The following is a 57671-nucleotide window of genomic DNA, read 5'->3' as shown; positions in this document are numbered from 1 at the left end:
AATTTATTGAGCCAATTCTGCGATTCCTTGCCGATCAACCTGGGGGCGCATCGGCGCGTGACGCACATGAAGCTGCTGCAGATGCGTTGCAACTGAGCGAAGCACAACGTCAGGAGCTGATCAATAGCGGCCAGGCCACCTATAAAAATCGCTCCGGATGGGCTCACGATCGCTTAAAGCGTGCAGGTCTTTCCAGCAGCGCCAAACGAGGCTACTGGAAACTAACCGAGCAGGGCATAGCCTATTCATTGGAAAATCCGGCACCGCTACCACAAGAGAAAGTCGAACGTCTTGCTATTGGGTTCATGGATGTGAAGCTCAGAACACCAACTGACGCCATCCCCCTGGATGTAGAGCTACAAGCCAATCCGTCACCATTATCAGCGACAACGAGCCCTGACGACCGTCTTGAACAAGCACTCAAGGAATTACGGGACGCAGTTGCCGTTGACCTTCTGGATAACCTGCTACAGGTCTCTCCTGGGCGTTTTGAGGTGATAGTCCTAGATGTACTGCATCGCCTTGGTTACGGTGCCAGCCGCAATGACCTACAGCGTGTGGGCGGCTCGGGCGATGGTGGTATCGACGGGGTAATCTCGCTGGACAAGCTTGGCCTGGAAAAGGTCTATGTGCAGGCGAAACGCTGGCAAAATACCGTCGGTCGACCAGACCTACAGGCGTTTTACGGTGCACTGGCAGGGCAAAAGGCCAAACGAGGTGTATTCATCACCACTTCCGGCTTTACTGCACAAGCCATCGGTTTCGCGAGCTCAGTCGACGGTATCGTTCTGGTGGATGGAACTAAGCTCGTTCACCTGATGATGGATCATGAAGTCGGAGTTTCTTCACGTTTGCTGAGACTTCCGAAGCTAGACAGCGACTATTTCGACGACGAGGCATAATGAGGATACTGCTACCAAATATCTATTGGTTATTTGCGGGTTTAGATAGCCTGTTGTAGACATCTGCACCCAACCACTTCGAGACCAAGGTTCGCAAGTCAGGCTTACTCATATAATCAGTAAAAATCTCTTCATTTAAATCCATTCGTTCGATAAAGAAAGACTCAAGCACTTGATTGAAAACAAGCTGAAACTTCTCTAACGAATTTACGGATGCCGCTTGACCAAGAAACTCGTTGTTAATCGCAATTTCAGCTATTTGGTCAAAAAACAACTGATCCGCGTCATTTAACTCACCACCGAATCTCTCGTTAATAACGTCAATTAATCTTGAAAGAGCTACGCTTTCCTCCCTCACCATACCGCTACCTACTTCACGAGGTCCATCAAGCGGCTTCGCGTAACCCTCGCTCAAGCTGATCGAACCCTCGCTGATTTTCTGAAGCCGATAGTAATCTAACTCTACTTCCTCATCGAACTGGTAACCGGGCCCACCCTTACGCTTAGGTAGTTTAAGCGCCAAGTGACGTATGTAAGTGAACAGCTTTTCAAGATCGCTGTCCTGGTACGGAATCACCTGACTCAAAAAGCTATACAGACTACGGAAGGCCTGCAGCTTCCCACGCAACAACTCAGCCTCGTCCTCCTCACTATTTTGTAGCTGCGAGAAGCGCGCCACTGCCTGATCCAATAGTGCGTTCATGGCCTTGTGATCGCCAGGGCTCTGTCGGCGCTTTGGGGCGAAGAAGATACTTGAGAACTCCGCAACCTCAGCCTGCCGATAAATTCCAGAAGCATCGAGCTCAGCTTTGACCTCATAGAGTTTGTCGGCATCAACCTGTTCACCCATCACCGAGCCTTCATAATATTGTCGAAAAGCTTCCTGGATTTCTCCGGGCTCATTGACAAAGTCCAGCACGAAAGTATCGTCCTTGAGCGGGTGCGTGCGATTCAGACGGGAAAGAGTTTGTACCGCCTGAATTCCCGCTAGTCGCTTGTCCACGTACATGGTGTGCAGAAGTGGCTGGTCGAAGCCAGTCTGGTACTTTTCAGCCACAAGCAACACACGAAAGTCTGGTTTAGCAAACGTCTCCGGCAGATCCTTTTCCTTGAGGCCGTCGTTCATCTCGACCTCACGATAAATTTTCTCTGTGACTTTGTTGTCTTCCACAGCTCCGGAGAACGCCACAAGACTCTTGATGGGGTAGCCTTTTTCTTTGATGTAACGGTCGAACTCCTGCTTGTATCGAACAGCTTCCAAACGTGATCCTGTCACCACCATTGCCTTGGCGTGCCCGCCTATCTTGTGACTGGTGAACCGTTGAAAGTGCTCCACCATCACCTCGGTCTTCTGGCCGATGTTGTGAGGGTGCAGGCGCATGAAACGCGCCAATGCCTTAGCAGCGTTCTTACGTTCGACGCGGGGGTCTTCCTCAGCCTTTTTTATTAGTTTGTAATAAGTCTTGTAGGTAACATAGTTCTTGAGCACATCCTCAATGAAGCCTTCCTCAATTGCCTGCCGCATCGTGTAACGATGAAAAGACTCACCATTGCGGCCGAAGATCGCCAGGGTTTTGTGCTTGGGCGTTGCTGTGAAAGCAAAGAAGCTCATGTTTGGCTGCTGACCGCGTTTGGCCATAGAGCGAAACAGATGCTCTAGTTCAACTTCGCCTTCCTCCTCGGCCATTTCCTGCGCCTTCATACGCAGTTCAACACCGCCTAATACTTCCTTCAGTTCGGTGGCTGTTTCACCGGATTGGGAACTATGGGCCTCGTCTATAATCACGGCATATTTCCGCGTGGGCAGATGGCTCTTGTTACCCTCGCCACGCTCCTCGCTCAGCTTAGCCAGCTGAGCGGAGACAAACGGAAACTTTTGCAACGTAGTAATAATGATAGGGACACAAGCTTCGAGTGCCTCGGCGAGCTGGCGTGAGTCTTCATCGATTTTTAGTACAACTCCCTGACGGTGGTCGAACTGGTAAATGGTGTTCTGCAGTTGACGATCCAACACCACACGATCAGTGATAACCACCACGCTATCGAAAAGGCGCTCGTCTCTCTCATTATGCAAACTGGACAAGCGATGTGCCAACCAGGCTATGGTGTTGCTCTTGCCGCTGCCTGCCGAATGCTCGATCAAATAGTTATGTCCAACGCCTTCGTTCGCCGCAGTGACTACCATCTGACGTACCGCCTGCAACTGGTGATAGCGCGGAAATATAAGGCTTTCCTTGCGCACCTTCTTGCCGTTATCTGACACCTTTTCCTGTATGTCGAGGTGCAGGAAGCGCGCCAAGAGATCAAGTAAACTGTCGCGCTGCAGCACCTCTTCCCAGAGATAGGCCGTTTTGTAGTTACGCCCTTCCCGGTCCGGTGGGTTACCGGCACCACCGCCCATGCCACGATTGAAAGGCAGGAAGTACGTCGCCGCCCCGGCCAACCGCGTAGTCATGTACGCCTCTTCGGTGTCGACTGCGAAATGCACTTGTGTGCGTTTGGTGAAAGCAAAAATCGGCTCACGCGGGTCCCGGTCGTGCCGGTACTGATGAATGGCGTCAGTGACGGTCTGGCCACTGAGCGGGTTTTTGAGCTCGATCGTTACCATCGGAATACCGTTGACCGACAGCACCACATCCAACGACTTTTCGCTCCTAGGGCTGAAACGCAGCTGCCGAGTGAGCCCCAAGCGATTGGCTTGGTAGCGCGCCTCTAGCTCCAAGTTCAACCCGTGGGCCGGACGAAAGAAGGCGATACGCAAGGTCTTGCCAAAGCACTTGAAGCCATGCCGTAGGGTGGCCAGCGTGCCATGTGTGTCCAGCCACTTGCAGAGCGACTCCAGCACCCGCGCGCCCGTATGCTCGCCGTTCAGCGCCTCCAACTTCCCCCACACCTTGGCTTGGGTGGTGCGAATAAATGCAAGCGCCTCCTCAGGGAAGATCGCCTGTAGACGGTCGAAGCCTTTTGCATCGACCCGTGAGTAACCATGATCCAGCAACACAGCTTCAATGGCGCTTTCAAAAGCCGTTTCGCTGGTGCGTTTCATACGCGCCCCCTCGCTTGTTTTTTCTTTAGCCAATAGACCATGACCTGCGCGAATTCTGGCAACTCGCCCGCTTGGGTACCGTCCCATTTTTGCAGTTCGGCGACAATATTAAGATTGCCTTTCCCCAGTTTTTGTTTGAACGCATCCAGAACAGCCTTTCGGTTGCTCACCAACCGGGACCAATTGAGGTTAAGGACGTCATTCAGAGCTGCGTCGACCGCAGCATCATCAGAAGTGATCTTGCCACTACCAAGAAACTTGATCTGTCTCTCTACGGGATGCGCTAGGTCGCAAACACTGAAACACAAATTGGAATTCCCTTTTTGAGTGTCGCAATGCCGATTTTTCCCCGCTCCTCCCTGACCACCAAGGCATGCTCCCAACAGGTTGCTATAATCGAGTTGCCGTGCAGGATGCAAGGCTTGGCATTTCCAATGCTCAATTTTCATTCCGTCCGGTGTAGCACGTATGCGCGATTGGCAGTAGCAGCAAACCCCCTGCTGTTCAGCTACGAGTGCCGCTCGCAAGCCGGCCTTGTCGGTGTAGTTGTCGTAATCAGCATGTGGCTGTTGGCGATGTCGTGTCAGCGAGACGGGCTCCATACCTTTCTGGATCGTCCGCATTTACTCGGCGCCCTCCAGAAAACGTATCAACGAACTAGCTCGGGTCAATTCCGGTTCGTCTTCGCCTAACTTTCGAGCCAGGTTCGCGATGGCGGCGCGAGCCTCATCAAAGTGCTCCTCATCGATTAGCTCAAATAGTGTCGTTAGCTCGGCATCCACCTGCCGATTGCGAACCGGAGCGCCCATGAACTCCTGGAGGATGCGGTTGGCATCCATACCGTACGCCTCAGTGGGTACAGTCGCGCATATCTTGTCATCAATAAATTCTAGAAAACGCACGCAGCGTGCAGGCACCTCGCCCAACACCAGCGGCGAGTGGGTAGTCACCACAAACTGACAAGCCTTGAAAATATCGCGCAGGCGGGGCAACACATCGCGCTGCCACTTCGGATGCAGATGCAGCTCGATCTCGTCGATCAGCACCAAAGCCACACCCTCAGCAATAGGGTTGCGACTGTCAGAATTGGCAATAGCCAGGCGACGGACGAGGTCGAAAACGAGGGCCAGCAGACCGCGCTCACCGTCGGAAAGCTGCTCCAGAAATAGAAGACGGCCGCTTTTCATCACACTGAATCGCGGAGGTCGTCCCTCGTGCAGCGCCAAGCTGGAAACTTCTGGCAGAAACGTCTTGACCGCTTGCTCCAACTGCTGAAACAGCCGCTCTCTAGTTTCTGATCCCGCTCCCGATACAACTACGCGGAACCAGTTGGCAAAGTCGTTCAACGACACTTCCAACTGACTAAGAGACTTGTCGTAAGCCGTCGCTGAGTCAATGCTCTTTGCCTTCGGTAGTACAGGTGGCAGTCGCGACAGAAACCTCGAAGTTGAATAGAGCACTGCAAGCGGTTGTTGTATACCGGCCTTGCTGGCTGCGATCAGGTCCTCGGATTTGACCGCAGCATCATTGGGCAGGATGCGTACAGCGGCAATGTCTGAAGTCTCATCAAGCTGCATTTCTATTCGGCGGATCTCTTCATTGACGTCCTGCTCTTCCTTTGAACCCTTCTTCAATTCTCGAGTAGCAAAACGTAAGTCATCACGGCGTTTGAGTAGGCTCTCTGCTTTGTCGGCTGCCAGCGGTGCAGCGTGGGTAAGATCGACAATGACCTTTGCCGCATCAAGTCCCAATATGACCGCCACCGACAGCCCGGGCTTACCCGATTGGACGTCAGTATCGCTCAAGCCAATAGGCGCTTCCCTGGACACGGTGAATTTCGGCAGCGCCAGAGACATTGCGCTCGCTATGGCTTTGAGTACGCCCGATTTACCTACGCCATTGACGCCGGCAATCACGGTCACATCATGGGAAAATTCGATATCAATCTGATCAAAGCCCCGGAAATTTGCCAGCGTAAGTTTTTCTAGCTTCATCCGAGCATCTCCCCCAATGACATCTGACCGGAAACGACAGTAGTGATAAGGGCGGTGCGGCGTTCCACAAGTAGGGCAACAGAGGAAGATAGTTCCATCGACATTGACTGAAAGTGGCTATCGGCATTTTGCAGGTACTTCACTATGTCAGCTTGCTCTGAGAGTGGCGGCAGGGTTGTATGCCAATCCAAGACATGTCCCTGCGAAACCTTCACCATTGTGCCACTTGAGCCACGTGCATCACGACGAATCTGAACCCGAGCAGGCGCAGTGGTTAGAAAAGATGCCAAGTATTCAGGCAATATTTCGCCCACGCGAACTCTCAGCCTGTATATGAGATCGGGGATTAAAAGATTTGGCTCGTCATCAGGCACGCATGCAACGTCAGCCACAAGTTCCGGGGTATTTCCCCTGGTGATGAGCACATCCCCTTTACGAAGCGCATGTATCTGTTCATCGTCATCCGCCTCGCGTAGAGCCTTATTTTCTTCCCTCTTGAATCGACCTTTTGAAACAGCACTTAGCTTCAATACTCCCAGTTCATCTGGCCCTGCTGGTGTATTAGACGCGATCGGGGAGCTACCTTGATCCAATGCAACGGTAATGAACTTAATGCGACGAAGCACCCAATGCGTCGGAATCTCGCCCAGCCATTCCTGACCTGAGGGTCTTAACGGTGTGTTGGGATCGAGGCCGCGAGTGACGACTCGACTGATGAGGGTAGCGCGCTTTTCTTCAAGCAGAGCCAGCATGCGCTCCTTCTCCGAAATCAGTCCGTCTATGCGGGCGGTCTCGCGGTCGAGGTAGTCGGCGATTCGTTTTTGGTCTTCGTGCTCCTTTGGATAAGGCAACACGAGATTCTTCAGGAACTCACCGTCGACATGTGGGATGCCCATCCCATTTGTAAACATCTTGAGAACCGGCTCGGCAGCCTTGCAAAGCCAGAATAAGAACTTGCGGTCAAACTGAAAGGGTCTGACAAGGGCAGCAGTAGAAGAAACAACGCCGTACTTCGCACGTAAAAATTCTCCAGCGTTTGAACCATCCCATAGAAGCAAAACGTCTTGGTTCTCAGCGGTAACCATACCTTCCGATGACACGTACGTAGTTGCATCTGAATCTCCACGCAGGTACTCCATCGACAAATACGGCAACGCGTCAGTGTCGGGCACATTTTCATCGCCTTTAGCGGGAAGGCGACCCTTTGATGTCTCTGCGACATACCGAAAACGTATTTCGCTCCAACGGTCTGGCAGTGTCGGCGCGATCTTTATTAGGTTCACTCCGTCACCTCGCGTAGCAACTCCAGAATTCGCTGCTCGACGCCGGCCAGTTCCGCATCGATCTCATCCAGAGGGCGTGGCGCTTGGTATTGAAAGAACACACGATTGAAATTGATCTCGTAGCCTACCTTGCCTATGCCGCCGTCCTGATCGTCCAGTGTGTCGCGGTCGATCCATGCATCAGCCACATAAGGCCGTACCTCACGCAGGAAGTAGCTGATAATATCTTCTTTGATAGGGATATTTTCCGAATCCTTGAGCGCCGGGTCGGCCTCATACTGTATCTGCTTACCCTTGGCTCCGGCATACAAACCCAGTACTTCATACAGCGCACGCGAATCCTGCTTCGGCAACGTTTGCCTAGGAAACAGCCCCCCGGAAAGAGCGTTGTCACCCGGACTGATATGTTTGGCAATTACCGGTTCAGCCTCGGGATCCACCGTAGTGAAGCAGTCCCTGAAGATCTTCTTCTGCGCTGTACCCTTGGCCCCCTTGGCCCAGCCTTCGACATCGTTGGGTAGGTTCTTGAATGCCTGTTGCACTTCATACCATGCGCGGTTCCAGTCCAAGAGTGGCTCTGCGCAGCACTGTTCTTGCACCACCAGCAGGGCGTCAAACAGCTCTGGACAGGTGTTGAGGAAGCGCTCGCGAGCTTCCTCTGTAATCTCGAAGCGCAGCCGCAGCGGGCGGAGAACTGTGATGCGGCGGTAGCCAAAATCGGTGTTATCGAACACGCGACTGGTCTTGCTATTCTCCTGTTCACCATGCTCTCGGGTAACCGCGTCTAGGGCCGCTTGATCCAAGTAGCGGCGCTTGTTGCCCAAGCTGCGCTTCATCGGCGTGTAGCATTCGCGGGCATCGATCAGCTGGATCTTGCCCTTACGGTGCGCGGCCTTGCGGTTGGTGACCACCCAGATGAAGGTGCCGATGCCAGTGTTGTAGAACATCTGCTCGGGAAGGGCGACGATGGCTTCGAGCTGGTCGCGCTCAATAATCCACCGACGGATGTCGCTTTCGCCGCTACCGGCACTACCGGTGAACAGCGGTGAACCGTTGAAGACCACTGCCGCACGCGAGCCGGGCTTGTCCCGGTTACCAGGCTGATAATCTTGAAACTTGCTCATCATGTAGAGCAGGAACAGCAGGGCGCCATCGTTGATGCGCGGCAACTTGCCGCTGTAACCACGAAAGTTGGGCCAGCTATCTATAATTTTCTTTTCCGCCTTCCAGTCAACGCCAAAAGGAGGGTTGGCCAGCAGGTAGTCGAAGTGGTGATCTGGAAACGGGTCGTCGGTGAGAGTGTTTCCTAGCGCAACCTGGCCATCCTTGTGTCCTTTGATCAGCAGGTCAGAGGCAGCCACTGAATAGGAGCGCGGGTTGTAGTCCTGGCCGAAGACTTTGACAACAGCTTCCTCGTTGTGGGCGCGAATCCAGTTCTGCGCCTCGGCCAACATGCCACCTGTGCCGCAGGCGGGGTCGCAGATGGTTACGATGACGCCTTGCTGGGTTAGTACTTGGGTGTCAGGCTCCAGCAAAAGGTTAACCATGAGCTGGATTACTTCGCGCGGTGTGAAGTGATCGCCTGCCGTCTCGTTAGCGGATTCGTTAAATCGGCGGATCAGGTCTTCGAACACCAACCCCATGGTGATGTTGTCTACCTTGCTTGGATGTAGGTCGATCTCGGCGAACTGCGCTACCACCTGGTAGAGGCGGTTAGACTCTTCGAGTTTTTCGATCTCTTTGTCGAACTCAAAGCGATCGAAGATCTTTTGGATATTCTCGGAGAAGCCCCTAATGAAATCGGCAAGATGGCGCCCGATGTTATCCGGATCACCCTTGAGCTTGTAGAAGTCGAGTTGGCTGTGATTATGGAAACCAAGCGGTTTGCCTTCGTCGTCCTTGGCCAGGTTGTTGAGGATCGCATCAATATTGACGATCTTCCTGTCAACCAGCTCTGCGTGGCGTTTCAGCACCTCGCCTTTCGTTGGAGCCAAAACCGCGTCAAAGCGCCGTAGCACAGTGAGCGGCAGCATGACTCGCTCATATTGGGGGGGACGGTAGGGCCCGCGAAGAAGATCCGCCACAGACCAGATGAAATTAGAGAGCTGCTGAAAATTTTGGGAAGACATTACTATCCTTGCCGCTAAGATTGTCTCAGCCACACTAGGTCAACGAGCCAAAGACTTGCCTTAGGAGGGTGCCTCTTGCAGGTGGCACCTTGGCAGGTCAATTAATTGAGCGCATGGTACAACAGCGGTACACTGCATAGCTCTGCCACCTTTCACCAAATTACGCTAACCCTTTGTGATCTCGATACTTTCAGCTAATGATACCTTTGCTAAGCTACTCAAGATTTCACTAGGTATACAGCATAGCCAGCAAACTCATAATCCCTTGGTCGTAGGTTCGAGTCCTACTGGGCCCACCAAACTCAAAGCCGCGCATTGCGCGGCTTTCGTGTTTTCTGGTCGGCCACCGCTGATACAATCCTATGGACACCGTCGCGATCCAGGACTGGTGCCCCCCTCGCTGTAAAGGCTTGCGTGATCCGCCTTAACTCGATTGGTGAACTCCCTTTCAGCCGGTGCAAGTTCCGGGAACTCCACCAGCAGTGCCTTGTTACCTCTGGCGATGTGTTCCATCACCGCCATGGCGATGTTTTCACGCACCATCCCGATCGAGACGTAATACATGGCCCAGGCTTGTTCGGGCGTGCAGTGGCCGATCTGCTCCTCAATCTCCTTGTAGGCTTTGTATTCGTCCGACTCCAAGTAGCATTGGCAATCACCTTGGTACATGATTTTTCTCCTTCCCTAGAATCTTTGTGACAACCCCTAAGTAAGTCGGCTGATAAGGGCTGCCCCTGCTCCCTACGTGATTACCAGTGCTCCAAATAAACGCGGGCTATTGCAGGTGACGCACCCATTTCGCAATAATTTCGCTTTTAATTTCTCTGTAGCACCCACAGCACCCTCACATAAAATAAAGATCCTCATAGAACAACAAAGATCACGTACCACTCTTCACTTTGGTCCAAACCCGAGTGCGGATTCGCTCCAACTTCAATGGCAGCGGCTCAAGTGGAACAAGTGTAGCAACGGTCTTTTTGTCTGGATAAATCCAAGTATTGTCACGCAGTTTCTGCTCAACAAACTCTGTGGCATCTTTATTAGCGTTAGGATACAACGTGTGATTTGAGCTCTTGGCAATAATTTCTGGTCGCAACATATAATTAATAAATGCCATGCCTTCCTTTGGGTGGGGAGCATCTTTTAACAGAACCAAATTTTCTGACCAAACCAGCGCTCCCTCACGAGGAAGGCTGTATGCAATCTTGCGTCCAGTATTAGCCTTCTCGTTGATGGCCTGCGCAGCAAGGGCACCATTGGCCCATCCTACAACTGCACAAATATTGCCATCAGCCAGGTCAGAGTCGATTCTGGATGAGTCGAAATAGAGGACGTAGGGACGGATTTTTAACAACAGGGCTTGGGCTTTCTGGTAATCATCCGGGTTCCTACTATTGCTAGGGAGCCCAAGGTAATGCAAAGCAATTGAAATGATCTCACTTGGAGAATCGAGCATTGCCACACCGCACGACTTGAGTTTGCTGATGTTTTCTTCTTTGAAGATCAAGTCCCAGCTATTCACCGGAGCATTATCACCCAATACCGCTTTGACTTTATCAACGTCATAGCCAATGCCGGTGGTGCCCCATAAATAGGGAACAGCGTAGCGATTACCAGGGTCATTGACCGCAACCTGGGACAAGATATCAGGATCGATGTGTGACAAATTACTCAGTTGATTACGATCCAACGGCTGAAGAACTCCCGCCTGGATCAGGCTTGGCAACACGTTGGAGGTAGCCACAACCACGTCGTACCCCGTGCGCCCAGCCATCACTTTACTCTGCATGATTTCGGCACTGTCGAACGCATCCATATGGACGCTGGTGCCGGTTTCCTGCTCAAACTCCTTTGGGGTCTCCGGTGCGATAAACCCGAACCAGTTATACAGATACACCCCTGGCTCTACAGCCCCCACTGATGTGCTTATCCCTGCACAGAGAAGCGAGGCTGCAAAAATGGTTCGCAAAGGTGATTTGCTCATACAACTATCCTTGTCAAGACGACATGCCCTCATGGCCATCGTGAATCCTGATCGTGAATATACCCGGCATTGACGAATAGTAAATACCTACGAATACTTAGTCGCGACCTACGAATCCCTAACCCTAAAGGGGTAGAAAATGCCACTCGACCTTCATAGCCTGGCTTGGCACCGATCGATTGGAAAGCTGATCATGCAGTTGAACCGTCCAGAATTCTGGAGCTCACTTATTCGTACGTTAAATGAATATGTGAAAATTGATAACTGGGTCGTATTAATATTTAGCAATCAGCAAGTGACAGTTGTTAGTCTTCCCGAAGTAGCAGACACAGAAGAGCTAGATGCATTCATTCATCGCTACGTGAAGGGACTCTATATGTTGGATCCATTTTATATAGCTAATCGAGAAAACCCGCAGAGCGGTTTTTTTCATATGCTGGATATTGCACCGGAGCACTTTCTTGAAACCGAGTATTATCACCAATACTTCGCACAGTATATTTCTGTAGATGAAGCGCAGTACAACGTTCAGCTCGACGCCGATAGAACGTTATGCATGTCCCTTGGCAGCAACGCCCGCTTCAACCAAGAGCAAATAACAATACTTGACATTATCAAACCATGGGTAACTGCATTAATGCATCAGCGCATGTGTTTTGAAATTGACATAGAAAAAGACCTCCCCGAACCAACTCTATGGCCAGAAACAATTCTCCAGCTTGGCACACAAATAACAACACGCGAAAAGGACGTGCTCAAGTTATTACTTAGCGGCTTCTCTAACAAACAGATAGCAGGAAAACTTTCCCTGTCGGCAGAAACGATAAAAGTTCACCGCCGAAATATTTACGCCAAATTAAACATCAAATCACAACCCGAATTGTTTGCTCGATTTTTTATGCCAAAACAGGATATCTGCCCTGTAAATTGAAGTCAGCGCTTGGCACTTTTCAGGCCCAAATACTCAACGATGGAATGGTCTGCACTGGCTGTAACCGTTCAAGCATTTCCCTCGTCAACACGGCCTCATAAGTATCCGCCGGCCTACCCCATTGCTCCACGATGACCATGCCGTCTACCAGCGCCGCGCCCAGTCCGGTAATCGTATCGGCCAACTCCTCTACGAGTTGTTGAGTCCGCAGCCACACACGATCAGTGATCTCTTTAAGTTCGGCAGTTATGCGCTCGGATGACGCTGGATCCGTATCAGGGTAGGAGATATTTCGCAGCAATTGCCGTAACTCCCTTACTTTTGCGTAATCCTGTTCCGCCCCAAGCTCTCCATTCAGGATGGTTGTCGCTTTCGATTTATCGACGAGTTTCCTGGCTGAATGCTTTGCAGATAAGGTCTGACTCATGGCTCCTGCAAAGAGGACGATCAGCCGACCTTCCAGATGTTCCTTCATCTCTTCTATCGAGGAGATGGACCGCGTCAAGATAATGGAAGCCCCGGCCTGATGCCTCAAGTCCATGGTGACTTTCAAGGTCACATCACCCGTTTCAAATCCCAAGGCTCGGGCAACCACGTAGTGCCCCATCTCGTGATTCGCAATCTGCAATGCATGTTCCCGTATCGCGGGAGGCATCTTCTTCATCATTCCCATCATCTCCCGTCACAGCCCTCCGTGGCGCATTCGACTATGAGAGTAACGGCTCGTGTCCTTGCTATCGATGTAGAACCCGTTCCGCATCATTACTCCAGACATTCCGCCAGCTTAAATCAACCATTAACCATTTCGTTACATCGGTGTCCTGGTAACCCGACCGAGGCGTTCTGATGATCCGAAAAAGGAAGTTTTATAGTTGATGTCACGCGTCGTTCGCTGATGGGGGTTTGCTGCCGCCCTGCCGTTTTTGGCGCATACACCGCGGGTTCGCGCGCAGATGCGGCGATTTCGCGAGGCGTTTGCGCAGGTCATCCAAGGCTAGTCCAGACAACCGCCACGAGCACCGCGCAGGATGTGCCTGTAACATGCCTGCCCACTGCTCTGTACCGCTGGAGATGCCCCTTTGCCTGACACTCGCCCGCCCGCTCTCGACGAAATCGACCGCCAATTGATCGCGGCCTTGCAGATCAATGCCCGCGAAAGTGTGGCCATGCTCGCCCGGCAACTGGGTATCGCCCGTACCACGGTGACGTCGCGTCTGGCGCGGCTGGAAAAGGCCAGAGTGATCACCGGTTATGGCGTGCGCCTGGGGCAACGGGTGGTGGATGGCGGATTGCAGGCGTATGTCGGGATTACCGTACAACCGCGGTCTGGCAAGGAAGTGTTGCGTCGTCTTGGCGCCATGGCTCAGGTGCAGCAGCTGTGCGCGGTGAGTGGCGAATTTGATTATGTGGCGTGGTTGCGCACCGATTCGCCGGAGCAGCTGGATCAGTTGCTGGATCAGATTGGCAGTGTGGATGGGGTGGAGAAGACGACGACTTCGATCATCTTGAGCAGCAAGATTGATCGGGGGCAGCCGGTTTGAGTTTCTGACGATAGGTCTTCGGTGTTTGGTCGGGCCTCTTCGCGGGCAAGCCTCGCTCCTACAGTATGTAGCGCTACGTCGTCATAGTGCGCAAACAATGTGCAAAACGACGACACATTGCGTCTTATTAACGTGTTCTACGCTCTCTAGAATGGCTGCCATCTTTTCCTATACTCAGACGCGCACTCTGCGTCAGGTCGCCAGCAAGGTCAGCCATGAACAAGAACAATCGCCATCCTGCAGACGGTAAAAAACCGGTCACCGTTTTCGGCCCGGACTTTCCTTTCGCTTTCGACGACTGGATCGAACACCCGGCCGGGCTGGGCAGTATTCCGGCGCACAATCACGGCGCCGAAGTGGCGATTGTCGGGGCAGGCATTGCCGGTCTGGTGGCCGCCTACGAATTGATGAAACTGGGCCTTAAACCCGTCGTCTACGAAGCCTCGAAGATGGGCGGCCGTCTGCGCTCCCAGGCGTTCAATGGCGCGGAAGGCATCATCGCCGAACTCGGCGGTATGCGTTTCCCGGTGTCGTCCACTGCGTTTTATCACTACGTCGACAAACTCGGCCTGCAGACCAAACCCTTCCCGAACCCGCTGACGCCTGCCTCGGGCAGCACGGTAATCGATCTGGAAGGCAAAACTCATTACGCACAGAAACTGGCGGATCTTCCTGCACTGTTCCAGGAAGTCGCTGACGCCTGGGCCGATGCCCTGGAGGCTGGCTCGCAGTTCTCCGATATCCAGCAAGCAATCCGCGACCGCGACGTGCCGCGCCTCAAGGAACTGTGGAACACCCTGGTGCCGCTGTGGGACGACCGCACGTTCTATGATTTCGTCGCCACCTCCAAAGCCTTCGCCAAGCTCTCGTTCCATCATCGCGAAGTGTTCGGCCAAGTGGGTTTCGGTACTGGCGGCTGGGACTCGGACTTCCCCAACTCGATGCTGGAAATCTTCCGCGTGGTGATGACCAACTGCGACGATCACCAGCACTTGGTAGTCGGCGGCGTGGAGCAGGTGCCGCTGGGCATCTGGCGCCATGTGCCGGAGCGTTGCGTGCATTGGCCTGAAGGCACCAGTCTCAGTTCGCTGCACAGCGGCGCGCCGCGCTCCGGCGTGAAAAAAATCGCCCACGCACCGAACGGGCGTTTTACCGTTACCGATAACTACGGCGACACGCGCGAATACGCTGCAGTGCTGACTACCTGCCAGAGCTGGCTACTGACGACCCAGATCGAATGCGACGAAAGCCTGTTCTCGCAAAAGATGTGGATGGCCCTGGACCGCACCCGCTACATGCAATCGTCGAAGACGTTCGTGATGGTCGACCGTCCATTCTGGAAGGACAAGGACCCGGAAACCGGCCGCGACCTGATGAGCATGACCCTCACCGATCGCCTGACCCGCGGCACCTATCTGTTCGACAACGGCGACGACAAACCAGGGGTGATTTGCCTGTCGTACTCGTGGATGAGCGACGCGCTGAAAATGCTCCCGCACCCGGTGGAAAAACGCGTGAAACTGGCGCTGGACGCATTGAAGAAGATTTACCCGAAAGTCGACATCGCCGCGAGGATCATTGGCGATCCGATCACCGTTTCATGGGAAGCCGACCCGCATTTCCTCGGGGCTTTCAAAGGTGCGCTGCCCGGCCATTACCGCTACAACCAGCGCATGTACGCGCACTTCATGCAGGACGACATGCCGGCCGAGCAGCGCGGGATTTTCATCGCTGGCGACGACGTTTCGTGGACGCCGGCCTGGGTCGAAGGCGCGGTGCAGACCTCGCTCAACGCGGTGTGGGGGATAATGAAACACTTCGGCGGTGAAACTCACGCCGAAAACCCGGGTCCAGGAGATGTGTTCAACGAGATCGGTCCGATCGCCCTGCCCGAGTAAGAGGAATCCGAAATGCGCGTAGCCCTTTACCAATGTCCACCGCTGCCCCTGGATGTCGCAGGTAATCTGCAACGCCTGCATCAACTGGCGCTGGAGGCCAAGGGCGCGGACTTGCTGGTGCTGCCGGAGATGTTCCTGACCGGCTACAACATCGGCATCGATGCGGTCAGCGTGCTGGCGGAGGTGCACAACGGTGAATCGGCGCAGCAAATCGCGCGCATTGCCAAAACGACGGGGATCGCCATTTTGTATGGCTACCCGGAGCGTACCGAAGACGGGCAGATCTACAACGCCGTGCAGTTGATCGACGCCAATGGCGAGCGGTTGTGCAACTACCGCAAGACTCACTTGTTCGGCGACCTCGATCACTCGATGTTCAGCGCCGGGCCGGATGAGTTTCCGCTGGTTGAACTCAACGGCTGGAAGCTTGGCTTTTTGATCTGCTACGACCTGGAGTTCCCGGAAAACGCCCGCCGCCTAGCATTGGCCGGTGCCGAGCTGATTCTGGTGCCGACGGCGAACATGATTCCCTACGATTTTATTGCCGACGTCACCGTCCGCGCACGGGCCTTCGAAAACCAGTGTTATGTGGCCTACGCCAACTATTGCGGGCAAGAAGGCGAGATCCAGTATTGCGGCCAAAGCAGCATCGCCGCGCCGGATGGCAGCCGCATCGCCCAGGCCGGACTTGATGAAGCGCTGATTGTCGGTGAACTGGATCGTCAGCTGATGATCGATTCCCGCGCCGCCAATCGCTACTTCCTCGACCGCCGTCCCGAGCTATACGGCGAGCTGAACAAGCCCTAATCCGCTAGCATTAGCGCTTCTCTGTTCTGGAAGTGCTCATGCCTGCGCTGAATCACCCTCGCCTCCACACTGAAACCCTCGCCAATGGCCTGCGGGTGACGCTGCGTCATGCTTCCGATTTGAAGCGCTGCGCCGCTGCGTTGCGGGTCGCTGCCGGCAGTCACGACGTGCTACTGGCTTGGCCGGGGCTGGCGCACTTTCTTGAGCATTTGCTGTTCCTGGGTACAGAGCGCTTTCCCGCAGGGCAAGGGCTGATGGCCTACGTGCAAGGTCATGGCGGGCAGGTGAATGCGCGAACCAGCGAACGTACGACGGACTTCTTTTTCGAGCTCCCGCCTCAGGCGTTTAACGGTGGGCTGGAGCGTTTGTCAGACATGCTCGCTCATCCGCGTATGAATCCAGACGATCAGTTGCGAGAACGGGAAGTGCTGCACGCCGAATTTGTCGCCTGGTCGCGGGATGCGACGGCCCAACAACAGTTCGCGCTGTACGATGGACTCTCGGCGGCTCATCCGTTGCGGGCGTTTCATGCGGGAAACCGTTACAGCCTGCCGGTGCCGCAACCCGAATTTCAGCAAGCGCTGAAGGACTTCTATCAGCGGTTCTACCAGACCGGGCAGATGACGCTGAGTTTGGCCGGGCCACAGAGTCTCGATGAATTGAAGCGGATGGCACAGGCGTTTGCCGATGCTATTCCCTCCGGCGAGAAAGTCCCTCAGACAAAACCCACCCTGTTGATGGATTCTTCAGACAATAGTTACCCACAGGCGGGAGAGCGTCGGCTGGATCTGCTGTTCGCCTTCGAAGCGCTGCCCGACTCATCGCCCGAAGCGCTAGCGTTCCTGTGCCACTGGCTGAACGCCAAAAAACCCGGAGGCCTATTCGCGCAGCTGCGAGAGCATGGGCTGGCGGACAACCTGAAAGCCGCGCCGCTCTATCACTACGCTGGCCAAGCCCTGTTGCACATCGAATTCACACGGCCCGCCCACGCTACGCAACCGGACAATGTGATCCGCGAACGGCTTCTGGATTGGCTGGGCTTTTTTGCCTCCCATCAGGATTGGACCGAATTGCGCGAAGAGTACGCTGCCCTGCTGCAACGCCAACAGCAAGTCAGTAGTGCCTTGCAACTGGCCCAACGAGACAGCGAACAGCTTGAACACGGACTATCCGAACAGGGCGTCGTCGCCCTCAAGGCAATCCTCAAACAAATCGGCGCTGTGGATAACTTCACTGGCCAGTGGCAACTGCCACCTCCCAACCCGTTTTTACGCGCCGAGACTCCAGCCTCGAATGCCGGATTGATTCGCGGCCAGACCAGCGCTCACCGCGGCCTGCGGACTTTTGCCCAGGATCGCTCCCGCAGTCGCCGCGAACGATCGCCGATGCAGTTCAGCCAGGCGTTGCCGGATAACACGGATGAAGGTGCGGTTTATCTGCGCTGGCGCCTGGAGTTCGCTCCTCACAGCCGACTTCAGTCGAATCTGGAAAACAACCTGCGGATGTTGCGTGAAGATGCGCGTCAGGCCGGTGTCGACTTTTCCTTCGGTGCTTCGGGCAACGAGTGGCTGTTGAAAATGACGGGGCTGCAGGAACCGATGCCGACAGTCCTCGAACATGCGCTGAAAGAACTGACAAAACCTGATGCCGATTTCTCACAGGAAGAGCCGGCGGCCGTTGCGTTGATGCCGATTCGACAATTGCTCAAGGCACTGCCCGATCTATACCTTGAGCACACCATAGTCTCGGATGACCTACGGCAACTCTGGTCGAGCGCACGCTGGGATGGTCTGGCGACCGGCCTGTCTACCCAGACACAAGCGGCGATGGGGCTTGCCTTGAGTCGTATTCCCGGCACTGCGGACAGTCAATTGACGCCGCCTCCGTCGATTCGCTCGCAGCATCTCTGGAACTTCGTCGATACCGCCTCCAGCGAACACGCGCTGTTGCTCTTTTGTCCGACAGCAACCCATGACATCGCCGATGAGGCCGCCTGGCGTTTGCTCGCGCACGTGTGCCAGACGCCGTTCTACCAGCGCTTGCGGGGGGAGCTGCAGCTCGGTTACGCCGTATTCAGTGGACTACGCCAGCTAAACGGTCAGACCGGGCTGCTGTTTGGCGTGCAATCGCCGAGCGTCGCGCCTCTGGATTTGCTGGAGCACATCGAACAGTTCCTCAGCGAATTGGAAGGGATGATCGAAAGCATCGATGACGCGACCTTCATCGCTCAGCGCCAAGCCCTGGCCGATCAATTCGACAGCATCGCCCTGCCCAACGCCCAGGCCGCCGAACTGCTCTGGCAAGGCAAACTGGCCGGCCACTCGTCGGATTACCTGAAACATCTGCCTCAGGCGATTCTGTTGATCGACCGTGAAGCCTTGCTGGCGGCGGCACTACGACTGAATCGGGCCGAAGGTGGCTGGCGCTGTCTGGCCAGCGGGCCTTGCCCGACTATGCTTTGGCAAGTGGCAAAATGATCATTACCGGTGCTGCAATTAGCTTTCTCAAAGATTCGTGGCCAATCGCTCTGTAATTTTGAGTAACATAGCCACCTAACTATCTGAACATCTCCGGCTGGAGGTGGACTATATGTATAGGTCTCAACTGTCCCATCCACCTGAAGGAGCGCTTCTATGTCCTGGTCCAAACCTGCTTACACCGACCTGCGTATCGGCTTCGAAGTCACCATGTACTTCGCAAGCCGCTAAGCTCTGCCGTCTGGTAGAGAATGCAGTGCTACGCCTCGGCTCGCCGGGGCGTTTTTATTTTCAGCTTTCAATGATGGAGCGGCCATGTTTGTCCAGATTCTAGGTTCCGCCGCCGGCGGCGGTTTCCCCCAGTGGAACTGCAACTGCGTGAACTGCGCAGGTTTTCGCGACGGTAGCCTGCGGGCCGAGGCGCGTACCCAGTCGTCCATCGCAATTTCCGATGACGGTGTGAACTGGGTGCTGTGCAATGCTTCGCCGGACATCCGCGCCCAGCTCCAGAACTTCGCTCCGATGCAGCCGGGCCGCGCGCTGCGTGATACCGGCATCAGCGCAATCATCCTGATGGACAGTCAGATCGACCACACCACCGGCCTGCTCAGCCTGCGCGAAGGTTGTCCGCATCAAGTCTGGTGCACCGACATGGTCCACGAAGATTTGAGCACCGGTTTCCCGTTGTTCACCATGCTGACTCACTGGAATGGCGGGTTGAACTGGAACCGTATCGAACTCGATCAGAGCTTCACCGTCCCGGCCTGCCCGAACCTGCGCTTCACCCCGCTGCCCCTGCGTAGCGCCGCACCACCGTACTCGCCGCACCGTTTCGATCCGCATCCGGGCGACAACATCGGCCTGATCGTCGAAGACCTGAGCACCGGCGGCAAACTGTTCTATGCACCGGGCCTGGGCAAGGTCGACGCATCACTGCTGAAGATCATGGCCAGCAGTGATTGCCTGTTGGTGGATGGCACGATGTGGGACGACGACGAAATGCAGCGCCGTGGTGTCGGCACCCGCACTGGCCGGGAAATGGGCCACTTGGCGCAGAACGGCCCTGGCGGGATGCTCGAAGTGCTGGAGCAGCTACCCAAACAGCGCAAAGTGCTTATCCACATCAACAACACCAACCCGATTCTCGACGAGGATTCGCCAGAGCGTGCGGAGCTGGTTCGACGCGAGGTCGAAGTGGCGTATGACGGCATGAGTATTGTGTTGTAGCGGATGGCCTCTTCGCGGGCGAGCCTCGTTCCTACAGAGCGATAACGCCGACCTGTAGGAGCGAGGCTTGCCCGCGAAGGCGCCCCACCAGACACACCAGAATCCACCGGTTGTTCCCCGGAGAACCACAATGACTGACACCGCAATGTCCCCCGCCGAATTCGAAGCGGCCCTGCGCGCCAAGGGTGCCTACTACCATATCTATCACCCGTATCACGTGGCGATGTATGAAGGCCGGGCGACGCGCGAGCAGATCCAGGGCTGGGTCGCTAACCGTTTCTATTATCAGGTGAACATCCCGCTCAAGGACGCCGCGATCCTGGCCAACTGCCCGGACCGCGAGATTCGTCGCGAGTGGATTCAGCGCCTGCTGGACCACGACGGCGCCCCCGGCGAAGAGGGCGGCATCGAAGCCTGGCTACGCCTCGGCCAAGCGGTCGGCCTCGACCCGGACCAACTGCGCTCTCAGGAACTGGTGCTGCCTGGCGTGCGTTTCGCCGTCGACGCCTACGTCAACTTCGCCCGCCGGGCCCGTTGGCAAGAAGCCGCCAGCAGTTCGCTGACCGAGCTGTTCGCGCCGCAGATCCACCAATCGCGCCTCGACAGCTGGCCGCAGCATTACCCGTGGATCGACCCGACCGGTTACGAATATTTCCGCACTCGCCTGGGCCAGGCTCGCCGGGATGTGGAGCACGGTCTGGCGATCACTTTGCAGCACTACACGACGCGGGAAGGCCAGGAGCGCATGCTGGAAATTCTCCAGTTCAAACTGGACATTCTTTGGAGCATGCTCGATGCCATGAGCATGGCCTACGAACTGAACCGCCCGCCCTACCACAGCGTGACCGAACAGCGGGTCTGGCATAAAGGAATCACCTTATGAGTTTCGATCGCAGCAAAACCCCGACCTGGCGTCCCGGCTACCGTTTCCAGTACGAACCGGCGCAAAAAGGCCATGTGCTGCTCTACCCGGAAGGCATGATCAAACTCAACGACAGCGCCGCGCTGATTGGCGGCTTGATCGATGGCCAGCGGGACGTCGCGGCGATCATCGCCGCACTGGACGCGCAGTTCCCTGGCGTGCCCGAGCTTGGTGAAGACATCGAGCAATTCATGGAGGTTGCCCGTGCTCAGCACTGGATCGAACTTGCCTGATTCCGTGTCAGACAAGTTACCGCCCAAGCCTGAAATCGGCCTGCCACTGTGGTTGCTGGCCGAGCTGACGTATCGCTGCCCGCTGCAATGCCCGTACTGCTCCAATCCGCTGGATTTCGCCGAGCAAGGCAAAGAGTTGTCCACCGAGCAGTGGCTCAAGGTCTTTCGTGAAGCCCGGGAGATGGGTGCGGCGCAGTTGGGGTTTTCCGGCGGTGAGCCGCTGGTGCGCCAAGACCTCGCCGAGCTGATCGCTGAAGCGCGCAAGTTGGGCTTCTACACCAACCTGATCACCTCGGGCATTGGCCTCACCGAGCAGAAAATCAGCGACTTCAAGAAGGCCGGTCTGGACCACATCCAGATCAGTTTCCAGGCCAGCGACGAGCAGGTGAACAACCTCTTGGCCGGCTCAAAAAAGGCCTTCGCGCAAAAGCTCGAAATGGCCCGTGCGGTGAAGGCTCATGGCTACCCGATGGTGCTGAATTTCGTCACCCATCGGCACAACATCGACAAAATCGACCGGATCATCGAGCTGTGCATTGCCCTTGAGGCGGACTTCGTCGAACTCGCGACGTGCCAGTTCTACGGCTGGGCCCAGCTCAATCGGGTTGGCCTGTTGCCGACCAAAGAACAATTGGTGCGCGCCGAACGTATCACCAATGAATACCGCGCCAAACTGGAAGCCGAAGGGCATCCGTGCAAGCTGATTTTCGTCACACCGGACTATTACGAAGAACGCCCGAAAGCCTGCATGAATGGCTGGGGCAGTATTTTTCTGACAGTCACGCCGGACGGAACCGCCCTGCCTTGTCACGGTGCCCGACAGATGCCGGTGCAGTTTCCCAACGTGCGCGACCACAGCATGCAACACATCTGGTACGACTCGTTCGGTTTCAACCGCTTTCGCGGTTACGACTGGATGCCCGAGCCGTGCCGCTCCTGCGACGAGAAAGAAAAGGATTTCGGCGGCTGTCGCTGTCAGGCGTTCATGCTCACGGGTGACGCGAGCAACGCCGACCCGGTGTGCAGCAAGTCGGAACATCACGGCGTGATTCTCAAGGCCCGCGAAGAAGCCGAACACGCGACCCAGACCATTGAACAACTGGCCTTTCGCAATGAACGAAACTCACGCCTCATCGCCAAAAGCTGAACCCTTGAGCGCCGCCAAGGCTGTCGCGGCCGGCATTGACTTCGCCGAGTTGCAAGTCGGCAAGCATGGATTGTTCTGGAACGAATACCGGCCCGAGGATGCCGCCTGCCGGATCTGGCAGTGGCGCGACGGCCAGGCTCGTTGCCTGACGCCGCCCACCTTCAGTGTGCGCAGCCGGGTATACGAATATGGCGGCGGCGCGTTTTGTCTGACCGATGACGGGCTTGTTTTCGTTAACGAGGCCGACCAGCAGTTGTATCGGCAATCGCTGTCCGGTGAGGCGCCTGAAGTACTGACTTCAAATGAATGCCGCTACGGCGATCTGCAATTCGCCAACGGACAAGTGCTGGCCGTGGAAGAGAACCGCGATCAACATCGCCTGGTGACTATCGATCTGGTTGACGGCCAACGTCATCTGTTGGCCGAAGGCGCCGACTTCTATGCGGCACCGACCGTGAGCCCTGACGGTCAGCGTCTGGCCTGGATCGAATGGAACCGCCCGGATCAACCGTGGACCGCTACCCGCCTGATGGTTGCCGAACGCCAGAGCGATCGCAGTTTTGCGCAACCTCGATGTGTGGCCGGCGATAGTGCCCAGGAGTCACTGCAACAACCTCGATTCGATGACAGCAGCCGTCTGTATTGTCTGACCGATCGTGGCGGTTTCTGGCAGCCGTGGGTGGAGTCGAGCAACGGTCTGAGTCCACTCCCAAGCTCTGCCGCCGACCATGGCCCAGCGCCTTGGCAACTGGGTGGTTGCACCTGGTTACCGTTGGGCGAAGACACTTATCTGGCGAGTTGGACCGAGGGCGGTTTTGGTCGACTGGGGCTTTGTCATGGCGATGGTTCCCGTGACGATTTCACTGGCGACTACAGCCGCTTCCGCCATCTCGCACAGGATGAGCACTTCATCTACTGCATCGCCGCTTCTCCGGTCAGTCCATCGGCAATCATTGCCATCGACCGTGAAACACGCCAGGTCAACGTTCTGGCCGGCGGTATCGCACCGCTGTCCGCCGAGCAGATCAGCCGCCCGCAAACCCTGCGTTATCCAAGCGGTTCGGGCGAGGCCCATGGTTTCTTCTACCCGGCGATGAGCAACGACACGAAATCGCCATTGGTAGTGTTCATTCACGGCGGCCCGACTTCAGCCTGCTACCCGATGTTTGACCCGCGGATCCAGTATTGGGCACAACGCGGCTTCGCCGTGGCCGACCTCAATTACCGAGGCAGCAGCGGCTACGGCCGCGCTTATCGCCAGGCACTGCATTTGAGCTGGGGCGATGTGGATGTGGAAGATGCCTGTGCGGTGGTGGCCTACCTCGCCGATCAGGGACTGATCGACGGCGACAAAGCGTTTATTCGTGGAGGCAGCGCCGGTGGCTACACAACGTTGTGCGCACTGGCCTTTCACAAGGTCTTTCGGGCGGGCGCCAGCCTGTATGGCGTCAGCGATCCCGTTGCGCTAGGCCATGCCACCCACAAGTTCGAAGGTGATTATCTGGACTGGTTGATCGGCGACCCGGTGCAGGACGCCGAACGCTACGCCGCGCGCACGCCATTGCTGCACGCGAACAACATCAGCGTTCCGGTGATTTTCTTTCAGGGTGAACTGGACGCCGTGGTGGTGCCGCAACAGACCCGCGACATGGTCACTGCGCTACAGGACAACGGCATTCTGGTCGAAGCGCATTACTACGCCGACGAGCGCCATGGCTTTCGCAAGGCCGGCAATCAGGCCCATGCGCTGGAGCAGGAGTGGTTGTTTTATCGGAGGGTGATGGCGCTCGCGGGCTGAAACCGTGTCGCGCCCTTCGCGGGCAAGCCTCGCTCCTACAGAACGTAAACCCGTAGGAGCGAGGCTTGCCCGCGAAGGCTATTTACCTGACGCAGCAAAACTCAGCGCTTGGCGATGATGTACACCGCATGCACGATCCCCGGAATGTAACCGCACAACGTCAGCAGAATATTCAGCCAGAACGCCCCAGCGAAACCGACTTGCAGAAACACACCCAGTGGCGGCAACAGAATGGCGATGATGATGCGAATAAAATCCATGGGGAAGCTCCTGATTGATGTTGGCTCTATGGGCCATACAGTTTATCGACACTGCGGTGTTCTTCAGGGTTCAGTGTGGATTCGGATTACAGCCCTTAGTTGCGGACTTTGCGGGAGGAAATAGAAGTCTGGAGGACTACCTGAGCAGGCCGGGGATACTGGACGTGTTGAGCTGAATACTTTTTTGCGGACAAAAGAAAACCCCGCCGAAGCGGGGCTTTGCAGACTGTTTCCCTGACATCCATTTCACTCCGCCATCCTGGCAGAATCCTACGTGTCCGTGTTGTTGCTTTGCGCTTCCTGCGCGACGTCCATGTGAAGTAGATTAGCTCTGGATCCAATCTTCGCCTATGGGAAAACAGCAGCACGTTATGTAAGAGAATGCTTACATAACGTTAAAGAGTCAGAATTGTCCTGCGTCCAGCAGGAACAGCGATTCGCTGCCCGCCTTTACCGACGCGCTCAACGAGTGAATACGCGGCAGCAGGCGTGCGAAATAGAACCGCGCCGTACCGAGTTTGCTCGCATAGAAATCGTCCTGCGCTTCTTTACCGAAGGCTGCCTTGGCCATCAATGCCCACATGTAGGCGTAGGCCATGTAGCCGAATGCTTGCAGATACTCGACCGACGCCGCACCAATCTCGTTCGGGTTGTTTTTTGCCCGGTCCAGCAGCCACGCAGTCAGTTCATCGAGGGTGTCCACCGCATCATTCAGCGGCTGGGTGAACTCCGCCAGGTCAGCATTGGCTGTCGCGGTGAAATGACGAATCTCGTCGGCGAACAGTGTGTAGAACGCCCCGCCGCTGCCGACGATCTTGCGTCCTACAAGGTCCAGCGCCTGAATACCGTTGGTGCCTTCGTAGATTTGAGTAATCCGTACATCACGAACCAGTTGCTCCTGGCCCCACTCACGAATGTAGCCGTGACCGCCAAAAACCTGCTGGCCGTGAACCGTGGTTTCCAGACCCAGATCGGTCAGGAATGCCTTGGCCACCGGCGTCAGCAGTGCAACCAGATCTTCTGCGCGCTTGCGGGTGGTGGCGTCTTCGCTGAACTTGGCGGTGTCCAGTTGCATCGCGACGTAGGTGGAAAACGCACGGCCGCCTTCGTTCGAGGCTTTCATGGTCAGCAGCATGCGACGCACGTCCGGGTGGACGATGATCGGGTCAGCCACCTTGTCCTTGTTCTGCGCGCCGGTCGGCGAGCGGCTTTGCAGACGGTCGCGAGCGTATTCGATAGCGTTCTGGTACGAGCGCTCACCAGTGGCCAGGCCCTGGATGCCGACGCCCAGACGCTCGTAGTTCATCATGGTGAACATCGCCGCCAGGCCTTTGTTCGGCTCGCCGACCAGGTAACCGACGGCTTCGTCGAAGTTCATCACGCAGGTCGCGGATGCCTGGATGCCCATCTTGTGTTCGATCGAACCACAATTTGCCGGGTTGCGCGCGCCCAGGCTGCCATCGGCATTGACCATGAACTTGGGCACCAGGAACAGCGAAATACCTTTCGGCCCCGCCGGTGCGTCCGGCAGTTTGGCCAGTACCAGGTGAATGATGTTCTCGGTCAGGTCGTGTTCACCGCCGGTGATGAAGATTTTGGTGCCGCTGACTTTGTAGGAACCGTCGGCCTGAGGTTCGGCCTTGGTACGGATAATCCCCAGGTCAGTACCGGCGTGCGGCTCGGTCAGGCACATGGAACCGGCCCATACACCGGCGTACATGTTCGGCAGGTACGCGGCTTTCAGCTCTTCGCTGGCGTGGGCGTTGATCGACAGGCAGGCGCCGGCAGTCAGCATCGGGTACAGACCGAACGACAGGCTCGCGGAGTTGACCATTTCTTCGACCTGCGCCGAAACCGCCTTGGGCATGCCCATGCCGCCGTAGGTCGGATCGCCACCGACACCGACCCAACCGCCTTCAGCATAGGTCTGATAAGCCTGTGGGAAACCGGCCGGGGTGGTGACGACACCGTCGGCCCAGCGGCAACCTTCTTCGTCAGCCGCACGGCTCAGGGGCGCGATGCTTTTGCTGGTGACCTTGCCGGCTTCTTCCAGAATGGCTTCGACCGTTTCAGCGTCGACAGTCTCGGCCAGCGCAGGCAGTTCGGCCCAGAGTTTGGCGACCTCGAAAACTTCATTGAGGACGAAGCGCATATCGCGCAGGGGCGCTTTGTAGTCAGCCATGGCAAACCTCGCAAGATCTAAACAGGTGGTTCGTAGAATAGTGATTTCGTTGTGTCCGAGTGTACCTCAACAACTTTTACGACACATAGGGTCAACTCATGACTGTTTTGTTATTTTTAGTCATCAGCATTTCAGCTGAGACAGTTCTCGCCTGCCAGAACGCATTCGCGGGCAAGCCTCGCTCCTACAGGTCGTGTCGCACGCATTTCACGTGAACGACCTGGAACCGTAGGAGCGAGGCTTGCCCGCGAAGCTTTTCGGGTAACCGTCAGAGCGCAAACAACTCCGCCGGCAGCTTCATCAGGCAATCGCTGCCCGCCTCGATGGCTGCCCGATGTGCGGCGGTACGTGGCAGCAAACGCTTGAAGTAAAACTCGCTGGTCGCCAGCTTGCCCTGGCAGTAATCGGCATCGCCGCCGCCCGCCTCCAACTGCGCCTGGGCCACCAACGCCATGCGTAGCCACAGGTAGCCGAGGATGATGTAGCCGCTGTACATCAGGTAATCCACCGAGGCGGCACCGACTTCATCCGGATTTTTCATCGCCGCCATGCCGACCTTGGTGGTCAACTCGCCCCACTGCTGATTCAGACTATTGAGCTGCGCCACATAGCTGCCAAGTTGCGGATGCTCAGCGTTTGCCGCGCAGAACTTGTGGACGATTTTGGTGAAGCCGCGCAGCAGTTTTCCCTGACTGCCAAGGACTTTGCGCCCAAGCAAATCCAGCGCCTGAATGCCATTGGTGCCTTCGTAGATCGGCGCGATCCGGCAGTCACGAACCAACTGCTCCATGCCCCACTCACGAATGAAACCGTGGCCGCCAAACACCTGCATGCCGAGGTTGGTCACCTCCAGCCCGGTGTCGGTCATGAAGGCTTTGCAGATCGGCGTCAGGAATGCCAACAGGTCTTCGGCGTCCTGACGCGCCGTTTCATCCGGGCTCAGATGTGCAGCATCCAGCAACTGCGCGGTGAAGTAAGTCAGCGCCCGGTTGCCTTCATTGAAGGCCTTCATGGTCAGCAACATCCTGCGCACATCGGGATGAACGATGATCGGGTCGGCGACTTTTTCCGGTGCTTTCGCGCCGGTCAGCGAGCGCATTTGCAGACGGTCGTTGGCGTATTTGATCGCGCCCTGGAAGCTCGCCTCACCCAGACACAGACCTTGCATGCCGGTGCCGAGCCGCGCGTGGTTCATCATGGTGAACATGCAGTTCAGGCCCTTGTTCGGCTCACCGATCAAGAAACCCTTGGCGTCATCGAAATTCAGCACACAGGTGGCCGAGGCCTTGATGCCCATTTTGTGTTCGATCGAACCGCAGGAAACGCCATTGCGCTCGCCCGCCTCGCCCTCGGCATTGGGCAGGAATTTAGGAACGATAAACAGCGAAATGCCCTTGGTACCGGCAGGAGCGTCCGGCAGTTTGGCCAGCACCAGATGAATGATGTTGTCACTCATGTCGTGTTCGCCGGCGGAAATGAAAATCTTGCTGCCGGAGATCGCGTAACTGCCGTCAGCCTGAGGCACGGCGCGGGTCTTGATGATGCCCAGATCGGTGCCGCAATGGGCTTCGGTCAGGCACATGGTGCCGGTCCATTGGCCAGCGGTGAGCTTGCTCAGATAGGTTTGTTTCTGTTCTTCGGTGCCATGGGCGTGAATCGCCGACATCGCACCGTGCGTCAGGCCGGGGTACATGCCCCAGGAGGTGTTGCTGGAGCCGACCATTTCACTGATGACCAGCCCCAAAGAACTGGGTAAACCCTGGCCACCGTAAGCCGGATCCGCCGCCAGACCATGCCAGCCGCCTTCCACGTACTGCGCGAAAGCCTGCTTGAAACCTGTAGGCGTTGTGACCACGCCGTTGTCGAAATGGCAGCCTTCCTCGTCACCGCTTCGGTTCAGCGGTGCGAGAACGTTCTCACAGAATTTCGCGCCCTCTTCAAGGATCGCATTGATCATGTCCGGGCTGGCATCGGTGACGCCCAGCGCGGCGTAGTTGCTGTGAAAATCGAAGACGTGGTCGATCAGAAAGCGCATATCGCGCAGGGGAGCTTTGTACTCGGGCATGGTCATTTCTCCGGCAGCAGATTGCTCAAACTTACTGCCGCGCACCACGCCTCACAATCACAGTCCAGACGCTGAATGCGCCATCATCACTCAACCCGCAGCGGCGTCCATGCGCACCGCGCCACGGCGGTTCTGACCGAAAGCCATCACACAGTTTCGCCCCGCGCCTTTGGCGCTGTAGAGCGCCTGGTCAGCGGATTTGAGCACTTCTTCCGGCGTGCGCTGCTCCAACCGCTCGGCGACACCGATGCTGACGGTGACCGATACACTCGAGGCGCCTGAACCGGCGCGGCGCTGGCGTCCCTGCTGGTCATCCTGGGGACGGTTGTCCTGATTGCGCAGCTGGATGTTGTAGGTGGCGATGGATTCGCGGATGACTTCCAGGTGCGGCATGCATTCTTCGAGGGTTTTGCCTGCGAACACCAGAGCAAATTCTTCACCGCCGTAGCGATATGCCCTACCGCCCCCGCTGATTTTCGACAGCTTGCTGGCGACCAGGCGCAGCACTTGGTCGCCGACATCGTGGCCGTGGGTGTCGTTGAATTTCTTGAAATGATCGACGTCGCCCATGGCCAGCACGTAATTGCGCCCCAGCCGTTGCATGCGTTCGTTCAGTGCGCGGCGACCCGGCAGGCCGGTAAGCTCATCGCGGAACGCCATCTGATAGGCCTCATGGGCAACCGCCGCTGCAATCATCAACATCACCTGGCTGCACATGATGTTCAGGGTGAATGGCAGGATGAAGGTTTTCGGCAACATCCAGAACAATCCCAACAACCCCACCAATTGCGCAGCATGCAAGGGCCTCGGGTTGCGCCAGTATTGCCAGGCCAACAACAGGAATGAGGCGATGAATACCGGGTAGGACAACTGGATCAGGCTCATCCAGGCACCATGCAGGGCTGGCCAGCGGATCTCCGACAGCCACATCAACAGCGCGTGTGGGTAACTTTGTTCCAGCCCCAGCGCCACGCTGCCGAACGCCAGCAACACAGCAAAACGCGCCACCATGTCCTGGAACAGGTGAGTGCGCTCCTGCCAGGCGGCGAACAAGCCAAACAGCAACGGTAGCAGCAGACAGCACAGGTGGAAGACCACGGCGGCGTCTTCACGGACTTTGCCGTTGTCGCGGTAGTAGTCGGTCTGGGTGTCGAGCAGGAAGTAGGCGATGTACACCGTGACCATCAGAAACAGCTCACGTTGACGTCGGTAAACTGCGCAATACGCCCCGCCGAGCAACAGCACCAACGTAGGCAGCACGTTAAACAGCGAAGTGAAGAAGACGTTGAGATCCTTGACGTAGGCAGCCGCAAGCCCCGCCAGCAACAACAGCAGTGATGGCAAAAAATGGCTGAAACGTACAGCGGAAGAACGCGGCAAGGGTAAAGCTCCGACCCGGCAAACAAAGATGGCATTGTGCCTGCATTTAGAGCAGCCAAGCACGTGCAATGTGATGGGTGTCACATCGCCATCCTCTTTAACGGCAGCAATGGCGTTCTTCTTAGCGTTTTAGTCAGGAATATTTACAGACGTGATCGTTTGCGTCAGGCATAAAAAAACCGCTGCTCCCGAGGAAGCAGCGGCCTTGTGAAGAGACTGCGTAGGGATTAGTAACCCAGTGCGAAGTCTTCTTCTTTCATGTCCATCAGGTTGTTGGCGCCCGACAGCATGGTTACAACGTGAGTGCGGGTACGCGGCAGGATACGCTGGAAGTAGAAGCGCGCAGTTTGCAGCTTGGCGGTGTAGAACGCCTCTTCCGTGGTGCCGGCAGCCAGTTTCTCGGCAGCCAGACGCGCCATGTCAGCCCAGAAGTAAGCAAGGCAGGCGTAACCGGAGTACATCAGGTAGTCCACCGATGCCGCGCCGACTTCTTCACGGTCTTTCATGGCAGCCATACCGACCTTCATGGTCAGCTCGCCCCACTCTTTGTTCAGCGCAGCCAATGGCTCGACGAACTCTTTGACCGCGTCGTTGCCTTCGTTGGTCTGGCAGAACTTATGGACGATCTTGGTGAAGCCTTTGAGCGCTTCGCCTTGAGTCATCAGCACTTTACGGCCCAGCAGGTCGAGTGCCTGGATACCGGTGGTGCCTTCGTACAGCATCGAAATGCGGCTGTCGCGAACGTTCTGCTCCATGCCCCACTCGGCGATGAAGCCGTGGCCGCCGTAGATTTGTACGCCGTGGTTAGCGGATTCGAAACCGACTTCAGTCATGAAGGCTTTGGCGATCGGCGTCATGAAGGCCAACAGTGCGTCGGCTTTCTTCTTCTCTTCTTCATCTACGCCGTATTTGACGATGTCGACTTGCTTGGCGGTGAAGTAAACCATCGCACGGTTGCCTTCGGCGAACGCCTTCATGGTCAACAGCATGCGACGTACGTCAGGGTGAACGATGATCGGGTCAGCGGCTTTGTCCGGCGCTTTCGGGCCAGTCAGGGAGCGCATTTGCAGACGATCGCGAGCGTATTTCAAGCCGCCCTGGAAGCCGATTTCGGCGTGAGCCAGACCTTGCAGCGCGGTGCCCAGACGTGCGGTGTTCATGAAGGTGAACATGCAGTTCAGGCCTTTGTTCGCCGGGCCGATCAGGTAACCGGTGGCCGCGTCGAAGTTCATCACGCAAGTGGCGTTGCCGTGGATGCCCATCTTGTGTTCCAGGGAACCGCAGGTCACAGCGTTGCGTTCGCCGATCGAGCCGTCTGCGTTGGGCAGGAATTTCGGAACGATGAACAGGGAAATGCCTTTGGTGCCGGCCGGTGCATCCGGCAGACGTGCCAGAACGATGTGGACGATGTTGTCGGCCATGTCGTGTTCACCGGCCGAGATGAAGATCTTGGTGCCGGACACTTTGTAGGAACCGTCGGCCTGAGGCTCGGCCTTGGTGCGCAGCATGCCCAGGTCAGTGCCGCAGTGCGGTTCGGTCAGGCACATGGTGCCGGTCCATTCGCCGGAAACCAGCTTGGTCAGGTAAGCCTCTTGTTGCTCAGGCGTGCCGTGCTCGGAAATGGTGTTCATCGCGCCATGGGACAGGCCTGGGTACATGCCCCACGACCAGTTGGCTTCGCCAACCATTTCGCTGACGGCCAGACCCAGAGACTCCGGCAGGCCTTGGCCGCCGTGCTCTACGTCGTGAGCCAGGCTTGGCCAGCCACCTTCGACGAATTGCTTGTAGGCTTCTTTGAAACCGGTCGGCGTTTTAACGCCAGACTCGCTCCAGGTACAGCCTTCGGTGTCACCCACGCGGTTCAGCGGCGCCAGCACCTGTTCACAAAACTTGGCGCCTTCTTCGAGAATGGCGTCAACCATGTCCGGAGTTGCGTCTGCACAAGCCGGAAGGCTCTGATAGTGCGCTTCGTAGCCGAGCAGTTCGTCACGAACGAAGCGAATATCACGCAAGGGGGCCTTGTAGTCAGGCATAGCGATAAACCTCTGCTGATGTAACCGGGAATGAACGACCGCGTTGATTTGTTGTGACGGTCAAACAGTTGTTTGAAACATACGTTTACGCCCAATTCTTGTCAAGCGCCGATCTTTTGCCGTTCGTCATCGCCCCATGAAAACCTCGGCCACGCAGTTGCGTGCCGCCGTTGACTGAGCAACACGTCATGTAGGAGAGATTAGTTGAGGAAGAAGGACTTACGCAGAAAAACGCCGCGAACAGGCGCGGCGTTGGAGTAGCGGATTCAGCGAGGGTTCAGGCAAATGTATCGATCAGCGTACCCAGCATTTCATCGGATGCCTTGGCGACTTTGACGCCCAGTTCCACCTGGAACTTGCCCTGGGACATCTCGACCATATTGTTGGCCAAGTCCGATTGCTGGCTGCGGTCTACCGAACGCAGACGATCGACCTGAATCTCGGAGGACTGGCTGGTGACAGAGCGCTCGATAGTGTTGTTGGCGATCTGACCCGAAGCCTGATCGACACGGTTCTGCCCTGTCTGAATAGTGCTCAGACCGGCATAAAAAGCGGTGTTTCCTGAGATTTCCATGGGGGAACTCGTCCGACAAAGGATCAACAGCGGCCATTGAACCAGACACGCCGACAAAAGACCCGACAAAAACACTAATGGCACAGTGCCTTGTCATAGGTAAAACCCACGTTAAAACTTCAGTCCAGCAGATCCAGTTGTAGATACTCGGCCACCGCTTCGGCTGTTACCGATTTGAGTTTCGGCACCCGCCCCAGACACGGTGCGGGAATGCGCTCGGCCAATGTCGCGAGGTTCTCTTCCAGCCGCGAGGTCTTCGGATCGATGATATTGGCGACCCACCCTGCCAACTGCAAACCATCCCGTGCGATCGCCTCGGCTGTCAGCAGTGCATGATTGATACAACCCAGCCGTACGCCGACCACCAGGATCACCGGCAGACCCAGCGCCATTGCCAGGTCCGACAGATTGTCCTGATCCGCCAACGGCACTCGCCAGCCGCCAGCGCCTTCGATCAAGGTGAAGTCCGCCTGCATATCGAGAATCTGCCGCATCGGTGTCAACAGTGATTGCACGGTCAACGCCACGCCAGCTTCCCGCGCTGCCAGATGCGGTGCAATCGCCGGTTCGAACGCGACCGGATTGACCTGTTCGTAGGTCAACGGTATCGAACACTCGGCGAACAGGGCCAGCGCATCGGCGTTGCGCAATCCCTTCGGTGTCAGGTCGCAGCCGGAGGCCACCGGCTTGCCCGCTGCCGTGCTCAAGCCCGCCAACCGCGCGGCATGCAGCAAACCTGCGGCGACGGTGGTCTTGCCGACATCGGTGTCAGTACCAGTGATGAAATAGGCTGCGCTCATAAGGGTTTCTCCAACACGGCGTAAACCACTTGATAAGTCGCCGGCAGTCCCTGTGCCTGACGAAATTGCTCGTAAGCCTCGATCAGGCCGAGGATCCGCGCCCTGCCGGTCAAACCGCCCGGCCGACCGGGGTTCAGGTTATGCGCCCCAAGGGCCTTCAGCTCATGGGTCAGGCTGCGGACATCGGGGTAATGCAGCATATGCGGACGCGTTTCGAGGCTGACGACCTTCAAGCCGCTGCCCGCGCAAAGCTGTTGGTAAACACCGAACTCGCGGAAGCGGTTGACGTGCACCATGCCGTCCACCTGACGCCAGCTGTCGCGCAATTCGTACAGCGTGCCTACACACAGACTAGCAAACGCGAAAATCCCGCCCGGTTTCAGTACCCGATACGCTTCATTGAGCACCGAGGCGAAATCCGCGCACCATTGCACCGCCAGGCTGGAGAAGACCAGGTCGCAGGTCGAATCCTGCAACGGCAAGCGCTCGGCATCGCCCGCGATGAAGTGAGTCGCGCCGCCCAAGGGCCGGGCGTGATTGAGCATGCCTTCTGCGATGTCCAACGCCACTCCGGCGCTCGCAGGAAACTTCTGCGCCAAGGCTCGGCTGAAATACCCTGTGCCGCAGCCCATATCCAGCCAACGAGCAGGGACAAAATCTTCCGGTAACCGACGTAACAACTCGCTGCCCACGTCGCGCTGCAATTCGGCCACGCTGTCGTAGCTCGCCGCCGCACGGGAAAAGGACGCCGCCACCTGGCGTTTGTCGGGCAAGCCGCCGGGCAGGTTGGGAAGGGATAAATCAGTCATCACCGAACTCATGCAAAAAGGCCTGAATCGCCCCCGCCACACCGTGAGGGTCTTCCAGAAGAAACGCGTGACTGGCCTGTTCAATCAGACCGATTTCGACATCCGGCAGCAGCGTCAGCAAGTCCCCCGCCGCTTCGGCCGGGACCAGCCCGTCGAGGCCGGCAAACAAGTGCAATTGCGGGCCGCGAAACGCTTGCAACGCTTGCCGGGTATCCAGCTGGGCAAGCAACTCCAGGCCGCTCATCAGCACCGGCGAAGATGTATGCGGTGCGCCAGCGAGCAACAGTCGCGACATTCCGCGCGGGTCTTCGGCACCTTGGGCGCACAGCAGCGAAAAACGTTTCAACGTCATGCGCGAGTCAGCCTTGCAGCCGGCCAGAAACGCATCGAAGGTTTCGCCGGGCATCGCGCTCGACCATCGTTCATGGGCGACAAAAGAAGGGTTGCTCGCCAGGGTCACCAAGCCGCAGCAGCGGTCACCGCGTCGCGCCGCCAACTCGGACGCCAGCATGCCACCCAATGACCAGCCACCGAGCCAGGCATCCTGCGGCAACGTCGAGTCCAACTCATCGAGCCATTCTTCGAGGTCGCTCGATTCCAGTTCCGGCAATGGCTCGATCTCGACGCGCAGGTGCTCATCCAAACCCTGCAAGGCAGCTGCCAAGGGTTCCAGCGGCGATATCCCGAGACCCCAGCCCGGCAGCAGAATCAGACGATCACGCATGGCTTGGCTCCGGTCCCAGTTGTTGAAAACAATCGGCCAGTCCATTTAACAATAGCTGTACCTGCGCCTCGCTGTGAGCGGCGGTCAGGGTTACACGCAAGCGTGCGCTGCCCGCGGGTACGGTCGGTGGACGAATCGCAGTCACCATCAGCCCGCGTTCGCGCAACATCTGCGACAGCCGAACTGCGCGCCCGGCATCGCCAATCATGATCGGCTGGATCGGCGTGAAGCTGTCCATCAACTCCAGGCCAATCTGTTCGGCGCCTTGGCGGAACTGGCGAATCAGCGTCTGCAGATGCTCACGTCGCCAGTGTTCGCTGCGCAACAGCTCCAGGCTTTTCAGCGTCGCGCAGGCCAGCGCTGGTGGCTGGCTGGTGGTGTAGATGTAAGGGCGAGCGAACTGGATCAGGCTTTCGATCAGCTCTTCACTGCCAGCCACAAAAGCACCGGCCGTACCGAAAGCCTTGCCGAGGGTGCCGACCAATACCGGCACGTCTTCCTGACTCAGACCGAAATGCTCGACGATGCCGCCGCCATTGGCGCCCAGCGGACCAAAACCGTGCGCGTCATCGACCATCAGCCACGCGCCTTTGGCCTTGGCATCCCGCGCCAGCGCCGGCAAGTCGGCGACGTCACCGTCCATGCTGAACACACCGTCGGTGACCACCAGCGTATTGCCGGTGGCCTTCTCAAGGCGCTTGGCCAGACTGGCCGCGTCGTTATGCAGATAGCGATTGAAACGCGCACCGGACAACAACCCCGCGTCCAGCAACGACGCGTGATTGAGTCGGTCTTCGAGCACCGTATCGCCCTGCCCGACCAATGCGGTGACCGCGCCGAGGTTGGCCATGTAACCGGTGGTGAACAGCAATGCTCGCGGCCGGCCGGTGAACTCGGCAAGGGCTTCTTCCAGTGCGTGATGCGGGCCGCTATGACCGATCACCAGATGCGAAGCACCACCGCCCACGCCCCAACGCGACGCGCCGGCACGCCAGGCTTCGATCACTTGCGGGTGATTGGCCAGGCCCAGGTAATCGTTGTTACAGAACGCCAGCAACGGCTGACCATCGACCACCACTTCCGGGCCTTGCGGGCTTTCGAGCAATGGGCGCTGGCGATAAAGGTTTTCGGCACGACGGGCAGCAAGGCGTGCGGCGAGATCGAAAGACATGCAGGCCTCACGGGTCAGGAAAACAAACAACTCCTGTAGGAGCGAGGCTTGCCCGCGAAGGGATCACCACGGTCAGTCAGATAGACCAAAGTGCCTCATTCGCGGGCAAGCCTCGCTCCTACAGGGCGGGGTGAAGTCAGACAGCCGCGTTATAGAACTGCTCGCTGCTCTTCTGCTCCACCAGCGCCTGCTCAATCGCAGCCTGATGCACTTCGTCTGCATGCTCTTCACGTGCTTCCGGCAGGATGCCCAGACGCGAGAACAGCTGCATGTCCTTGTCCGCCTGCGGGTTGGCGGTGGTCAGCAGTTTTTCGCCGTAGAAAATCGAGTTGGCGCCGGCGAAGAACGCCAGGGCCTGCATCTGCTCGTTCATCGCTTCACGGCCGGCGGACAGGCGCACGTGGGATTTGGGCATCAGGATCCGAGCGACCGCGAGCATGCGGATGAAGTCGAACGGGTCGACGTCGTCGGCATTTTCCAGCGGCGTACCGGCGACTTTCACCAGCATGTTGATCGGCACCGACTCTGGATGCTCAGGCAGGTTGGCCAGCTGGATCAGCAGATTGGCGCGGTCGTCGAGGGACTCGCCCATGCCGAGAATGCCGCCGGAGCAAATCTTCATCCCCGAATCACGCACGTAGGCCAGGGTTTGCAGGCGCTCGCTGTACGTACGGGTGGTGATGATGCTGCCGTAGAACTCAGGCGAGGTGTCGAGGTTGTGGTTGTAGTAATCCAGGCCGGCTTCGGCCAGGGCGACGGTCTGGTCCTGATCGAGACGACCCAGGGTCATGCAGGTTTCCAGGCCCATGGCTTTCACGCCTTTGACCATCTCCAGCACGTAAGGCATGTCTTTGGCCGACGGATGCTTCCACGCCGCGCCCATGCAGAAACGGGTCGAACCGATGGCCTTGGCGCGAGCGGCCTCTTCGAGGACCTTCTGCACTTCCATCAGTTTTTCTTTTTCCAGGCCAGTGTTGTAGTGGCCGGACTGCGGACAATATTTGCAATCTTCCGGGCAAGCACCGGTTTTGATCGAAAGCAGTGTCGAGACCTGGACGCGGTTGGCGTCGAAATGCGCGCGGTGCACCGTCTGGGCCTGGAACAACAGGTCGTTGAATGGCTGAACGAAGAGTGCTTTGACTTCGGCCAAAGACCAGTCATGACGCAGGGTTGCAGTGGTGCTGGCGCTCATGGGCGTTTCCTTGTTTTATGCATGGCTTGCGACTGGGGAATGGAATACCCACAGACGCGACACGGATGTTCGGCATATTTAAGGAAGAGCGATGCGCTGTCAACCACGATACGAAGGACCGGTTTACATCTGGTTAAAAAACAAACAAACCTGTTTGCTCTGCGCAGAAGCCGCGGACGACATCACCCCAATCTGCATGGCCTGCGAAACCGAGTTGCCCTGGTTGGGCGAGCACTGCCAAACCTGCGCCCTGCCCCTGCCTGCCATGGGCCTGACCTGCGGCCACTGCCTGAAACAACCGCCAGCCTTCGAGCGAGTCGCCGCGCCCTGGACTTACAGCTTTCCGGTCGACAGTTTGATCACTCGCTTCAAGCACAGCGCGAAGTGGCCGTTTGGCCGCCTGCTCGCCGAACTTCTCGCTCAGTTCCTGCAACATCGCTTCGATGAAGACCTGGATCGGCCCGATGCGCTGATACCCGTACCGCTGGCCGCCAAACGTCTGCGTCAGCGGGGGTTCAACCAGGCGGCGATGCTCGCCCGCTGGCTCAGCGTCAGCCTCGACATTCCTTGCGATGAAACGCTGTTGCTGAGGATTCAGGACACCAGCGCGCAACAAGAGCTGAATGCCGATGCCCGTAAAAAGAACCTGCGCCATGCCTTTGCCCTGGCGCCCGCCGCCTCGATCAAGGGTCGCCACTTCGCATTGGTCGATGATGTGCTGACTACCGGCGCCACCGCCCAGGCCCTGGCTCGCTTGTTGATGGATGCGGGCGCCGCGCGAGTCGATGTCTACTGCCTGGCCCGTACCCCAAAACCTGGCGACGTGACCTGACTTGACTCTCGTGCGCCAAGCCGCCAACGTCCTCCCCATCGCCACAGCCCAAAGCGCCTTGCCATGTCCTTGCCTACGTTGTTGTCCCAGCACATTGTCCGTCGTCCGCAGCGTATCGCGTTGCTGCAACACATCGCCGAACAAGGCTCAATCACCCGCGCTGCGAAAAGCGCGGGTTTGAGTTACAAGGCGGCATGGGACGCCATCGACGAGCTGAACAACCTCGCGCAGAAACCGCTGGTGGAGCGCAGCGTCGGCGGCAAGGGCGGTGGCGGCGCCAAACTGTCCAGCGAAGGCGAACGCGTGTTGCGCCTGTATCAAAAGCTGCAAGCCTTACAGGCTCAGGTGCTGGAAGCCGCCGAGGACGCCAGCGACCTGGACCTGCTCGGTCGGCTGATGCTCAGAACCAGTGCGCGCAATCAACTGCACGGCAAGGTCGTGGCGATCGATGCGCAAGGACGCAACGACCGCATCCGTCTTGAACTGGCCGAAGGCTTGCGTATCGATGCGCAGATCACTCACGACAGCACTCTGCGCCTGGAACTGCAAACCGGCACCGAAGTGGTGGCACTGATCAAGGCCGGTTGGCTGGAACTGTTGGGCATCGATCAAGCAGCGGCGCCCGGCAACAATTGCCTGAGGGGCATGATCGAAGAAATCCTCGACGCCGACGACGGTCCCAGCGAAGTGCGCATCGGCCTGCCCAATGGCCAGACGCTCTGCGCCCTGGCCGAGCCGCTGCATCTGAAAACCCTCGAACTTACCGCTGGCAAACCCGTTCTTGTGCAATTCGCGCCGTCGAACATCCTGCTGGGCACACCGCTCTAGCCTGTAGGAGCTGCCGAAGGCTGCGATCTTTTGATTCTGACTTTAAGAGGCTGCAACAAAAGCTTCATCGACCACCATTAAGGTGGCTGCAAAAACCCGCAGGGAGCCTGATGTGAGCCTATTAGAAGACAACCAATCCACCGACCTCGAAAAGATGGTCGGCCTCAGCCGTCGTGGCTTCATCAGCGCTGGTGCCCTCTGCGGTGCAGCGATGTTTCTCGGTGGCAACCTGCTGAGTCGCAGCGTGCTGGCCGCCAGCGTCAGCGCCGGCTCCAGCAAGCTGTTGGGTTTCGACAGCATCGCTGCCGCCACGACCGACGCCATTACCCTGCCGCCGGGCTACAAATCCTCGGTGCTGATCAGCTGGGGCCAGCCACTGCAAAAAAATGGTCCGGCGTTCGACCCTAGCGGCAACGGCACGGCCCAGGCGCAGGAAGTCCAGTTCGGCGACAACAACGACGGCATGAGCCTGTTCGAATTCCCCGGTGACAAAGACCGGGCACTGATGGCGATCAACAACGAATACACCAACTACCGCTACCTCTACCCCCACGGCGGTATGCCGCAATCGGCGGAAGATGTGCGCAAGGCCCTGGCCTGCGAAGGTGTGTCGGTGATCGAAGTGCAGCGCAAGAACGGCCAGTGGCAGTTCGTCCAGGGCTCGCGCTACAACCGCCGCATTCACGGCAACTCGCCGTTGCGCCTGAGCGGTCCGGCGGCCGGTCATGAGCTGCTGAAAACCAGCGCCGACAAACACGGCAAGAAAGTCCTCGGCACCTTCCAGAACTGCGCCAACGGCAAGACGCCGTGGGGCACTTATCTGACCTGCGAAGAGAACTTCACCGACTGCTTTGGCAGCAGCAATGCCGAGCAGAAGTTCGACGCCGCGCAGAAACGCTACGGTGCGGTGGTGGCCAGTAAAGACATCAACTGGCATCCACACGATCCGCGCTTCGATCTGGCAAAGAATCCCAACGAACTCAATCGTCATGGCTGGGTGGTGGAAATCGACCCGTTCGATCCGCAGTCGACACCGGTCAAACGCACCGCGCTGGGCCGCTTCAAACATGAAAACGCCGCCCTTGCCGAAACCAATGACGGTCGCGCCGTGGTGTACATGGGCGACGACGAACGTGGCGAATTCATCTATAAATTCGTCAGCCGCGACAAGATCAACCACAGAAATCCCAAAGCCAACCGCGACCTGTTGGACCACGGCACCTTGTACGTGGCGCGTTTCGACGCGGGCGACGGCAACGCCGATCACCCGAAAGGCCAAGGCCAGTGGATCGAACTGACCCACGGCAAGAATGGCATCGATGCCAGCAGCGGTTTTGCCGATCAGGCTGAAGTGCTGATTCATGCACGCCTCGCAGCCAGCGTCGTGAGCGCCACGCGCATGGACCGTCCGGAATGGATCGTCGTCAGCCCCAAGGATGGCCAGGTTTATTGCACCCTGACCAACAACGCCAAACGCGGCGAAGAAGGCCAACCGGTGGGCGGGCCGAACCCGCGCGAGAAGAACGTCTACGGGCAGATCCTGCGCTGGCGCACCGACCGCGACGATCACGGCTCGAAAAGCTTTGCCTGGGATCTGTTTGTGGTCGCCGGCAACCCGGGCGTCCACGCCGGTACGCCGAAGGGCGGTTCGTCGAACATCACTCCGCAGAACATGTTCAACAGCCCGGACGGCCTGGGATTCGACAAGGCCGGGCGCTTGTGGATTCTTACGGATGGCGATTCGAGCAACGCAGGCGACTTCGCGGGCATGGGCAATAACCAGATGCTCTGCGCCGACCCAGTGACCGGCGAAATCCGTCGTTTCATGGTCGGGCCAGTGGGCTGCGAGGTGACGGGGATCAGCTTCTCGCCAGATCAGAAAACCCTGTTTGTCGGGATTCAGCATCCGGGGGAAAACGGTGGGTCGACGTTCCCTGAGCATCTGCCCAACGGCAAGCCACGGTCTTCGGTGATGGCGATTTCCCGCGAAGACGGCGGGATCGTCGGCGCCTGATAGGCCCTCTTCGCGGGCAAGCCTCGCTCCTACAGGTACAGAGTGATCCTTTGTAGGAGCGAGGCTTGCCCGCGAAGGCGTCATCTCAAACACCACTGATCTCAACCCCACCCCCTAAAGAAGCCCCGTCTGCGCTACCATGCTTGGCCGGACGCGGCAGCCTGCTGCGCGCAGGAGTCAGCATGGCCCACCCGTTTGCAACGCTCACCCCAGACCTCGTGCTCGATGCCGTCGAAAGCATCGGCTTTCTCAGCGACGCACGCATTCTGGCGCTCAATAGCTACGAGAACCGTGTCTATCAGGTCGGTATCGAAGACTCCGAGCCGCTGATCGCCAAGTTCTACCGCCCGCAGCGCTGGACCAACGAAGCGATTCTCGAAGAGCACCAATTCACCTTCGAACTCGCCGAGTGCGACGTACCGGTGGTCGCGCCGATGATTCACAACGGCGCCAGCCTGCACGAACACAACGGTTTCCGTTTCACCCTGTTCCCCCGTCGTGGCGGCCGTGCGCCGGAGCCGGGCAATCTCGATCAGCTGTATCGCCTGGGCCAACTGCTGGGTCGTCTGCATGCGGTCGGCGCGACAAAGCCCTTCGATCACCGCGAAGCACTGGGCGTGAAAAATTTCGGTCAGGACTCGCTGACGACCCTGCTCGAAGGCAATTTCGTACCCAAAAGTTTGCTGCCGGCCTACGAGTCCGTGGCCCGCGATCTGCTCAAGCGGGTAGAAGAGGTTTACAAGGCCACGCCGCACCAGAACATCCGCATGCATGGCGATTGCCACCCCGGCAACATGATGTGCCGCGACGAGATGTTCCACATCGTCGACCTCGACGACTGCCGCATGGGCCCGGCGGTGCAGGATATCTGGATGATGCTCGCCGGTGATCGTCAGGAATGTCTCGGTCAGTTGTCGGAATTGATGGACGGCTACAACGAATTCCACGACTTCGACCCGCGGGAGCTGGCGCTGATCGAACCGCTGCGCGCCTTGCGCCTGATGCACTACAGCGCCTGGCTCGCCCGGCGCTGGGACGACCCGGCCTTCCCTCGCAGCTTTCCGTGGTTCGGCACCGAGCGCTATTGGGGCGATCAGGTATTGGCGTTGCGTGAGCAACTCGCCGCACTCAATGAAGAACCACTGAAACTCTTCTAAACCCCACCGAACCTGTAGGAGCGAGGCTTGCCCGCGAAGAACGATAACGCGGTCTGCCTGACGTACCGCGTCATCGTTCTTCGCGGGCAAGCCTCGCTCCTACAAAAAATCAAACACATCTATACAATCCCCTCTTTGTTAGCTGCCTAAGCAAGGATTCTCATGCAAGCCGCCAACCCGCGTCGCGGGTACATCCTGGGCCTGAGTGCCTACATCATCTGGGGCCTGTTCCCGCTCTACTTCAAAGCCATTGCCAGCGTGCCCGCCGTGGAGATCATCATCCACCGAGTGCTTTGGTCTGCGCTGTTCGGCGCTTTGCTGCTGCTCGTCTGGAAACATCCCGGCTGGTGGCGCGAACTGCGGGAGAACCCGCGACGGCTGGCAATCCTGGCCCTGAGCGGCACATTGATCGCCGCCAACTGGCTGACCTACGTCTGGTCGGTGAACAACGGACGCATGCTCGAAGCCAGCCTCGGTTACTACATCAACCCGCTGGTAAACGTGCTGTTGGGAATGCTGATCCTCGGCGAACGGCTTCGGCGCATGCAATGGCTGGCGGTTGGCCTGGCGGCGGTCGGTGTTGCGCAGCAAGTGTGGCAAGTCGGCAGCCTGCCGTGGGTGTCGCTGGTGCTGGCATTGACCTTCGGCTTCTACGGCCTGATCCGCAAGCAGGCCCCGGTCAAGGCGCTGCCGGGGCTGGTGGTGGAAACCTGGATGCTGGTGCCGATTGCTGTCGCCTGGCTGCTGTTCAATCCAACGGCGACCAGCGCGCAAGCCGAATTCTGGACCACCTCTGAAGCCTGGTGGCTGGTGGCTGCAGGTCCGGTGACGCTGGTGCCGCTGGTGTGTTTCAACGCCGCCGCCCGGCACTTGCCCTACACCACCCTCGGATTTCTCCAGTACCTGGCGCCGACACTGGTGTTGCTGCAAGCCGTTCTGCTGTTTGACGAGCACTTGTCGTCCAGCACGCTGGTAGCGTTCATCTTTATCTGGGCCGGTCTGGCGGTTTACAGCGTCGATGCGTGGATAAGTCTGCGCCGCCGCAGCTGATCAGAAAACGTACAAATCTCTACAGGCCACGTCTCCCGTGGCCTGCATCCATCCTTCCCAAGGTTATCCACAGCGTGATCCCCGGCGATTGTGCGCAAGTCACTGAAACTGCTGGTTTTTTGATCAGATCCTGAAGAGCACCGGCCGACGTGGCCTGGCGAGGTGTCTCTACAGGTTATCCACAGGCAGGTGCACGTATAACTTGGATAACCTTTCAGGGTTCGCTGCGCAGCACCAATTCGACCATCAGATCGTCCGCCAGGGTTTCCAGGCGTGACTGCAGCACCTCCAGCGACAAGGTCAGCGGCACCGCGAGAATCGCCTCAGCATGGAACAGCGGCTCGCTGCTCATGGGCGCCGGTCGAACGTCGGTCACCAATTGCTCCAGGTTCACCCCCTGTTCGCTCAGCAAACGCGTAATGTCTCGCACAATGCCCGGACGATCATTGCCCACCAGTTCCATGGCAATCGGCTTCCAGGTGCAGGATTGTTCAATGCTGCTTTCGGCAATCAGTACGCGAATCCCCTGGGTCGACAATCCCTGTAGGGCGTCTACCAGTTCGTCGTAGGCCTCGGCCGGCACACCCACCCGAAGAATCCCCGCGAACTGTCCGGCCATGCGCGACATGCGGCTCTCCAGCCAGTTACCGCCGTGCTCGGCAATGCACTGGGCAATGCGCTCGACCTGCCCGGGCTTGTCTGGAGCAATTACAGTGAGTACGAGATGGTCCATGGCGCAGCCCTCTGGTCATGACTTTTGTTATAGAAAAACAAGTATAGGCAAGGGTTGATGGGTGCCTGGAGTAGATTCGATTGTGTGTTGAATCGACCGGCCCTTTCGCGGGCAAGCCTCACGCCTACAGGTCCACGTCGTTCCCATAATCGTGGATTACCCCAACCCTGTGGGAGCGAGGCTTGCCCGCGAATGGGGCACCACCAATAATCCTGCCGAACCATAAATCGTGTACAAGTTTTTATATTTAACTGGAACAATCCAATAGTTTTTTGAGAACATCCCGTTCCCCGACATGACTGCAATGCGTCATGGGGTCGCAGAACGACGTAATTAGTCTAATTTTCACAACCGCAATTCATCATGTAGTATGCCGCAGCGCGCACTACATAACGCTGGATCGATGTCTGCCGCAGGTGCCGTCGCAACCCCTGAAAGCCCTGTCAGCAAGGCCGCAAAGCCGTTGATCGGATCGAACCCAGCCGCCAGCAATGGCATGTACTGGTAGATGGGTTTGTGGTTTAAATGGCCAGAGGCTTCATTGTTAAATTGAAGAGCTGAAAAGCGAAATAGCTGAGCAGAGTGAGGCAAGCAATGACTGAACACGTTCAAGTCGGTGGCCTGCAGGTCGCCAAAGTCCTGTTCGACTTCGTGAACAACGAAGCCATTCCCGGTACCGGCCTCACCGCCGATAAGTTCTGGGCCGGTGCCGACAAGGTCATCCATGACCTGGCGCCGAAGAACAAAGCCCTACTCGCCAAACGCGATGATTTCCAGGCTCGTATCGATGCCTGGCACCAGGCTCGTGCAGGTGTTGCGCACGATGCGGTGGCCTACAAAGCCTTCCTGCAAGACATCGGTTATCTGCTGCCAGAAGCGGCTGATTTCCAGGCAACGACACAAAACGTCGATGACGAAATCGCCCGCATGGCCGGCCCACAACTGGTGGTGCCGGTGATGAATGCACGCTTCGCGCTCAACGCCTCGAACGCCCGCTGGGGTTCGCTGTATGACGCGCTCTATGGCACCGACGCCATCAGCGAAGCGGACGGCGCGGAAAAAGGCAAAGGCTACAACAAGGTTCGCGGCGACAAGGTCATCGCCTTCGCCCGCGCCTTCCTCGACGAAGCGGCGCCATTGGCTGCCGGCACTCACGTCGATTCCACCGGCTACAAGATCGTTGACGGCAAACTGGTCGTCGCCCTTAAAGGCGGTAGCAACTCTGTTTTGAAGAGTTCTGGCCTGCGCAACGATGCGCAACTGATCGGTTTCCACGGCGATGCGGCGGCTCCGACCGCTATCCTGCTGAAGAACAACGGTCTGCACTTCGAAATCCAGATCGACGCCAGCACCCCGGTCGGCCAGACCGATGCAGCCGGCGTCAAAGACATCCTGATGGAAGCCGCGCTGACCACCATCATGGACTGCGAAGACTCGGTCGCCGCCGTCGATGCCGGTGACAAAGTGGTGATCTACCGCAACTGGCTCGGCCTGATGAAGGGCGATCTGTCGGAAGAGGTCTCCAAGGGCGGTCAGACCTTTACCCGCACCATGAACGCCGATCGCACCTATACCGCCCTCGATGGCAGTGAACTGAGCCTGCACGGTCGCTCGCTGTTGTTCGTGCGCAACGTCGGTCACCTGATGACCATCGACGCGATCCTCGATAAAGACGGCAACGAAGTACCGGAAGGTATTCTCGACGGTCTGGTGACTTGCCTCGCGGCGATCCATAGCCTCAACGGCAATAGCTCGCGCAAGAACAGCCGCACCGGCTCGGTCTATATCGTGAAACCAAAGATGCACGGCCCGGAAGAAGCTGCGTTCACCAACGAGCTGTTCGGTCGTATCGAAGACGTCCTCGATTTGCCGCGCAACACCCTCAAAGTCGGGATCATGGACGAGGAACGCCGTACCACGGTCAACCTCAAGGCCTGCATCAAGGCTGCCGCCGAGCGCGTGGTGTTCATCAACACGGGCTTCCTCGACCGTACCGGCGATGAAATCCATACCTCCATGGAAGCCGGCCCAATGGTGCGCAAGGCCGACATGAAGGCTGAGAAGTGGATCAGCGCCTACGAGAACTGGAACGTCGACATCGGCCTGAGCACCGGCCTGCAAGGTCGCGCCCAGATCGGTAAAGGCATGTGGGCCATGCCGGACCTGATGGCAGCGATGCTCGAACAGAAAATCGCTCACCCGATGGCGGGTGCCAACACCGCCTGGGTTCCATCGCCGACTGCCGCCGCGTTGCACGCGCTGCATTACCACAAGGTCGACGTGTTCGCCCGTCAGGCCGAACTGGCCAAACGCGCACGCGCTTCGGTGGACGACATACTGACCATCCCGTTGGCCGTCAACCCGGACTGGACCGCGGAGCAGATCAAGAACGAACTGGACAACAACGCCCAGGGCATTCTCGGTTACGTGGTGCGCTGGATCGACCAAGGCGTGGGCTGCTCGAAAGTGCCGGATATCAATGACGTCGGCCTGATGGAAGACCGTGCGACGCTGCGGATTTCCAGCCAGCACATCGCCAACTGGCTGCGCCACGGCATTGTCACTGAAGATCAGGTGATGGAAAGCCTCAAGCGCATGGCGCCGGTGGTTGACCGTCAGAACGCCAGCGACCCGCTGTACCGTCCGCTGGCACCGAACTTCGACAGCAACATCGCCTTCCAGGCGGCGGTCGAACTGGTGGTCGAAGGTACCAAACAGCCGAACGGCTACACCGAGCCGGTTCTGCACCGTCGTCGTCGCGAGTTCAAGGCTGCCAATGGCCTTTGAGTAAACGCTGATGTCGGACGTGAAAAAGCCCTGATCGAAAGATCAGGGCTTTTTTATTTGTGCATGCTATTCCTGTGGCGAGGTCCTGTGGCGAGGGGGCTTGCCCCCGTTGGGTCGCGAAGCGGCCCCATACATTCTTTCGTACACTGCATCGGCAGAATCTACGACTGCTGCGCAGCCGAACGGGGGCAAGCCCCCTCGCCACAACAGCCCCCTTGCCACAACAGCCCCTCGCCGCAACTGAGAGCTGCTACACATCCATCCCCAGCTCATGCTTGACCAATTCAAGCAGTTTGCCGCTATCGATGGGCTTGAGCAGAAAGTCCACTACGTGCAAGTGCATGGCTTCGATCGCATCCTTCACGTCGGCGTCGCCGGAGACGATGATGATCGGCAATGCCGCACGAGCCGACTCCCGCACCTGACGGATCAGTTCCAGACCATCAACGTGCCCCATCCGCAGGTCGGTAATCACCAGCCCGATTGATGACTTCGTCTCCAGCAATTTGAGCGCCGTTTCGCCACTGGCCGCCATCATGCAGTGAATGCCGTCCAGCCCCAGAATTTCCGACAGCAATTCCCTGGAGTCCTTATCGTCATCGACGATCAGCACCCGCTGCGGCGGCAAGTCTGGTTCCAACATAACGGCACTGAGCGCTTCGCGCTCGGCATCACTCAAAATATCGTGGTCGGACATGGTTTTCTCAACGTTTTCGATTCGATCCCTGACACAGTGGTCAGACATCGCTCAGCAGACTTCAATGTGCACTTCGTCGGAAACTTTTCCAATAGACAATGTAGGAGGTTTTTCCCTCAGTTGTGTCAGACATTTCCCATATTCCGACGGTGGTACTGCCTACCTAGACTTACGTCCAATGGGCACCCTGCTCTTAGGGGCCGACCATGCCTGTAACGATCTAACACAACGATCCGACACAACAATCAGAAAAAGACTGCGGTAATGGTTATGAGTAAAGCGGACGCCTTCACCCAGGCAGGGAAAACCGCGGTGTTGCAGAACATCCAGGGTACTTTGCAATTCCTACAGCGCTTCCCGCCGTTCAATCAGATGGAAAACGCCCACTTGGCCTATCTGGTCGAGCAATGTCAGCTACGTTTCTATGCCCCCGGCGAAAGCATCATCAAACCTGCCGATGGCCCGGTTGAGCATTTCTACATCGTCAAACAGGGCCGGGTCGTAGGCGAACGTCCGCACACGGCCAAGGGCGGGACCGAAACCACCTTCGAAATCACCACCGGCGAATGTTTCCCCCTCGCCGCGCTACTGGGGGAACGGGCGACTCGCACCGAACATCTGGCGGCCGAAGATACCTTTTGCCTACAGCTGAATAAGCTGGCGTTCATCAAACTGTTCGCACTTTCCAGCCCGTTTCGCGACTTTTCCCTACGCGGTGTCAGCAGTTTGCTGGATCAGGTCAATCAACAAGTTCAGCAAAAAGCCGTGGAAACCCTCGGCACCCAGTACTCGCTCAATACCCGGCTGGGCGAACTGGCCATGCGTCACCCGGTGACCTGCAGCCCGATCACGCCCCTGCGTGAAGCCGTGACGCTGATGCACGATCAGCAAGTCGGCAGCATCGTGGTGGTCGATGAGCAAAAGGCGCCGCTGGGCATTTTCACCCTGCGCGACTTGCGACATGTGGTGGCCAACGGCACCAGCGATTTCAATGAGTCCATTGAAGGGCATATGACCCGGGCGCCGTTTTACCTGACGCCGGACCACAGCGCCTTCGACGCTGCGATTGCCATGACCGAGCGCCATATCGCCCACGTCTGCCTGGTCAAGGACCAGCGCCTGTGCGGCGTGGTCTCGGAACGCGACCTGTTTTCCCTGCAACGGGTCGATCTGGTGCATCTGGCGCGGACTATTCGCAGTGCCCAGAAGCTGGAAAACCTGGTGGCGATGCGCGGCGAGATCGGCCAATTGGTGGAGCGGATGCTGGCGCACGGAGCATCCTCGACCCAGATCACCCACATCATCACCCTGCTCAACGACCACACCGTGTGCCGGGTGATCGAACTGGTGCTCGCAGAAAAGGGTGACCCCGGCGTGCCGTTCAGTTGGCTGTGTTTCGGCAGCGAAGGCCGCCGCGAGCAGACGCTGCACACTGATCAGGACAACGGCATTCTGTTCGAAGCCCGCGACGCGGCCCACGCCGCCGAGATTCGCGGCAAGTTGCTGCCCATTGCCCAGCAGATCAATCAGAACCTGGCGTTGTGCGGCTTCACCCTGTGCAAGGGCAACATCATGGCCGGCAACCCCGAGCTGTGTTTGTCCCGGGCCGAATGGGCGCGACGCTTTGCGGCGTTTATCCGTGAGGCGACACCGGAAAACCTCCTGGGGTCGAGCATCTATTTCGACCTGCGCGTGGTCTGGGGTGACGAGCGAGGCTGCGAGCAGCTGCGCCAGGGCATCCTCGACCAGGTCGGCGACAACCGCTTGTTCCAACGCATGATGGCCGAAAACGCCCTGCGCAACCGTCCGCCCGTAGGCCGTTTCCGCGAATTCGTGCTGGCGCGCAAGAATGGCGAGAAAGCCACCCTCGACCTGAAATTCCAGGGCTTGACCCCGTTCGTCGATGGCGCTCGAGTGCTGGCCTTGGCCCACGGTATCGACGCCAACAATACCCTGGAGCGCTTTCGCCAATTGGTGGAAAAAGAGGTCATCGAGAAGTTGGATGGTGCTGCCTATGAAGAGGCCTATCACTTCATCCAGCAAACCCGCATGCAGCAACATCAGCTACAGACCCGAGAGAATTTGCCTTACTCCAACCGCGTCGATCCCGACAGCCTTAATCATCTGGACCGACGCATCCTGCGTGAATCCCTGCGCCAGGCACAACGCCTGCAAAGCAGCCTGACCCTGCGGTATCAGCTATGAGCCTGTTTTCATGGCTGCGTCCGGTCGGCCCCATTTTGCCGGGTGAACTGCAACAACGTCTGGAGCACTTGCCGGCCGTGGCCGAGCTGGGTGATTGCAGCCTGCGCGAGCAACGCTGGGTGGTACTCGACCTGGAAACCACCGGGCTGAACCTGAATAAGGACCGGCTATTGTCCATCGGTGCGGTGGTGATCGAGGACGGGGCGATCGATTTCAGCCAGCAATTCGAACGCACGCTGCAATGCTCCGAACTCAAACTCGGCCCCAGCGTGTTGATTCACGGTCTGGGCCCGAGCGCCATCGCCGCCGGCAGCGACCCCGCGCAAGCCTTGCTCGAGTTCATGGAGTTCGTCGGCGACAGTCCGGTGCTGGCCTTTCATGCGCCATTCGACCAGCACATGCTGGGGCGGGCGCTGAAAGAACATCTGGGCTACAAATTGCAGCATCCGTTTCTGGATGTGGCCGACATCGCGCCATTGCTTTGCCCACAGGCACATATTCGCGAGGCCGGGCTGGACGAGTGGATCGACTGGTTCAAGCTGGAGGTTTTCGAACGGCATAACGCCAGTGCCGATGCGTTGGCGACGGCGGAATTGGTGCTGATCTTGTTCAGCCGGGCGCGACAACAGCAGATTCATAGCCCGTTGAATTTGCAGCAGCGGCTGAGTCAGTGGAAGCGGCGGCGGCAAGCGCCTTCGCTCTGATCTGTGGCGAGGGGGCTTGCCCCCGTTGGGTTGCGAAGCGGCCCCCTGCATTTCGCCATAGAGACCGCATTCGTCGGTTTTACGACTGCTGTGCAGCCGGACGGGGGCAAGCCCCCTCGCCACAGGATTGCGCTCGACTCCAAATCGCATAGCCAAAACCACCCGACCAGCGCCAATTGCTTACCTCCCCCGCCTCTGCCACAATCGCGAACAATTCTCGTTACTTAACACTTCCCATTCGGTGATGTTGCGTGTCGTCAGTCCAAAGCCCTCACAGTGAGCTCGTTGGTGCGTTGTATCGCGACCATCGCGGTTGGCTATTGGCCTGGCTACGGCGCAACGTGGCTTGCCCGCAACGGGCCGAAGACCTGAGCCAGGACACGTTCGTGCGCTTGCTGGGCCGTGATGAACTGCAGGCGCCTCGCGAACCCCGGGCGTTTCTGGTGGCGATCGCCAAGGGCCTGCTGTTCGACTATTTCCGTCGCGCCGCCCTGGAACAGGCCTACCTCACCGAATTGATGCTGATCCCCGAAGGCGAACAGCCGTCTGTGGAAGAACAGCAACTGATCCTCGAAGACCTCAAAGCCATCGATCGCCTGCTGGGCAAGCTCTCGAGCAAGGCCCGGGCGGCGTTTCTCTATAACCGTCTCGATGGTCTCGGCCACGCAGAAATCGCCGAGCGTCTGGGGGTGTCGGTGCCGCGGGTTCGTCAGTACCTGGCCCAGGGCATTCGTCAGTGCTACATCGCGTTGTACGGTGAGCCGGTATGAGCCCGGTCAGCTCCAAACCCGTGTCGGCACAAGTGCTGGATGCCGCGATTGCCTGGCAACTGTCGCTGGATTCCGGCAACGCGGTCGAGCGCGAAGAGTTTGCCAAATGGCACGCAGCCCACGAAGAACATGCTCGGGCGTGGCGTCAGTTGGGCATGCTCGACCAGCGTTTCAGCGTCGCCAATGGCCCGGCCCGCACTGCCCTGCTGCAATCGCGCGAAAGCATCCGGCGACGGGTGCGCAAGCTCGGCAGCGGTCTGGCCAGCGTCGTCGCGGTGATCGGCCTGGCGCTGTTCGTCGGTGATCGTTATCTGCCCATCGACTATTGGCTGGCCGACCAGCGCACCGCCACCGGCGAGCAGCGCACCCTGCGCCTGACCGACGGCACGCAGATCAACCTCAACACCCACAGCGCAGTGGATGTGCGTTTCGATGAGAAGCAGCGGCTGATCGTCCTTCAGGAAGGGGAAATCCTCGTCGAAACCGGCCATGGCGATGCCCGACCGTTTATCGTCGAAACTCGCGAAGGCAGCATGCGAGCACTGGGGACACGGTTCCTGGTCAAGCGTGAAGACCAAGGCACGCGCCTGAGCGTGTTGCAATCAGCGGTAGCCGCCCATCCCGAATCGAGCCCCGAGGAACAGATCCTGCGCGAAGGCCAGCAAGTGCTGATGCGCAGCAATGGCCTGGGCCCCATCATCGCCCTCAACCTTGGCGCCGATGCCTGGACCCGCGGCATGCTGGTGGTGGACAACGCGCGATTGGAGGATCTGGTCCATGAGCTCGGCCGCTATCGTCGCGGGCATCTTGGCGTCACGCCAGAGGTCGCCGACCTGCGCATCACCGGCAGCTTCCCCTTGAACGATACCGACAAGGCGCTGAGTGCACTTTTACCGACCCTGCCGGTGCAGATCGAACAGCACACGCCATGGTGGGTAACGGTCGCGGCGAAGACTGAGGCCAAGCCCTAAAAGGCACTGCGCCTGATCCGCCGCCTTCGCGGGCAAGCCTCGCTCCTACAGGATGCGTGCATTATTCGCCGCACCCGATAACCGTAGGAGCGAGGCTTGCCCGCGAAGAGGCCCGTACAAACACCCCAGATCCCGAATCCGGGCTCAGACCAATAACTGAATCGAAATTATTTTCATCCACCCCTATCACTTTTGAATTCTCGTCCGGCACCTAGGCAATTGAGAAATATTTCCATTCAGGAGCCGCTGTATGTCCCGTTCGCTAGACACCGTGTTGCGCCCCCGTTTGCTGGCGGTCGCCATTGCCCTTTGCGCCCCTCTGGCCAGCAGCCAACTGATCGCCGCTGAACAGGCGTCCAGCGTTCGCGCCTACAACCTGCCCGCTGCGCCATTGGCCAGCACCCTGAATCAGATTGCCAGCCAGGCCGGCCTGGCGCTGTCGTTGAATCCATCGCTGGCGGCGGGCAAGACCTCGGCCCCGGTGAAGGGTCAGTTCGACGCCACCGGCGCCCTGCGAGAAGCCTTGCGCGGCACCGGCCTGCAACTGGAACAAAGCAGCGCCGGCACCTACAGCCTGGTGGCCGTGCCCGAAGGTGTGATGGCCTTGCCGGAAACCGCCGTCATTGGCCTGGAAAATGCGGAAACTGCCTGGAGCCCGGTCGAAGGTTACGTTGCCACGCGCACCGCCGCAGGCACCAAGACCGACACCGCGCTGGTTGAAGCGCCGCGTTCGATTTCCGTCGCCACCCGCCAGCAAATGGAAGATCGCGGTGTGCAAAACCTCGATGACGCCGTGCGCTACATGCCTGGCATCGTCGCCAGCAGCTACGGCAGCGATACCCGCGCCGACTGGTTGCTCGTGCGCGGGTTCGAACCGACGCAATTCCTCGATGGCCTGCCACTGCCAAAAGGCGTGTACGCCAATCCGAAACAGGAAACCTGGAACCTCGATCGCCTCGCCCTGTTGCGCGGCCCGGCCTCTTCGGTTTACGGCCAGACCCCGCCGGGCGGCCTGCTGGACATGGTCAGCCGCCGTCCCAGCGCCGAGTCGAGCCATGAAATCCAGCTGCAATACGGCAGCGACAACCATCGTCAAATCAACTTCGCCAGCACCGGCAAGATCGATGACGAAGGCCGGTTTACCTATGGTCTGAGCGGTGTATTGCGCGACAGCGGAACTCAGGTCGATCACATAGACAACAAACGCTACAACATCGCACCGAGCCTGACCTGGAACATCGACCCTGACACCAAGTTCACGCTGCTGACGCAATTTACCCGCGACGACACAGGCATCACCAGCCAGTTCCTGCCAGTGCAAGGCACGAAGATCCATTCGCCGCTCGGCAATATCTCCCATCACAAAAACCTTGGTGACCCGGACTGGGAATACTACGACCGCACCTATTACGCACTGGGCTACGCCTTTGAACATCGTTTGAATGATGTCTGGCAGTTCAAGCAGAACCTGCGTTACACCAAGTCGGACCTGTCCTTCCAGGCTCTCACGCCGGGCGCCTACCCGTTCACTCAGGTCGACGCCCAGGGCAACGTGGGTCGTTCGAGCACCAGTGTCGACGAGGACATCAGCCAGTTCGCCGTGGACAACAACTTCCAGGGCGACTTCGCGACCGGCGACATCCGTCACACCCTGTTGATCGGCCTTGATCACCAGCGCACCAATACCAACTACACCTCGATCTTCGGTGACGGTCTGACCACTAACGTCAACAACCCGATCTATGGCCAGCCGATCGTTCGCCCGTCACGCTCGACGGCGTTCTATGACTATGACCAGAAGACCTACCAGACCGGTTTGTACGTCCAGGACCAAATGGCCCTCGACCAATGGCGTCTGACTCTCGGCGGTCGTGAGGACTGGATCCACACGGGCACCAGATTCTTCAACAAGGGTGATGCCACCAACACCGAACGGGACAAAAAATTCAGCGGCAACGCAGCGATCAGCTATGTGTTCGACTCAGGTCTAGTGCCCTACCTGTCCTACGCCGAGTCGTTCCAGCCGACCAGCAAAGCCACGTCATCGCCGACCGAGTCGTTCAAGCCGACTGAAGGCAAGCAGTGGGAACTGGGCATCAAGTACCAACCGCCGGGCAGCAACACTCTGCTGACGGCTGCGGTCTATGACCTGACCCAGAAAAACGTCTCCGTCACCACGACCAACTCGGACAATGTCTCGATTACCAGCCAGACCGGCGAAGTGAAGGTCAAAGGCCTGGAGCTGGAAGCCGTTTCCGACGTCACCGACAACCTGAAAGTCATCGCCGCCTACACCCTGGCCAAGTCCGAAGTACAAAAGGGTGACTTCAAAGGCAATCGCCTGCAACTGATGCCTAACCAGCAAGCCTCGCTGTGGGCCGATTACACCTGGCACAACGGTGTGCTGGATGGTTTCGGCATCGGTGCCGGCGCACGTTATACCGGCAATACTTATGGCGACCAGGGCAACACCTGGCTGGGCAAGGCTGATGCCTACACGGTGTTCGACGCGGCGGTCCATTACGACTTGAGCCGTCTGGATAACAGTCTGAAAGGTGCATCACTGGCACTCAATGCCACCAACCTGTTCGACAAGGACTACATCTCCACTTGCGACAGCTTCTACTGCTACTACGGCGACCAACGCAGCGTTGTCGCCAGTGCGACGTACAAGTGGTAATCGCCTGAACTGACACGCGCCACGACCAGGCCGTCCTTCGAGGACGGCTTTGGTCTTTCTGAAGGCCATGAAATGAAAAGCAAAACCATCCGCCGCTGGTCCTGCATTCACACCTGGACCAGCCTGATCTGCACGGTATTCCTGCTGATGTTGGCCCTCACCGGCCTGCCGTTGATCTTCCACCACGAGATCGACCATCTGCTGGGCGATGCCGCCGAGTTGAAATCGATGCCGGCCGATACCCCGCAGCTGGATTTGCAGCAGTTGGTGCACGCGGCTGAAAAGCATCGTCCCGGCGAGGTCATGCAGTATTTCGGCTACGACGAAGAAGACCCCAACGGCGTCATCGCCATCATGGCGCCCACCGCCGGCACCGAGCCGAACTCGTCCCACACCTTCATGCTCGACGCTCGCACCGGCGAAGCATTGGAAATGCCATCGGCCAATGGCGGGTTGATGATGGTCATGTTGCGTTTGCACGTAGACATGTTCGCGGGCCTGCCGGGCAAGTTGCTGCTGGCGTTCATGGGCATCCTGTTTGTGCTGGCGATCGTCTCCGGAACGGTGCTGTACCTGCCGTTCATGCGGCGCTTGAAGTTCGCCACCGTGCGCCACGACAAATCCACCCGCCTGCGTTGGCTCGACCTGCATAACCTGATCGGCGTGGTGACGCTGACTTGGGCCTTGGTGGTCGGCGTGACCGGCGTGATCAGTGCCTGCGCCGACTTACTGATCGCCGCTTGGCGCAACGACAGCCTGAGCGCGATGATCGCGCCTTACCGCGAGGCGCCGCCGCTGACTCAATTGGCGCCTGCAACTCGCTTGCTCGACATCGCCAAAGACGTCGCGCCGGGCATGCAGCCCGACTTCATCGCCTTCCCCGGCACGCGGTTTTCCAGCGAACACCATTACGCGGTGTTCATGAAAGGCAGCACCCAACTGACTTCGCACCTGCTGACGCCGGTGTTGATCGACGCCAGCACCCTGCAAGTCACGGCGGTGGCCGAACGGCCGTGGTACATGGATGCCATGGGCATGTCGCAGCCGCTGCACTTCGGTGACTACGGCGGCATGCCGATGAAAATCCTCTGGGCGACCCTCGATGTGCTGACCATCATTGTGCTCGGCAGTGGGGTTTATTTGTGGGTGGTGCGGCGCAAGGTCGCGAAACCTGTGCTCGAGAATGCGGAGTGCCCGACATGAGACCGAGACAGTCGAACTTCTGGAAGGTCTTCGCCACGCCCACCGTCATTGCCCTGCTCAGCGCCGCGGGTCTGTTTGCCGCGTTGCTGGGCGATGGCGTGTGGGATGCATTGAGTTGGCTCGGCCTGGGGATCCCTGCCTTCCTCGCCATGCGCGGATTTCTGCAACACCGCTAAAAACTGTAGGAGCGAGGCTTGCCCGCGAAAGCGGAGTGTCATTCAACACTGATGCCGACTGGCACTCCGCTTTCGCGGGCAAGCCTCGCTCCTACAGGGTTAAAGCCATCTTGAGCTATCGGGTCAACGCGCTATGCTGCCGACACTGCCCACGATCGAGATGTTCCCATGTCCGCTCCCAGCATGACCTTGTTCCACAGCCCTGCGTCGCCCTTCGTTCGCAAAGTCATGGTGCTGCTGCACGAAACCGGGCAAACGAACCGCGTGGCGCTGCAAGCCAGCCAGCTCACGCCGGTCAGCCCGGATCCGGCGCTCAACGAAGACAACCCGCTAGGCAAGATTCCGGCGCTGCGCCTGGCCGACGGCAATGTGTTGTACGACAGCCGGGTGATTCTCGATTACCTTGACTATCAGCACGTCGGCAATCCGCTGATTCCTCGTGAAGGTTCGGCGCGCTGGCGGCGCATGACGCTGGCTTCTCTGGCAGACGGAATCATGGACGCAGCGGTGATGGTTCGCTATGAAGTAGCCCTGCGCGCGCCGGAAAAACACTGGGACGAATGGCTTGACAGTCAGCGCGACAAAATTCGTCGCGCCCTGGCCCTGCTGGAAGCCGACGCGATTGCCGAGCTGACCAGCCATTTCGATGTCGCGGCGATCAGTGTTGCCTGTGCCTTGGGTTACCTGGATCTGCGCCACCCGGATCTGGAGTGGCGCAAAGAGAATCCGAAGCTTGCAGAGTGGTATTTTGAGGTGAGTCAGCGGCCTTCGATGATTGCTACGATGCCCAAGGTCTGAAACTTTCGGTGACTGGTCTGCCGTCTTCGCGGGCAAGCCTCGCTCCTACAGGGGATTTGTGTTGTTCACACCATCGGTGCAGCAACTCAGGTCCAATGTGGGAGCGGGCTTGCTCGCGAATGCACCACACCGAATCAACCGGAAACAACCCCGCAATCCGCATCGCCAACACCTCACCCACCCGCTGATCCTCGCGCAACCCCAACGACCGGCTCATTCCACGGCTCCAATATCAAAGTCCAGAGGCTTCGCGGTTTTCTGCCCGATCCCGTACCAGTCCAGCTTGCGGGTCAGCACCATGAACACGCCCAGCAGCCCGAACAACAGCAGCGAGCCCATCAACAACGCGTAATCCTCGGCACTCAGCAAGCCATAGAGCAAGCCATACAACGCCGCCAACCCCGCCGAAAAGCTCAAGCCGTGACGCACGCTGCGCAGCACATGGCAGACATAGAAACCGATCAACGCCACACAGCCACTCGCCGACAGCAGATACGCCAGGGCAAAGCCGATGTGTTCGGACAGCGACAGCAGCAACAGGTAGAAGAACGCCAGCG

Annotated in this window: 49 protein-coding genes (2 of these 49 cut by a window edge); 26 read left to right on the top strand and 23 right to left on the bottom strand. The window is 58.1% G+C overall.

Features of this window, described 5'->3' with window-relative positions; all coding sequences use genetic code 11:
* Positions 1-902, top strand: partial view of a restriction endonuclease gene (locus PMI30_RS20030; RefSeq protein ID WP_008008257.1) — the 3' portion only. It extends 22 nt beyond the left edge of the window; the window shows 902 of its 924 coding nt (coding positions 23-924); the start codon falls outside the window, past its left edge; the stop codon is at positions 900-902.
* A 22-nt stretch (positions 903-924) separates the two neighbouring features.
* Here the strand turns inward: PMI30_RS20030 and PMI30_RS20035 are convergent, their stop codons facing one another.
* The 7 genes from PMI30_RS20035 to PMI30_RS20050 form a co-directional block, all read right to left on the bottom strand.
* Positions 925-3948: a type I restriction endonuclease subunit R gene (locus PMI30_RS20035; protein WP_008008256.1), complete on the bottom strand. Its 3024-nt coding sequence runs from the start codon at positions 3946-3948 to the stop codon at positions 925-927.
* Positions 3945-4571, bottom strand: a complete 627-nt coding sequence (locus PMI30_RS20040) for a retron system putative HNH endonuclease (RefSeq protein WP_008008253.1) — start codon at positions 4569-4571, stop codon at positions 3945-3947. Before PMI30_RS20040 ends, PMI30_RS20035 begins: the two co-directional genes overlap by 4 nt.
* On the bottom strand, positions 4572-5942 hold the full coding sequence (locus tag PMI30_RS30100; protein ID WP_008008251.1) for an AAA family ATPase: 1371 nt from the start codon (positions 5940-5942) through the stop codon (positions 4572-4574). It lies immediately after the preceding gene.
* On the bottom strand, positions 5939-7225 hold the full coding sequence (locus tag PMI30_RS0129550; protein WP_008008249.1) for a restriction endonuclease subunit S: 1287 nt from the start codon (positions 7223-7225) through the stop codon (positions 5939-5941). The genes PMI30_RS30100 and PMI30_RS0129550 overlap by 4 nt, the downstream gene beginning before the upstream one ends.
* Positions 7222-9354, bottom strand: a complete 2133-nt coding sequence (locus PMI30_RS20045) for a type I restriction-modification system subunit M (protein WP_008008247.1) — start codon at positions 9352-9354, stop codon at positions 7222-7224. The genes PMI30_RS0129550 and PMI30_RS20045 overlap by 4 nt, the downstream gene beginning before the upstream one ends.
* 360 nt (positions 9355-9714) lie before the next feature.
* A complete protein-coding gene (locus PMI30_RS0129545; protein WP_008008246.1) occupies positions 9715-10023 on the bottom strand; it encodes a hypothetical protein in 309 nt (102 codons plus the stop codon).
* Positions 10024-10234: 211 nt separating this feature from the next.
* On the bottom strand, positions 10235-11338 hold the full coding sequence (locus tag PMI30_RS20050; RefSeq protein WP_032835116.1) for a polyamine ABC transporter substrate-binding protein: 1104 nt from the start codon (positions 11336-11338) through the stop codon (positions 10235-10237).
* A gap of 139 nt (positions 11339-11477) precedes the next feature.
* On the opposite strand from PMI30_RS20050, the gene PMI30_RS20055 reads away from it, so the two are divergent.
* On the top strand, positions 11478-12269 hold the full coding sequence (locus PMI30_RS20055) for a helix-turn-helix transcriptional regulator (RefSeq protein ID WP_032835114.1): 792 nt from the start codon (positions 11478-11480) through the stop codon (positions 12267-12269).
* A gap of 19 nt (positions 12270-12288) precedes the next feature.
* On the opposite strand, the gene PMI30_RS20060 is transcribed toward PMI30_RS20055, so the two are convergent.
* Positions 12289-12936, bottom strand: a complete 648-nt coding sequence (locus tag PMI30_RS20060) for a hypothetical protein (protein ID WP_008008236.1) — start codon at positions 12934-12936, stop codon at positions 12289-12291.
* Between the two features lie 412 nt (positions 12937-13348).
* Here PMI30_RS20060 and PMI30_RS20065 point away from each other — a divergent pair, with 412 nt between their 5' ends.
* From PMI30_RS20065 to PMI30_RS20105, 10 genes are all read left to right on the top strand, one after another.
* A complete protein-coding gene (locus tag PMI30_RS20065; RefSeq protein ID WP_008008234.1) occupies positions 13349-13810 on the top strand; it encodes an Lrp/AsnC family transcriptional regulator in 462 nt (153 codons plus the stop codon).
* A 215-nt stretch (positions 13811-14025) separates the two neighbouring features.
* On the top strand, positions 14026-15708 hold the full coding sequence (locus tag PMI30_RS20070) for a flavin monoamine oxidase family protein (protein ID WP_008008232.1): 1683 nt from the start codon (positions 14026-14028) through the stop codon (positions 15706-15708).
* Positions 15709-15720: 12 nt separating this feature from the next.
* Positions 15721-16515, top strand: a complete 795-nt coding sequence (locus PMI30_RS20075) for a carbon-nitrogen hydrolase family protein (protein ID WP_008008225.1) — start codon at positions 15721-15723, stop codon at positions 16513-16515.
* A gap of 38 nt (positions 16516-16553) precedes the next feature.
* Positions 16554-18992, top strand: a complete 2439-nt coding sequence (gene pqqF / locus PMI30_RS20080; RefSeq protein ID WP_008008223.1) for a pyrroloquinoline quinone biosynthesis protein PqqF — start codon at positions 16554-16556, stop codon at positions 18990-18992.
* A 156-nt stretch (positions 18993-19148) separates the two neighbouring features.
* A complete protein-coding gene (gene pqqA / locus PMI30_RS30480; RefSeq protein WP_009045898.1) occupies positions 19149-19223 on the top strand; it encodes a pyrroloquinoline quinone precursor peptide PqqA in 75 nt (24 codons plus the stop codon).
* A gap of 84 nt (positions 19224-19307) precedes the next feature.
* The gene (gene pqqB, locus PMI30_RS20085; protein ID WP_008008221.1) at positions 19308-20219 is read left to right on the top strand and encodes a pyrroloquinoline quinone biosynthesis protein PqqB; all 912 of its coding nucleotides are present in this window, start codon (positions 19308-19310) and stop codon (positions 20217-20219) included.
* Between the two features lie 130 nt (positions 20220-20349).
* Positions 20350-21102, top strand: coding sequence for a pyrroloquinoline-quinone synthase PqqC (pqqC, locus tag PMI30_RS20090; protein ID WP_008008220.1), 753 nt, complete (start codon positions 20350-20352; stop codon positions 21100-21102).
* The gene (gene pqqD / locus PMI30_RS20095) at positions 21099-21374 is read left to right on the top strand and encodes a pyrroloquinoline quinone biosynthesis peptide chaperone PqqD (protein ID WP_008008219.1); all 276 of its coding nucleotides are present in this window, start codon (positions 21099-21101) and stop codon (positions 21372-21374) included. Before pqqC ends, pqqD begins: the two co-directional genes overlap by 4 nt.
* Positions 21375-21378: 4 nt before the next feature.
* Positions 21379-22521, top strand: coding sequence for a pyrroloquinoline quinone biosynthesis protein PqqE (gene pqqE, locus PMI30_RS20100; protein ID WP_162130604.1), 1143 nt, complete (start codon positions 21379-21381; stop codon positions 22519-22521).
* Entirely contained in the window at positions 22487-24319 is a 1833-nt protein-coding gene (locus tag PMI30_RS20105) for a S9 family peptidase (RefSeq protein ID WP_008008216.1), read from the top strand. Before pqqE ends, PMI30_RS20105 begins: the two co-directional genes overlap by 35 nt.
* A gap of 101 nt (positions 24320-24420) precedes the next feature.
* Here PMI30_RS20105 and PMI30_RS30475 read toward each other — a convergent pair whose 3' ends face one another.
* The 11 genes from PMI30_RS30475 to bioB all read right to left on the bottom strand — a co-directional run bounded on the left by PMI30_RS30475 (position 24421) and on the right by bioB (position 37509).
* Positions 24421-24579 carry a YqaE/Pmp3 family membrane protein gene (locus PMI30_RS30475; RefSeq protein WP_007904205.1) on the bottom strand — a complete coding sequence of 53 codons (159 nt, stop codon included), beginning with the start codon at positions 24577-24579 and terminating at the stop codon, positions 24421-24423.
* A 403-nt stretch (positions 24580-24982) separates the two neighbouring features.
* Complete coding sequence (locus PMI30_RS20115) at positions 24983-26761, bottom strand: acyl-CoA dehydrogenase C-terminal domain-containing protein (protein ID WP_008008215.1); 1779 nt, start codon at positions 26759-26761, stop codon at positions 24983-24985.
* A gap of 268 nt (positions 26762-27029) precedes the next feature.
* Positions 27030-28826: an acyl-CoA dehydrogenase C-terminal domain-containing protein gene (locus tag PMI30_RS20120; protein WP_008008213.1), complete on the bottom strand. Its 1797-nt coding sequence runs from the start codon at positions 28824-28826 to the stop codon at positions 27030-27032.
* 90 nt (positions 28827-28916) lie between these two features.
* Positions 28917-30206: a GGDEF domain-containing protein gene (locus PMI30_RS20125; RefSeq protein WP_007904190.1), complete on the bottom strand. Its 1290-nt coding sequence runs from the start codon at positions 30204-30206 to the stop codon at positions 28917-28919.
* Between the two features lie 227 nt (positions 30207-30433).
* A complete protein-coding gene (locus PMI30_RS20130; protein WP_008008211.1) occupies positions 30434-32239 on the bottom strand; it encodes a phenylacyl-CoA dehydrogenase in 1806 nt (601 codons plus the stop codon).
* A 277-nt stretch (positions 32240-32516) separates the two neighbouring features.
* On the bottom strand, positions 32517-32813 hold the full coding sequence (locus PMI30_RS20135) for a hypothetical protein (protein WP_008008210.1): 297 nt from the start codon (positions 32811-32813) through the stop codon (positions 32517-32519).
* A 119-nt stretch (positions 32814-32932) separates the two neighbouring features.
* Complete coding sequence (bioD, locus tag PMI30_RS20140; protein WP_008008209.1) at positions 32933-33613, bottom strand: dethiobiotin synthase; 681 nt, start codon at positions 33611-33613, stop codon at positions 32933-32935.
* On the bottom strand, positions 33610-34422 hold the full coding sequence (gene bioC, locus PMI30_RS20145) for a malonyl-ACP O-methyltransferase BioC (RefSeq protein WP_008008208.1): 813 nt from the start codon (positions 34420-34422) through the stop codon (positions 33610-33612). The genes bioD and bioC overlap by 4 nt, the downstream gene beginning before the upstream one ends.
* Positions 34415-35146: an alpha/beta fold hydrolase gene (locus tag PMI30_RS20150; RefSeq protein ID WP_008008203.1), complete on the bottom strand. Its 732-nt coding sequence runs from the start codon at positions 35144-35146 to the stop codon at positions 34415-34417. Before PMI30_RS20150 ends, bioC begins: the two co-directional genes overlap by 8 nt.
* Positions 35139-36317: an 8-amino-7-oxononanoate synthase gene (bioF, locus tag PMI30_RS20155; protein WP_008008200.1), complete on the bottom strand. Its 1179-nt coding sequence runs from the start codon at positions 36315-36317 to the stop codon at positions 35139-35141. The genes PMI30_RS20150 and bioF overlap by 8 nt, the downstream gene beginning before the upstream one ends.
* Positions 36318-36453: 136 nt before the next feature.
* Positions 36454-37509 carry a biotin synthase BioB gene (bioB, locus tag PMI30_RS20160; protein WP_008008198.1) on the bottom strand — a complete coding sequence of 352 codons (1056 nt, stop codon included), beginning with the start codon at positions 37507-37509 and terminating at the stop codon, positions 36454-36456.
* Between the two features lie 91 nt (positions 37510-37600).
* On the opposite strand from bioB, the gene PMI30_RS20165 reads away from it, so the two are divergent.
* From PMI30_RS20165 to rarD, 5 genes are all read left to right on the top strand, one after another.
* Positions 37601-38341, top strand: coding sequence for a ComF family protein (locus PMI30_RS20165; protein ID WP_008008197.1), 741 nt, complete (start codon positions 37601-37603; stop codon positions 38339-38341).
* 63 nt (positions 38342-38404) lie between these two features.
* Positions 38405-39169, top strand: coding sequence for a TOBE domain-containing protein (locus PMI30_RS20170; protein ID WP_008008190.1), 765 nt, complete (start codon positions 38405-38407; stop codon positions 39167-39169).
* A gap of 112 nt (positions 39170-39281) precedes the next feature.
* Positions 39282-41183, top strand: coding sequence for a PhoX family protein (locus PMI30_RS20175; protein WP_008008189.1), 1902 nt, complete (start codon positions 39282-39284; stop codon positions 41181-41183).
* 182 nt (positions 41184-41365) lie between these two features.
* On the top strand, positions 41366-42340 hold the full coding sequence (locus PMI30_RS20180; protein ID WP_008008188.1) for a serine/threonine protein kinase: 975 nt from the start codon (positions 41366-41368) through the stop codon (positions 42338-42340).
* A gap of 162 nt (positions 42341-42502) precedes the next feature.
* Complete coding sequence (rarD, locus tag PMI30_RS20185) at positions 42503-43390, top strand: EamA family transporter RarD (protein ID WP_008008187.1); 888 nt, start codon at positions 42503-42505, stop codon at positions 43388-43390.
* A gap of 214 nt (positions 43391-43604) precedes the next feature.
* Here the strand turns inward: rarD and PMI30_RS20190 are convergent, their stop codons facing one another.
* Positions 43605-44123: a glycine cleavage system protein R gene (locus tag PMI30_RS20190; protein WP_008008185.1), complete on the bottom strand. Its 519-nt coding sequence runs from the start codon at positions 44121-44123 to the stop codon at positions 43605-43607.
* Positions 44124-44468: 345 nt separating this feature from the next.
* The gene (locus tag PMI30_RS31275) at positions 44469-44735 is read right to left on the bottom strand and encodes a hypothetical protein (protein ID WP_131816009.1); all 267 of its coding nucleotides are present in this window, start codon (positions 44733-44735) and stop codon (positions 44469-44471) included.
* Between PMI30_RS31275 and PMI30_RS20195 the strand changes: the two genes are divergently transcribed.
* Positions 44718-46910 carry a malate synthase G gene (locus tag PMI30_RS20195; RefSeq protein WP_008008183.1) on the top strand — a complete coding sequence of 731 codons (2193 nt, stop codon included), beginning with the start codon at positions 44718-44720 and terminating at the stop codon, positions 46908-46910. The genes PMI30_RS31275 and PMI30_RS20195 overlap by 18 nt on opposite strands.
* Before the next feature lie 250 nt (positions 46911-47160).
* Here PMI30_RS20195 and PMI30_RS20200 read toward each other — a convergent pair whose 3' ends face one another.
* Positions 47161-47607: a response regulator gene (locus PMI30_RS20200; RefSeq protein ID WP_007904163.1), complete on the bottom strand. Its 447-nt coding sequence runs from the start codon at positions 47605-47607 to the stop codon at positions 47161-47163.
* Positions 47608-47871: 264 nt separating this feature from the next.
* Here PMI30_RS20200 and PMI30_RS20205 point away from each other — a divergent pair, with 264 nt between their 5' ends.
* The 8 genes from PMI30_RS20205 (at position 47872) to PMI30_RS20240 (ending at position 57114) form a co-directional block, all read left to right on the top strand.
* On the top strand, positions 47872-49812 hold the full coding sequence (locus PMI30_RS20205) for a putative nucleotidyltransferase substrate binding domain-containing protein (RefSeq protein ID WP_008008176.1): 1941 nt from the start codon (positions 47872-47874) through the stop codon (positions 49810-49812).
* Positions 49809-50516 carry a 3'-5' exonuclease gene (locus PMI30_RS20210; protein ID WP_008008175.1) on the top strand — a complete coding sequence of 236 codons (708 nt, stop codon included), beginning with the start codon at positions 49809-49811 and terminating at the stop codon, positions 50514-50516. Before PMI30_RS20205 ends, PMI30_RS20210 begins: the two co-directional genes overlap by 4 nt.
* Before the next feature lie 251 nt (positions 50517-50767).
* Positions 50768-51286 carry an RNA polymerase sigma factor gene (locus tag PMI30_RS20215; protein ID WP_032835108.1) on the top strand — a complete coding sequence of 173 codons (519 nt, stop codon included), beginning with the start codon at positions 50768-50770 and terminating at the stop codon, positions 51284-51286.
* The gene (locus PMI30_RS20220; RefSeq protein WP_008008173.1) at positions 51283-52257 is read left to right on the top strand and encodes a FecR domain-containing protein; all 975 of its coding nucleotides are present in this window, start codon (positions 51283-51285) and stop codon (positions 52255-52257) included. Before PMI30_RS20215 ends, PMI30_RS20220 begins: the two co-directional genes overlap by 4 nt.
* A 250-nt stretch (positions 52258-52507) precedes the next feature.
* The gene (locus PMI30_RS20225) at positions 52508-54937 is read left to right on the top strand and encodes a TonB-dependent siderophore receptor (RefSeq protein ID WP_008008172.1); all 2430 of its coding nucleotides are present in this window, start codon (positions 52508-52510) and stop codon (positions 54935-54937) included.
* 72 nt (positions 54938-55009) lie between these two features.
* Entirely contained in the window at positions 55010-56140 is a 1131-nt protein-coding gene (locus PMI30_RS20230; protein WP_008008171.1) for a PepSY-associated TM helix domain-containing protein, read from the top strand.
* Positions 56137-56316 carry a hypothetical protein gene (locus PMI30_RS20235; protein WP_008008164.1) on the top strand — a complete coding sequence of 60 codons (180 nt, stop codon included), beginning with the start codon at positions 56137-56139 and terminating at the stop codon, positions 56314-56316. Before PMI30_RS20230 ends, PMI30_RS20235 begins: the two co-directional genes overlap by 4 nt.
* Positions 56317-56484: 168 nt before the next feature.
* Entirely contained in the window at positions 56485-57114 is a 630-nt protein-coding gene (locus tag PMI30_RS20240) for a glutathione S-transferase (protein ID WP_008008162.1), read from the top strand.
* A 213-nt stretch (positions 57115-57327) separates the two neighbouring features.
* Here PMI30_RS20240 and creD read toward each other — a convergent pair whose 3' ends face one another.
* Positions 57328-57671, bottom strand: partial view of a cell envelope integrity protein CreD gene (gene creD / locus PMI30_RS20245; protein ID WP_008008157.1) — the end only. The gene runs 1027 nt beyond the window's last position; 344 of the gene's 1371 nt are visible here — the last part of the coding sequence; the start codon falls outside the window, past its right edge; the stop codon is at positions 57328-57330.

The organism is Pseudomonas sp. GM50, assembly GCF_000282375.1.
In the GTDB taxonomy this organism is placed as follows: domain Bacteria; phylum Pseudomonadota; class Gammaproteobacteria; order Pseudomonadales; family Pseudomonadaceae; genus Aquipseudomonas.
This window is presented reverse-complemented; position numbering and strand designations above follow the sequence as displayed.

Excerpts from the sequence above, each read along its gene's own strand:
- PMI30_RS20035 (WP_008008256.1), bottom strand. The coding sequence starts at position 3,948 with ATGAAACGCACCAGCGAAACGGCTTTTGAAAGCGCCATTGAAGCTGTG.
- PMI30_RS20040 (WP_008008253.1), bottom strand. The coding sequence starts at position 4,571 with ATGCGGACGATCCAGAAAGGTATGGAGCCCGTCTCGCTGACACGACAT.
- PMI30_RS30100 (WP_008008251.1), bottom strand. The coding sequence starts at position 5,942 with ATGAAGCTAGAAAAACTTACGCTGGCAAATTTCCGGGGCTTTGATCAG.
- PMI30_RS20045 (WP_008008247.1), bottom strand. The coding sequence starts at position 9,354 with ATGTCTTCCCAAAATTTTCAGCAGCTCTCTAATTTCATCTGGTCTGTG.
- PMI30_RS0129545 (WP_008008246.1), bottom strand. The coding sequence starts at position 10,023 with ATGTACCAAGGTGATTGCCAATGCTACTTGGAGTCGGACGAATACAAA.
- PMI30_RS20050 (WP_032835116.1), bottom strand. The coding sequence starts at position 11,338 with ATGAGCAAATCACCTTTGCGAACCATTTTTGCAGCCTCGCTTCTCTGT.
- PMI30_RS20055 (WP_032835114.1), top strand. The coding sequence starts at position 11,478 with ATGCCACTCGACCTTCATAGCCTGGCTTGGCACCGATCGATTGGAAAG.
- PMI30_RS20060 (WP_008008236.1), bottom strand. The coding sequence starts at position 12,936 with ATGATGAAGAAGATGCCTCCCGCGATACGGGAACATGCATTGCAGATT.
- PMI30_RS20070 (WP_008008232.1), top strand. The coding sequence starts at position 14,026 with ATGAACAAGAACAATCGCCATCCTGCAGACGGTAAAAAACCGGTCACC.
- PMI30_RS20075 (WP_008008225.1), top strand. The coding sequence starts at position 15,721 with ATGCGCGTAGCCCTTTACCAATGTCCACCGCTGCCCCTGGATGTCGCA.
- pqqF (WP_008008223.1), top strand. The coding sequence starts at position 16,554 with ATGCCTGCGCTGAATCACCCTCGCCTCCACACTGAAACCCTCGCCAAT.
- pqqB (WP_008008221.1), top strand. The coding sequence starts at position 19,308 with ATGTTTGTCCAGATTCTAGGTTCCGCCGCCGGCGGCGGTTTCCCCCAG.
- pqqC (WP_008008220.1), top strand. The coding sequence starts at position 20,350 with ATGACTGACACCGCAATGTCCCCCGCCGAATTCGAAGCGGCCCTGCGC.
- pqqD (WP_008008219.1), top strand. The coding sequence starts at position 21,099 with ATGAGTTTCGATCGCAGCAAAACCCCGACCTGGCGTCCCGGCTACCGT.
- PMI30_RS20105 (WP_008008216.1), top strand. The coding sequence starts at position 22,487 with ATGAACGAAACTCACGCCTCATCGCCAAAAGCTGAACCCTTGAGCGCC.
- PMI30_RS30475 (WP_007904205.1), bottom strand. The coding sequence starts at position 24,579 with ATGGATTTTATTCGCATCATCATCGCCATTCTGTTGCCGCCACTGGGT.
- PMI30_RS20115 (WP_008008215.1), bottom strand. The coding sequence starts at position 26,761 with ATGGCTGACTACAAAGCGCCCCTGCGCGATATGCGCTTCGTCCTCAAT.
- PMI30_RS20120 (WP_008008213.1), bottom strand. The coding sequence starts at position 28,826 with ATGCCCGAGTACAAAGCTCCCCTGCGCGATATGCGCTTTCTGATCGAC.
- PMI30_RS20130 (WP_008008211.1), bottom strand. The coding sequence starts at position 32,239 with ATGCCTGACTACAAGGCCCCCTTGCGTGATATTCGCTTCGTTCGTGAC.
- PMI30_RS20135 (WP_008008210.1), bottom strand. The coding sequence starts at position 32,813 with ATGGAAATCTCAGGAAACACCGCTTTTTATGCCGGTCTGAGCACTATT.
- bioD (WP_008008209.1), bottom strand. The coding sequence starts at position 33,613 with ATGAGCGCAGCCTATTTCATCACTGGTACTGACACCGATGTCGGCAAG.
- bioC (WP_008008208.1), bottom strand. The coding sequence starts at position 34,422 with ATGACTGATTTATCCCTTCCCAACCTGCCCGGCGGCTTGCCCGACAAA.
- PMI30_RS20150 (WP_008008203.1), bottom strand. The coding sequence starts at position 35,146 with ATGCGTGATCGTCTGATTCTGCTGCCGGGCTGGGGTCTCGGGATATCG.
- bioF (WP_008008200.1), bottom strand. The coding sequence starts at position 36,317 with ATGTCTTTCGATCTCGCCGCACGCCTTGCTGCCCGTCGTGCCGAAAAC.
- bioB (WP_008008198.1), bottom strand. The coding sequence starts at position 37,509 with ATGAGCGCCAGCACCACTGCAACCCTGCGTCATGACTGGTCTTTGGCC.
- PMI30_RS20165 (WP_008008197.1), top strand. The coding sequence starts at position 37,601 with ATGCGCTGTCAACCACGATACGAAGGACCGGTTTACATCTGGTTAAAA.
- PMI30_RS20170 (WP_008008190.1), top strand. The coding sequence starts at position 38,405 with ATGTCCTTGCCTACGTTGTTGTCCCAGCACATTGTCCGTCGTCCGCAG.
- PMI30_RS20180 (WP_008008188.1), top strand. The coding sequence starts at position 41,366 with ATGGCCCACCCGTTTGCAACGCTCACCCCAGACCTCGTGCTCGATGCC.
- rarD (WP_008008187.1), top strand. The coding sequence starts at position 42,503 with ATGCAAGCCGCCAACCCGCGTCGCGGGTACATCCTGGGCCTGAGTGCC.
- PMI30_RS20190 (WP_008008185.1), bottom strand. The coding sequence starts at position 44,123 with ATGGACCATCTCGTACTCACTGTAATTGCTCCAGACAAGCCCGGGCAG.
- PMI30_RS20195 (WP_008008183.1), top strand. The coding sequence starts at position 44,718 with ATGACTGAACACGTTCAAGTCGGTGGCCTGCAGGTCGCCAAAGTCCTG.
- PMI30_RS20200 (WP_007904163.1), bottom strand. The coding sequence starts at position 47,607 with ATGTCCGACCACGATATTTTGAGTGATGCCGAGCGCGAAGCGCTCAGT.
- PMI30_RS20205 (WP_008008176.1), top strand. The coding sequence starts at position 47,872 with ATGGTTATGAGTAAAGCGGACGCCTTCACCCAGGCAGGGAAAACCGCG.
- PMI30_RS20210 (WP_008008175.1), top strand. The coding sequence starts at position 49,809 with ATGAGCCTGTTTTCATGGCTGCGTCCGGTCGGCCCCATTTTGCCGGGT.
- PMI30_RS20220 (WP_008008173.1), top strand. The coding sequence starts at position 51,283 with ATGAGCCCGGTCAGCTCCAAACCCGTGTCGGCACAAGTGCTGGATGCC.
- PMI30_RS20225 (WP_008008172.1), top strand. The coding sequence starts at position 52,508 with ATGTCCCGTTCGCTAGACACCGTGTTGCGCCCCCGTTTGCTGGCGGTC.
- PMI30_RS20230 (WP_008008171.1), top strand. The coding sequence starts at position 55,010 with ATGAAAAGCAAAACCATCCGCCGCTGGTCCTGCATTCACACCTGGACC.
- PMI30_RS20235 (WP_008008164.1), top strand. The coding sequence starts at position 56,137 with ATGAGACCGAGACAGTCGAACTTCTGGAAGGTCTTCGCCACGCCCACC.
- PMI30_RS20240 (WP_008008162.1), top strand. The coding sequence starts at position 56,485 with ATGTCCGCTCCCAGCATGACCTTGTTCCACAGCCCTGCGTCGCCCTTC.